The organism is Methylophilus sp. 5 (genome assembly GCF_000515275.1).
Taxonomy (GTDB): domain Bacteria; phylum Pseudomonadota; class Gammaproteobacteria; order Burkholderiales; family Methylophilaceae; genus Methylophilus.
Genome location: NZ_KI911560.1, coordinates 1 through 56,866, shown reverse-complemented (window position 1 = coordinate 56,866; position 56,866 = coordinate 1). Strand labels below are relative to the sequence as shown.

The window sequence follows — 56,866 nt, the reverse complement described above, 5'->3', positions numbered from 1 at the left end:
TCTGGCCATATCCGCGGCCTGACTAATACCATGCCGCTGCATGTCGAAATTTTGTATAACGAATATAACTATGCGGCTGCGTTTGCTGTTGCTTCATTGCTGACGCTGCTGGCTTTGGTGACCCTGGTATTAAAAACATATGTCGAATGGCAGGCTTCGCGTGATGCCGCCAATATTGAAAAGGAAGTGACGGCTTAACATGAGCATTACCATTCAACACATTAACAAAGGCTTTGGCCAGTTTAGCGCTCTGCGTGACATTAACCTGCAAGTGCCATCTGGCGAACTGGTGGCTTTACTCGGGCCATCCGGTTGCGGAAAAACCACCTTGTTGCGCATTATTGCAGGGTTAGAGTCACCCGATAGTGGCCAGGTATTGTTTGACGGCGTAGATACAACGCATCGTGATGTGCGTGAGCGCCAGGTGGGTTTTGTGTTTCAGCATTACGCATTGTTTCGCCATATGACGGTGTTTGAAAACGTGGCTTTTGGCCTGCGTGTGCGGCCGAAAGAAACCCGGCCATCTGATGCTGCAATCAAAAAACGGGTGCACGACTTGCTCAAACTGGTGCAATTAGACTGGCTGGCAGACCGCTATCCGCCACAATTGTCAGGCGGCCAGCGTCAGCGTATCGCACTGGCACGCGCCTTGGCGGTAGAGCCTAAAGTGTTATTGCTGGATGAACCGTTTGGCGCGCTGGATGCCAAAGTGCGTAAAGACCTGCGCCGCTGGTTGCGTCGCTTGCACGACGAGTTGCATGTGACCAGTGTGTTTGTGACGCATGACCAGGAAGAAGCGTTAGAAGTGGCTGACACCATTGTGGTCATGAATCACGGCCAGGTCGAGCAGGTAGGGTCACCGCAAGCGGTGTACGACCAGCCAGCGACGCCGTTTGTGTATGAGTTTTTGGGCAATGTGAATGCGTTTGAAACCCCACAAGGCAAGGGCTTTGTACGCCCTTATGAAATTGCTGTGAGCCGCGTGGCCGAAGCCAATAGCATCGTTGGCGCTTTAACCTATGTGCATTCGGTCGGGTCTCTGGTGCGGCTTGAAATCAAACGTACAGACAACGAGCAATATGTGGATGTTGAACTTGGGCGTGACCAGTTTAACCAGTTGAATTTTCAGCAGGGTGAAACGGTGTATTTGAAACCAACCCAACTACGCGTTTTTTAGCAGCTTGTTCTCATTGTATTATCCAGGCGAGCCGATGTGCTCGCCTGTGTTTTATATGCTCGTCTCATCTGCAGTGTGCCACGGTTGCTCAACAGTGGTCAGCTCCTCAACCTCTGCTCAAACAGTCACCTCATATATTTATCGCACATATATCGCCACGGATGTAGGATGTCTGTTTATCAGTTATTAAGTTAAGTCAATATTTAATATCATAAACATAAAAACGTTATCATGTCTTGGCACTCCATGATACTTGATAACAAAATGTGAGCGATGGAGGTGCGTATGAATAAACAATGGTATTGGCGATGACGTACGACGAACACACCCCTGACTCTGGTAATGATGCCGGCTATGCTGAAATGCTGGTCACCGACGAGTGGAAAGCCATCATGGCGAGCACACCATCAACGGTGATTGAGCAAGTCTATGGCTTGATCCGCGGCAATATGCATGAGCTGCTCACCGCTTACCGACAGTATTTGAGTACGGATCCGGTATTGAGCAAGGTGCTAAATACGGATGACATGCGCACTAAATGGACTGCTGTGTTTGAAGAGTGGGTCTGCCAGCTGTTTAGCATGCAATTTTCAGATGTAAACCACTTTGTCCAAGCGCAGCATGCGCTGGGCATGAAATTGTCTCGGGTAGGTTACCCGGCGCACTCTGTCTCTAAAAGCCTGCGCATGATTAACGCCTGTATTTTGCGGCATATCCTGACGCAACCATGGGCCGATGAGGCAAAGCTGCAATCGGTAATGTATGTTAACCACCTGATTGGTCTTTCATACGAAATTCGTAATCATGGCTATATGCAGTCTATTTCTGACCAAACCCGGCTTGACGAGTCGTATCGGCTGGCGGTGATCGGCAGCAATATCGCCATGGAAAGGGAGCGGCAGCGTGCGTTTCTCACCGAGTGGGAGAGGAATATTCTGGCCTGGTTTTATAGCCCGTCTGACATTGGCCTGCCAAGATTGGCCAAGTCTGAATTTGGCATGTGGTTTTTGCACAAAGCCAGCCTGATGTTTGAGCGCACGCCCAAATTACAAAACATTGCCGACTGTATTGCCAAGATTGACCAGCATATATTGCCCAAGCTCGAAATTACGCATTACGATGACCGCGCAGCGATTGGCAACCAGTTTCAGCTGATTCAGCAGGATCTGCTCAAAATTAAATTCGTCATCAATGAAATTTTTGACTCACACATCGAGATGGATAACGCGCGTGATAGCTTGACCCGGTTGCTCAACCGGCGCTTCATCCATACCGTGCTCTCACGTGAAATCGCCTTGCAAAAACGCGCTGGCGCCATTGGCTTTGCTATCCTGATTCTCGACCTGGACCATTTTAAAGCCGTAAATGACAGCCATGGTCATGCCGCTGGCGACATGGCCTTGCAGAAGGTAGCCACGTTAATGACTGAGTCGGTTCGACCATCTGACTTTGTGTTCAGGTATGGTGGCGAAGAAATGCTATTAATTCTGGTCGAGGCCGATGCAGCCATTGCCGCCCAGGTGGCAGAAGAGATTCGCAGCAAAGTCGCACAAACACGCATACAGGCACCAAGTGGCGACAGCATCGCACTCACTGTGAGTATTGGCGGCGCACTTGCTAAAGGCAAAATTGACTACGAGTCAGTGATCGCAGAGGCAGACAAAGCGCTGTATCAGGCAAAGAATGCCGGCAGAAACCAGGTGATGATGAGCGCGTAGGGCGCTTATTTTTCGCGTACGATGTTGCCCGAAACCACATAGCGCTCTTTGCCATCAAGAATCGTTGAGTAAACTTTCATAGTGTTTAAATTCACCACCTGGGTCACATTAATCCCTGTTTTTTCTACCCAGCTGGCAAAATAAACCTTGTTGGCCACCTTAAAGCGATCAGGGGTTTCTACGCCGTTCGCCCCTTTTTCTGGCCCATCTATGCACAGCCATGTCATTGATTTCGCATCTTTTACTGTCACCCGATATACGCCAGCGCCCTCATATTGGTAAAGAAACTGGCCAATATAGGGTTCGGCTGCGTACGTGGCGCCGCTAAAGGAAAAAAATAAGCTGGCGGTGAGTAGTGTGATTGATTTCATTGTTAATTCCTAACGTTAATCATTTCTAAAATTAGTCTAATCATTGAGTAGTGGATGAGGTGCATCACACACGGCCTGGTTGCCATTCTGGGTAAGCGGGGATATCTTCATCGTATTTAAGCCATGACACTTTGTGCGATTTGAAAATATGAAACGCCGGTGTTTGCCGGGGGGATTCATCTAATGTCGCAACGCGCAGTACGAGATGCTCTTGCGCTGCACGTTGAGCTATTAAGTGCGTACCACAATAAGAGCAAAAGAAACGCAGCTTTCCTTTTGATGACTCAAATGACTTTAATAGTTCTTGACCACGTATCCAGCGAAAATGTGTGTGTTTCACACCCGCACCTGTATTAAAGGCTGCGGAATGCGCTTTTCTGCATGTTTTGCATGAACAATGGCTGATGGGTGTATCAAGCTGTGACACCTCATATGCCACGCCTCCACAAAGGCAGCTACCTTTCATGTATTCCTCTCTAAGCTAGGTTAATAGCATTTAATTCAATACAAAATATAGCGCTAATCATAGCGTTAAAAGCGAGCTACTTTTAACGCTTTCACACGTCATTGTCGTTTTTCAGTGAGTAGTTTTTTAAATGGCTCATTTTTGTAAGTTTAAGTTATTATTTTTGTTTGGTGTCGTTTAACTCTACGTTTAATTTCACTTGTCATCACAAATAAATGTTACTACAATAATTGTATGCAAATCGAATTCGATGAGCAAAAGCGGGCCCGGACATTGAGTGATCGCGGGTTGGATTTTCGTGATGCTGTCATCATTTTTGCTGGAGAACATTACACACTGCAAGATGTTCGGCAGGTGTATAGCGAGCCGAGATTTCTCAACGTAGGTTGGCTAAATCAACAGATGGTGCTGATGGTGTGGACGCCACGTGATCGCAAACGCAGGGTTATTTCGATGCGTAAATGCAATGAAAGGGAACGTAAGATTTATGAAGAAGCCATCCATCCACAGTGATTTGCAACAAGTGGCAGCACATGTGATGCAAGCCAATGAGTATGAGGATGCGCCAGAGTTGTCAGCTGATTTCTTTAAGCAGGCCGATGTGTTTAACGGCGAGCAACTTGTCAGGCGTGGTAGACCTGCTGGAAGCAGCAAAGTGTCTACGACCATCAGGTTTGATAAAGAAGTGTTATTAGCGTTTAAACAGACCGGTGACGGTTGGCAAACACGTATGAACAACGCTTTGAAAGACTGGTTAAAGCATCATTCTTTGTGAAAAACGCACTAAGTGGATATCTTAGATACCCACTCAGAACGTGTTTTAAACCTTCTCTAGCGCCTGCTCCAGATCAGCAATCAGGTCATCAATATGTTCAATGCCTACCGACAGCCTGACCATGTCTTCACTCACACCAGCGCGTGCGAGTTCTTCGGCGCTAAGTTGGCGATGTGTGGTGGTCGCCGGATGGCAGGCGAGGCTTTTGGCATCACCAATATTCACCAGACGCGTGAATAGTTGCAGTGCATCAATAAAGCGTGTGCCGCCTTGCAGCCCATCTTGCACGCCAAAAGACAAGATGCCTGAGGCCTGCCCCTTCAGGTATTTTTTCACCAGGGCATGATCAGGGTGATCTGCCAGCCCGGCATATTTAACCCATTTAACTTTGGGGTGTTGCTGCAAGTAATTGGCCACGGCTAAGGCATTGCTGCTATGCCGTTCAATGCGCAGCGCCAGTGTTTCCAGGCCTTGCAAGATTAAAAAGCTGTTGAACGGACTGATGGCGGCGCCAGTGTTACGCAGGGGCACTACGCGCGCACGCGCGATGTAGGCTGCAGGGCCCAGCGCTTCTACGTAATTCACGCCGTGGTAACTGGGGTCTGGTGTATTCAGGCTAGGAAACCTGGCCGCATGCTCACCCCATGGAAATTTGCCGCTATCGACAATGATGCCGCCTATCGAGTTACCGTGACCACCTATGTATTTGGTGAGAGAGTGCACCACGATATCCACCCCATGCTCGAATGGTTTGGTGAGAATAGGGGTGGCGACAGTGTTGTCGACAATCACTGGTACGCCATGTTTGTGTGCGACGGCGCTAATGGCAGACAGGTCGACTACATTGCCTAAGGGGTTGCCTATGGTTTCGGCAAACACCAGTTTGGTGCGACTGTCGATAAGCTTTTCTAGTGAAGCTGGGTCGCGATAATCAAAAAACCTGACTTCTATGCCTTGCTTGGGTAAGGTGTGGGCAAATAAATTATAAGTACCGCCATAGAGGGTAGAGACCGAGACAATATTGTCGCCTGCTTCGGCAATGGTTTGAATGGCATAGGTAATGGCTGCCATGCCCGAGGCCAGCGCCAATGCGCCTATGCCACCTTCAAGTTGCGCCAGACGCTCTTCTAGCACAGCGGTAGTGGGATTCATGATGCGGGTATAAATATTACCCTGTACCTTGAGGTCAAACAGATCCGCACCGTGCTGGGTGTTATCGAAAGCGTAGGAGGTCGTTTGATACACGGGCACTGCCACGGCCTTGGTGGTAGGGTCGGGGCTATAGCCGCCATGGATGGATATCGTCTCTTGCTGCATCGCGTGTCTCTCCTTGTTGTTTGATGGTGACAAACAAGGAGTATAGCCCTGCCATGACGGCTGGGTTATAACATTTACTTGGTGGCTTATAACCAGTATTTATGACGCTGATGACTTGTTAGTCCAGGTCTGGAATCAGGTGCCCGAGCTTGCTGGATTTAGTTTGCAGGTACTTTAAGTTTTCTGCTGTGGGTGTGGTGAGCAGGGGCACTTGCTGGTGAATGCTAATGCCTAAAGATTGCAGGGCTGTGCGTTTTTCCTGATTGTTGGAGAGCAAACGGATGCTGTTGATGTCGAAGTAGTCCAACATATCAGCGGCGGCTTCATAAGTGCGTGCATCCACCGGCAAACCGAGCGCGACGTTAGCTTCTACCGTATCCATGCCTTGATCTTGCAGGGCGTAAGCGCGCATTTTATTGGTGAGGCCGATGCCGCGCCCTTCATGGTTTTTGAGGTATAAAATCAGCCCCTGGCCAGTTTGTTGAATCAGGCGTTGGGCGTGATGTAGTTGTTCACCGCAATCGCAACGCGTAGAGCCGAACACGTCGCCGGTCAAACATTCTGAGTGCACTCTGACCAATGGTTCAGAGGCGCGCTGTAACTCGCCGCAGGCTAATGCAATGTGTTCCACGCCATTGCGGTTATCCGTAAATACATGGATATCAAACACGCCAAACTGGGTCGGCAATCTGGCTGTGGAGGTGTGAGATAAAAAAAGCATATCAGTGAATGTTCGGTGTTAAAGGCTCAAGCTAATATTGTAGCGGTTGTGCGTTTTTTAAAGTATCTCTGATCAATTAATCTGTGTGGCCATGCGCGATAGCAGGGGGCATTTAAGCTTGGTTTAAGATGAATACTGTTAAACTTTGGCTATGACATCTGTTTGTAGGAGCGTGATCGGCATGGTTTGCAAGCAAGATCGGGCCCGATTTGTATGGCTTGCGCTAGTGCTTATGCTGGGCGCACTGTTTTGTTTGCCGCGCGCAGACTCAGGTGAAAGCCCAACCAATGCCAGCCGTTTGTCAGCTAAAGGCGATATTCTCAGCCTGGAAAAAATCTCGCAAAAAGCCAAAAGCTATCAACCCGGTGAAATTCTGGAGGTCGAGCTTGAGAAAAAGCATGGGCGCTATGTGTATGAGGTGGAGATATTGGATGCAAAGAGCCAGGTATGGGAGCTTAAACTGGATGCCAAGAGCGGGCAGTTGCTCAAAATGGAGCAAGACGACTAAATGCGTTTGTTGCTGGTAGAAGATGATGCTTTGCTAGGTGCACAGACGCAGCAGGCACTTAATGGCGCAGGTTACGCATGTGACTGGCTGCAAGAAGGCATTGAGGCCAGTATACAAGGGGTGCTTGAGCCTTATGATCTGGCGATTTTGGATTTAGGCTTGCCGGGCAAGCCAGGCCTGGAAGTGTTGGCCGAGTGGCGCGCGCAATCTTGCCGTATGCCGGTGATTGTATTAACCGCGCGCAGCAGCTGGCAAGAGAAAGTTGAAGCATTTAACCTGGGTGCCGATGATTATGTGACCAAGCCATTTCAGCTTGAGGAGTTGTTGGCCCGCATTGGTGCCGTGCATAAACGCACCGTTGGCGTGGTGGCGGGCGCACTGGTGGTAGCGGATTTAAAGCTGGACGAGCAAACACAGACAATTTGGCAAGGTGAAACCGCGCATGCGTTGACTGGCACCGAGTTTAGGTTGTTGCGTTATTTAATGTTGCATCCCGGGCGCATTTTTTCTAAAACCGAGCTGACAGAGCATGTGTATGCCTATGATGCCGATAAAGACAGCAATGTGATTGAGGTGTATATCAATCGCCTGCGTCACAAAATAGGTGCTGAGAGAATTCAGACCAAGCGTGGCCAGGGCTATGTGTTTGCAGGCGTGGTGGCATGAAATCGTTACGCAGGCAATTATCACTGGGATTAACGCTGAGCCTGGTGGGGTTGCTGACGCTGCAATGGGCGGTGGTAACGTTTACCATTGACCATTTAATCCAGTCGCAAATGACGGCGCGCATGCAACAAGAGGCCGAGGGCTTGCTGGCAGGTGCGTCGGTGAATGCGCGCGGCCAGCTAGTGCTTGAGCCGCGTGTGATGGCGACTGCTTATCAGCGCCCGTTTTCGGGCCGTTATTTTATTGTGCTGTTAGATGGCGCCGCTCACGTGCAGTCTCGCTCGTGGTGGGACGTGACTTTGCCGGTGAACGCACTCAAGGTGGGTGAAGAGCGCGTAACGCATGTGACAGGGCCCGAATCGCAACCTTTGCTGTTGCTGGGACATGGTTACCGTAAACAGCAGCGCATGATCACCATCTACATCGCAGAGAGCCTGGTCGAGCTGCAGCAAAGCCTGCACCTGTTTCATTGGCTGTATGGCGTATTCTCACTGTTGGGATTGCTGGCTTTGCTGGCGTTGCAACGCTGGATTGTGGTGAATACGCTTACCCCGTTGCAGCAAATCAAAGAAAGTCTGGCACGCGTGGCCAGTGGCGAGTTGCAGCAGATCAATGCGCACGGTCCGGCAGAGGTGATGCCGCTGATTAACGAGTTTAACCGCATCCTTAAAAGTGCCAGCCAGAAAACCCGGCGTTCGCGTCTGGCCATCGGCAACCTGGCGCATGGGCTTAAAACGCGTCTGGCCCAATTGCAGTTATTGTCTGGCAGTGACTCAACCGCAGAGCATGCCGAGTTACGGCGTATGGTGCAACGCTGTAGTGAGGAGATTTACCAGGATGTGGAGCGTGAATTAAAACGCGCGCGGCTGATGGGCGATGTGTATACCAGCCAGCAGACCGATCTGGCGCTGGAGTTGCCTAAACTGGTCGCTGTTTTGCAAAAAATTTACAGTGAAAAAACAATTGCCTTTGCCTGGCAGCACGATGGGCAGGCACGCGTGATTATAGACCGTGAAGACATGCTTGAGCTGCTGGGTAATGTGCTGGATAACGCGTTTAAATGGTGCCACGGCCAAGTGCAGTTACATGTGTCTGTGCAAGAGACGATACATATTATTGTCGAAGACGACGGCCCCGGCAGTCACGCCCCGGCCTTGGAAGCGCTGTTGCAGCGCGGCATGCGTATGGACGAATCCAAGCCAGGTAGTGGTTTGGGGCTGGCCATCGTGCAGGATATTGTGCAGCACTACCACGGCCAGATTACGCTCACGCATTCTAAGCGCTTGGGTGGTTTGCATGTCAACATAACGCTGGTACCCACCATGGCAGGCACCAGCGTTTAATGGTTAAAACCAGTCGCGGTTGATGCTATTCACTTTACCGGTTTTGGCATCAATATACACTTCCCATTCGGCACCGTTACTGTCAACGATTTCCACTTCGTAGTCCCAGCCTGCACGAAATTTTCTGCGCTCTAGCTCGACCTCTTTCACCACACCTGGTTTGGCTACCAGCGCTTTGGCTCGAGCATCTTCATGTGAAATCAGACCAAAGGCTTTGGCCTTTTCAGACATCTTTTGTACGTCATCTTCGTCATCGTCAGCCAGTGCGGGCTGGTTGACCATCAGCCCGCAAAACAGGGCGATGATAAACAGATTGGCGGCGGTGTTTAAGGCTTTAGGCATCGTGCTCTCCTTTTTGTATTGAGCGTTCACGATACAAGGCGTGGCTTAATTCACGCTTAATGCTCATGCTGGGCCTAATTTTCGTGCATGCTGGGCAGGTGCAAGTTGGGTTGGTGTGTTTTCAGTTGATTGAATAACCAGCGTGTTTCGAGCAGGTTCCACACCCTGAGCATGGCCTCCATATGGTCAAACGGCTTGGTTAAAAAGTCTTTGGCGCCCAGGGCCAGTGCTTTGCGCCGGGTGGCAATCGTGGCGTCTGCGGTAAGCACTAATACGGGCAAAAAGTCATGTGGGCCGACATGGTGCGAGAGTTGGTCGAGCACGGCAAAACCATCCAGCACCGGCATCATTAAATCCAGCAAAATGAGGTCGGGCTGAAAAGCATTGACCAGGTCCATGGTTTTGGTCGAGTCCGTGGTACTAATCACCTGCTCAAAGCCTTCTTTGGTCAATAACTCTTCGAGCAGCCGCAAATTGGCTTCGGCATCGTCGATAATTAAAATTTTAGAGGCGCGTAATTGTTCAATATTCATGGAGTCTCGGGCAGGAGTTTTAACAGTAACTGGTTAAAGGCAGCCACGTTGAGCGGCTTGGTGAAGTAATGCGTGATGCCGAGCGCATTAAGGCGCTGCATGGTTTCTGGCAAGGCATCTGCACTTAAAATCACGATAGGCGTCGCTTGTAAATCGCTGCGGCTGGATTGGATATGCTGAATTAATGATTCACCCGAGCCGTCTGGCAGGTTGAGGTCCAGTAACAGCAAGTCTGGCTGCATGTCACGTAACCAGACCATACTTTCCTGCAAGCTGGCCGCCAGGTGCAGTTTTAGGTGGCGATGTTTGCTCATGATGGCTTCAATCAGGGCTTGATTGCTGTGGTTATCCTCCACATACAAAATATGGCGTTTAACCGACTGGCTGGCGGTTGCCGCGGCCTGTATTTTTATCTCAGTGCCTGTGTCTGTGTGTTGCGCTGGATGTTGCGCTGCCTGTTCAGATTCAGGCAGGCTGATCCAGAACAGGCTTTGGTCTTCGGCCACGCCAATCTGGCCGCCCATGGCGTCCATCAGTTGCTTGCTGAGCACCAGGCCCAAACCGGTGCCTTCGGTCACGGTGCGTTCAGCACCCAGCCGGTCAAACGGAGTAAATAAACGGGAGCGTAATGCAGCCGGGATGCCTTGGCCCTGGTCTTGTACATCGACCCGGATCTGGCCATGCTGGCGGTAAGCGCTGACGGTGACACTGGTGTTTTCCGGCCCGTATTTGAGCGCATTGGCCAGCAAGTTTAAAATCACTTGCAGCAAGCGCTGGCGGTCAGCCCGCACGTTTAACCCGGGCTCAAAATGCTTTTCTATGGTGATGTCGCGTACTTTTTCCAGCGGTTTTAAGTAGTGGTAAGCCTCTTCGAGCAAGTTGTTCAGCGCAATGACCTCCATCGCCATGCTGATGTCACCACTTTCAATACGCGAAATATCCAGTACTTCGTTAATTAACTTGAGCAGGTGTTGGCCGGCGTTATGAATCAGGGTCGCACTGTCTTTTTGCCGCCCCTCAGGCAAATCGTTTTCGAGAATTTGCGCAAAGCCTAAAATCGCGTTGAGTGGAGTGCGCAGCTCGTGGCTGGTGCGTGATAAAAAATTACTCTTGGCGGCGCTGGCTTCTTCAGCATCTACCCTGGCTAAGTGAGCCTCTTGCGCGCTTTGGGTCAATAATTGTGAGGCGTGCTCAAGCTCGCTGGTGAGCTCACCTAACTCGTCACGGCTGATGCTAGGCAGGGCCAGCGGCTCTCCTTTAACCAAATGGATGGCGCTATCGCGAATGGTTTTAACGCGGGCGACTATTGTTTGTGTGAATAACCAAACGCCAATCAGTGAGCCGACCACCCCAGCAATCACTGCCATCAGCGTGATACGCAAATTGCGTTTTCGTTCGTAAATGACCTCTTTTTTGTCCTGGTTGACGATGGCTGATTCGCGCAGGCTCATGCGGTTAAGGTGCGCGCGTAATTGATTTAAGGCTTTCCCCTGCGAACTGAATTTGCCAATCAGCGCTTCATCCGCCTCGTCCTCGCTATGGCTGGCCAGTATCGCCAGGTCATCCAGGTTTTTTTCTACCAGCGGATGAATCACTTGTAACAAGTGCTGTTGCGAGCGGTCATCCAGGTTGTGTTCCAGCGAGCTGAGCAAATGCGGCATACTTTGTCTGGCACTTTCATAGCCTGCCAGAAACTGGCGGTTGCCAGTGAGCAAAAAGTCACGCACGCCGGTTGAGGCTTCCAGCAACAAGGTTTGCAGGGTTTGAATGTCTTGCTGGATTTGCAGGGCATTTTGCACGCGTCTTTCCAGCAGGGCAGCTTGTTGCTCACTCTCAAAAATCAGCGCCAATGAAGCGAGCAATACGGTGAGTGGCAAGGCATTGAGGACAATGCCTTTGGTGGTCAGCGATAAGTCCTGCCACAAGTGATTCAGGCGGCCGGTGATCTGTGCCATGGGCTTAAACATGTTTTGTCTCATAGCCCGTCACTTTTAAACCCGGCTTCAACGGCCTTCACCGCGGCTTGTGTGCGGTCGTTTAAGTCCAGTTTGCTTAAAATGCGCTCAATATGGATTTTAACCGTGCCGGGTGAAATGCCCAGCTTTTGCGCCAGTGCTGCGTTACTGGGGCCAGAAGGCAACAAAGCAAATACTTCACGCTCACGTGGCGTGAGTTTTTGCAGATAACTGTCATCAATCACGTGATTGGCCTGAGCCTGGCCTTGTAAGGCGAACCCCAGCAAGCCGCACAGGCTATGCAACACTTGCAAATTGCCCGCGCTTAACGGGTTACCGGTGATCAGCGCCAGCAAACCAACGGCGCGCTGCTGACAAGCAATGGGCAGGTGGTAACAATGGAGGGCTGTGGGGTCGGTGCTGGTTTGCAGCGTCCACAGGCTGGGCACAAATTGTTTATGCACCTCAAAGTGGATAGGTTCTTTAAGCCATTGTGCCAGTGCGCCCAGCATGGGTACGCGGGCGCCAATCGGGAAGGTTTTGCCGCGCTGCGCGAGTATTTTTAATGCGCCAGCATGTTGCTGGCTAATCAGCCCGTGGGGGGCGCCAAATTGCATGCAGACTTCATCCAGCAGCCATTGCATCAACTCTTGTGACCAGCCGTGACTGAACAATTTTTGCCCGAGGCGTTCAAATAACCTGTCATGTGCGATTTGCACTTGTGTTTGCTTGAGCGCACTGCGTAAGGCAAAAGCGCTTTCTGTGGCTGGGGGGCTGTCGTTCGGCATATGCCGTTTAGTATATACCGAACTACCTATATCGGTAGATTTATTGATGACAATACACGGGCAAAATGCAATCCATCGTGAATGCAATCAGATTCACACCAACAGAACAACTTGTCTGAATGACGATTTAAAGGAGAAATACCATGCGTACATTAACCACAGTAGCAGCAATGATCCTCGGTTTGAGCCTGGCTTTGCCAACACAAGCGGCTGAAACCAATACTGGCGACACCGTTCATAACACACACCATGTGCAGTTTTTAGGTAAGCGCGCATTTCAGCAGCCTGTGGTTGCAAAAGCAGATGCAGAGCAAGCCTGGGTTGGTGCGACGCTGAGAGTAGACCAAAGCAATCATCAACAACTGTTGAAAATGCAGTCATTGGGCAAGCGCGCTTACTAGTCAGTGTTGCGTAAGGTTGTTGGCACATAATGACTTTACACCTGCCCAAAAGGTGTATATATAAACAAATTATGTAGGAGCGAAAAATGAGTAAATTATTATTGGCACTCTTGGTGACATTTGGTTTAATGGCTAATGCGCAGGCAGACGAGTCTATTGATCAGGACGCGGCAACGGTTAAACAGATGCATGAGCACAACTTTTTAGGTAAGCGTCCTTATGCCAAAACGCCGGTAGCTAAACAAAATCCGGATGAACAATGGGTGGGCGCAGGCATTGTGACCGACAAACCGGAAAAAGGCTTCGACAAGCATCAACAAATGCGTTTGAACTTTATCGGTAGACGCCCTTTTAATGCAGGAACAGCCGCTGAATAACCACAGGCTGACCACTGCTCTGAACAATAACCCCGCATCATTGCGGGGTTTTGTGTGTCATAGCGTCAATAACAAAAATTAATAATATAACAATAATGTTGTTTGTGAAGGATATACACCATGTCAACCTCTGTGCAGGGGTCTAGCTCGCTAGACTTGTTTAAGCATATCAATCGAGACTTACCGGCCTCTATTGTCGTGTTTTTTGTGGCACTGCCACTTTGTTTGGGCATTGCGCTGGCGTCTGGCGCGCCTTTATTTTCGGGCGTGATTGCCGGGATTATCGGCGGCATCGTCGTTGGTTTGGCTAGCGGCTCGCAACTGGGCGTGAGTGGCCCGGCAGCTGGTTTGGCAGTGATTGTCATGGCCGCCATTGGCAACCTGGGTTCTTACGAGGTTTTTCTGGCGGCGGTGGTACTGGCTGGCGTGTTCCAGTTTTTGCTCGGGCAGTTTAAGGCAGGCTTTATTGCCTATTTTGTACCTTCTTCGGTCATCACCGGCATGCTCACAGGCATCGGCTTGCTGATTATCCTGAAACAGATCCCGCATGCCTTTGGTTACGATGCCGACTACGAGGGCGATGAATCATTCGATGCATTTGCCGGGCACGATACTTTCAGTGATATTTTGCAGGCGTGGAATTTATTAACGCCAGGGGCGGTATTGATCGCAGCGGTGTCATTTGTGATTCTGATTCTATGGGATACCGTGCTGACCAAAAAACACAGGTTGTTCCAGCTGCTGCAAGGGCCGATTGTGGTGGTGTTAGTCGGTATTTTATTCAATGTCGCCTTTATGCGCGGTTGGTTGAATTTTTCACTGGGTGAAGATCAAATCGTGCGCTTGCCTGTGGCAAGCAGCCTGGGCGAGTTTGCCAGCTTCTTTACGCATCCTGATTTTAGCCAGATTACGCAGCCACTGGTGATTAAAACCGCGCTGGTGATGGCGATTGTAGCGAGTCTGGAAACACTGCTATGTGTGGAAGCCACCGATAAACTCGATGTGCTAAAACGCGTGACGCCAACCAATAAAGAACTCAAGGCACAAGGGCTGGGTAATATTGTGTCTGGCTTGATTGGTGGCTTGCCCATTACTCAAGTGATTGTGCGCAGCAGTGCCAACGTCACGTTTGGGGCGCAAACTAAATTGTCTGCCATTTTGCATGGTTTCTGGTTACTGCTGAGCGCCATTACCATCGCCAGTTTCCTCAATCTGATTCCTTTGGCGAGCCTGGCCACTATTCTGATTATGGTGGGTTACAAGCTGGCAAAACCTAATTTGTTCAAGCAGATGTATCAATTGGGCTGGGAGCAGTTTATTCCGTTTATGGTGACCATCATCGCCATTGTGTTTACCGATTTACTAACAGGCATCGGCTTGGGGCTGGTTGTTGCGGTATTTTTTACCTTACACCATAGCTACCGCAACTCCCACTACATCAAGCAAACCCGCTCTACCAGAGACGGCAAAGAAGTGTATGAGTTGGTGCTGGCGGAAGAGGTCTCGTTTTTTAACAAGGCCAGTATTCTTGAGGTATTAGAGGCGATTCCACCCAATAGCAAGGTGGTGATTGATTGCTCCAACAGCAAAGCAATCGCTTATGATGTCGTCGAATTTATTCACGGCTATCAGCAGCATGCCAAACTGAAAAATATTGATGTAGAAACCATTGATTTCAAACCGCCGCAGCATATGCTCGGACATTAACCAAAAAAGCATGGCTCATAAGCCATGCAAAACAATCATTGAGTAGAGGATACATATATGTACAAGCACCCATTACTGGACCGCGACAAAATGACTGCGCGTGAAGCACTGGATATTTTGATTGAAGGTAATCACCGTTTCACTAATGATCGCGAGCAGGACAAAGACTTTAAGTCACTGATTCAGATCACCAAAGACAAGCAACACCCGTTTTCTTCATTTTTAAGCTGCAGTGATTCACGTGCGCCAGTCGAGTTGTTATTTGATCAGGCACTGGGTGATGTATTCAGCGTGCGCCTGGCTGGTAATATTGCTTCAGACAAAGCCATCGGCAGCCTGGAATTTGGCAGCAAGTATTTAGGCAGTAAACTGATTGTGGTCATGGGCCACACTTCTTGTGGCGCGGTGAAAGCTGCGTGTGATGACTTTAAAGATGGCCATATTGGCGAGATTATCAACCTGATCAAGCCATCTATCCGTCATGAAAAAACCATTACTGATCCGGCACAGCGCAATTCTAAAAACAGTGATTTTGTAGAGAAAATTTGCGCATTAAACGTGAAATATCAGATTGATACCATTATTCGCTGCAGTGACATTATTGATGATATGTTGCAAACCAAGCAGATCGGTATTGTCGGCGCGGTCTACGATATTTCAAATGGTAAAGTAGATTTTCTGGAAGAGACTTTTATTGGCTAAGTGTTTAGCTACTGACACAAAAAAGCCGATGCATGCATCGGCTTTTTATTTAACTTGAAGGCAATTAATGATGGCCTTCTTTAGCCAGGTTAATACTGTATTTAGGAATCTCTACCGTCACATCTGTTTGTTGCATAATCGCCTGGCAAGACAGGCGTGACTGCGGTGTCAGGCCCCAGGCGCGATCCAGCATGTCATCTTCATCTTCTTCAATTTCATTCAGGCTTTTAAAGCCCTCACGTATCACCACATGACAAGTGGTACAGGCACAGACACCGCCGCAGGCATTATCAATATCAATATCGTGTTTTAACAAAGCATCACAAATCGAGGTGCCTGGTTCGGCCTCAATCACCGCCCCTTGTGGGCAGATGTCGGCATGGGGCAGTACAGTAATTTTTGGCATGTTAGAGTTCCAGTGAATCCAGGTTTTTGCCCGCGAGGGCCTTTTGTACCGAGGCATCCATGCGTTTGGCGGCAAAGGCCTCTGTGGCATGGTTGAGTGCCTCACTCGCTTGTTTAACCGCATGGCTATCTGTGCCTTGGCATAAAGCCAGCAGGGCGTCGATATGGCTGTGTATCTGTTGACGTTCGTCGGCACTCAGCAGTGTGTTACCATCTTCAGTGAGGGCGGCTTCAATCGCTTCAATCAGGCGTTGCGCATCAACGACGGCTTCACGCAGCATGCGCGCGGCTTTATCGCTCTCGGCTGCGCCAAATGAGTCTTTTAACATGTGGGTGATCTGGTCTTCGTTCAAGCCGTAAGACGGTTTCACCGTGATATTCGCCTCAACGCCATTGGTTTGCTCGCGCGCACTCACAGACAACAGGCCGTCGGCATCGACTTGAAAGGTGACACGAATACGTGCAGCACCCGCCGCCATCGGTGGGATACCGCGCAGCTCAAACCGCGCCAGCGACCGATTGTCACTGACCAGCTCGCGCTCGCCTTGCACAACATGAATCGCCATCGCTGTTTGGCCGTCTTTATAAGTAGTAAAGTCTTGCGCGCGCGCAATCGGCAACGTTGAGTTACGCGGAATCACTTTTTCAACTAATCCACCCATGGTTTCCAGGCCCAGCGACAGCGGCGTGATGTCGAGTAACAGTAACTCATCATCACTGCGGTTGCCTGCCAGCACATTGGCTTGTATGGCAGCGCCCAGGGCCACGACTTTGTCCGGGTCGAGGTTGGTGAGTGGCTCTTGCTCAAAAAAGGCTTGTACGGCATGGCGGATATGCGGCATACGCGTGGCGCCGCCAACCAGCACCACGCCTTTAATCTCATTGATGGTTAACCCAGCATCACGCATGGCTTTACGTGTCGGGCTTAAGGTTTTAATCACCAGATGTTCGGTCAGCGTCACAAACTGTGCCACCGACAGGGTTTCATCTACCAGGGCACCGCTACTTAGCTTGCAGACGATATTCGCTTCATGGTTGTCTGTCAGCCACTCTTTGGCCTGGCGTGCTTTGGTCAGCAGTAAGCGCGTATCTTCTTCGCTAAGCGGCTTAAAGTCAGCGGTTTTGCTGCGCACCTGATCAAGCACCCAGCAAAAAATACGGTGGTCAAAGTCATCGCCACCCAATGCTGAGTCACCATTGGTGGCCAATACCTCAAACACGCCTTTGCTCAGGCGCAAAATAGAAATATCAAAGGTGCCGCCGCCCAGATCGTAGATGACATATACGCCTTCGGCTGCGTTATCCAGGCCATAGGCCACGGCTGCTGCGGTTGGCTCATTGAGCAGGCGCAACACATGCAAGCCTGCCAGCCGCGCAGCATCTTTGGTTGCCTGGCGCTGGGCATCATCAAAGTAAGCGGGCACGGTAATGACGGCACCAGTGAGTTCGCCACCGAGCGCTTTTTCGGCACGTGTTTTCAATGTTTTTAAAATGTCGGCAGAAATCTCGACCGGGCTTTTTAAGCCAGCCCGCGTGTTAATTTCGAGGATGCCTTGCGAACTGTCATTCTCGACAAAATGATAGGGGATATGCGCTCTATCGGTAATGTCGTGCAAGGCGCGGCCCATAAAACGTTTGACCGAGACGATGGTATTCACCGGGTCTAAGCTTTGCGCGGCCTGTGCTTCGTGGCCGACAATGACGGCCTCTTGCAAATAACGCACCACAGAAGGCAGCAGGGCGTGGCCGTGCTCGTCATGCAACACAGTGCTCATGCCGCTACGCACGGTGGCAACCAGCGAGTTGGTAGTGCCCAAATCAATGCCGACCGCCAGTTTATGCTGATGCGGCGCGGGGGAATGTCCAGGTTCGGAAATCTGTAATAAGGCCATGAAACTCTATTCTTCCAACTGAGCGATCAGTTGATTCACATCTTCACTTACTTTATCAATAAACCGCAACTTGCGCACCGTCAGCGCTGCTTGTACTGGCGCAGCCACAATTTCATTAGCCACCTGCTGCTGCAAGGCTTTCGCTTGTGCGCGCATTTCTTTTAACAATGCATCTAGCGCGGCAATATCTTTGCCAACCCTGGCGTCATCCATGGCCTCACGCCACTCCATTTGCGCCATTAAAAAATCACCCGGCATGGCCGTGTTATTTTCTTCATCGGTGGCAATGCCTTGTAGTTGCAACAAATAGCGGGCGCGGGATGTAGGCTGCTTGAGCGCTTGGTAAGCTTCGTTGACGTAGGTTGCCATTTGCATGGATTGCATGCGCTCAGCTGGCGACGCATTCACAAATTTGTCCGGGTGCACTTCAGCTTGCAATTTGCGGTACTGGGCATCCAGCAAGGTCACGTCCAGCTCAAATTGTTGCGGCAGCTGAAAGAGGGCGAAATAGTTTTGCATAGTCTATTGGCCGCAGAGACATGCTTGTGTCTCTGCGTGTATGGCGGCAAGGTTAAACGGTAAACGACTCGCCGCAACCGCACTCGTCCTTCACGTTAGGGTTGTTGAACTTAAAGCCTTCGTTCAACCCTTCTTTGGTAAAGTCGAGCTCAGTGCCGTCAATGTAAACCAGGCTTTTCGGGTCAACAATCACCTTGATGCCACGGCTTTCAAACGCCATATCTTCTGCGTGCATTTCATCCACAAATTCCAGCGTGTAGGCCATGCCTGAACAGCCGGTTGTTTTTACGCCCAGGCGTAATCCGAGACCTTTGCCACGGTTGGCCAAGAACTTCTCCACGCGGTTAGCAGCTGTTTCAGTCAGGGTAATCGCCATATTTAGTGACCTTGTTTAGACTTTAAGTCAGCAATCGCAGATTTAATCGCATCTTCAGCCAACACTGAGCAGTGGATTTTGACCGGCGGCAACGCCAGCTCTTCAGCAATCGCCGAGTTCTTGATTTCTTGCGCCTGGTCCAGCGTTTTGCCTTTTAGCCACTCCGTGACCAGTGAGCTCGACGCAATGGCAGAGCCGCAGCCATAGGTTTTAAATTTGGCATCTTCAATCACGCCAGCATCGTTCACCTTGATTTGCAATTTCATTACGTCACCACATGCAGGCGCGCCAACCATGCCGGTGCCTACGTTAGGGTCGCTTTTGTCCAGCGAACCCACGTTACGTGGATTTTCGTAGTGATCTAATACTTTATCTGAGTAAGCCATATTGTTGCTCCTATCAATTAAATCGCGACCAACAGGGTTGTGCCGCTTTTTAATCCTAAAAAAATATTTCTTAAATTCAAAAAAATTGCAGATTTCATTGTCTGGCAAGGCGAAGGATTGCGCCGTTTAGTTTATCTAAACAAGCAGTCCGACAACGCCGCCAGGCGATGAAAGATCAATTTTTAATGCTCCGCCCATTCTACTTTGGACAAATCTACGCCATCCTTGAACATCTCCCATAATGGGGACAGTTCACGTAATTTTCCAATCTTGCTCTTCAATAAGTCAATGGTGTAATCCACATCGGCCTCTGTTGTGAAACGGCCAATGCTGAAACGAATTGAGCTATGTGCCAGTTCATCAGAGCGGCCCAGTGCGCGCAGCACATAGCTAGGCTCCAGGCTAGCAGAGGTACACGCAGAACCAGAGGAGACAGCAATATCCTTAATCGCCATGATCAGGGATTCACCTTCAACGTAGTTAAAGCTGACGTTGAGGTTGTGCGGCACACGGTGATCGAGGTCACCATTGACATAGGTTTCTTCAATTTGCAGTAAGCCGTTTAGCAAGCGGTCACGCAGTACGCGGATGCGCTCGTTTTCGCTGGCCATTTCTTCATGCGCGATGCGGAAAGCCTCACCCATGCCTGCAATCTGGTGTGTGGCCAGGGTGCCAGAGCGCATGCCGCGCTCGTGACCGCCGCCGTGCATTTGCGCTTCGATACGGATACGTGGTTTACGGCGCACATATAATGCCCCCACGCCTTTAGGGCCGTAAGTTTTATGGGCAGAAAAGCTCATTAAATCTACCGGTAGCTGCTCGAGGTCAATCGCCACTTTGCCGGTGGCTTGTGCTGCATCCACGTGAAAAATAATATTGTTAGCACGGCAAACGTTGCCTAAGGCTTCAATATCCTGAATCACGCCGATTTCGTTATTGACCAGCATAATAGAGGCCAGCACGGTGTCCGGGCGAATGGCCGCCTTGAACTTGTCGAGATTAATCAGACCGTCAGGCTCTGGTTGCAAATAAGTGGCTTCGTAGCCTTCACGCTCCAGCTCACGCACCGTGTCTAGCACGGCTTTGTGCTCGGTGGCCGCCGTGATGATATGCTTGCCTTTGCTGGCGGCATAAAAGTGCGCCGCGCCTTTAATCGCCAGGTTGTTAGACTCGGTCGCGCCGGATGTCCACACGATTTCGCGAGGGTCAGCATTGACCAGCTTGGCGACTTCTTCGCGCGCGTTTTCTACCGCGTGTTCAGCGGTCCAGCCATACGGGTGGCTACGCGACGCCGGGTTGCCAAAGTCTTCGGTCAGGTAAGGAATCATTTTTTGCGCCACGCGCGGGTCTACCGGTGTGGTCGCAGAGTAATCCAGGTAAATCGGCTTTCTATCAGACATGTCTCATGCTCTTTCAATTAAAGTCTTATGCCGCAACGGCACTTAATCCTTTCAGACGTTGCACTTGTTGCTGCAACGCTGCTAAAAATGCGGTGATTTCTTCACTGCTATTACTATCGCTCAAGCTCACGCGCAAGGCGCCACGCGCTAAGTCGGGGCTAATACCCATCGCCAGCAACACATGGCTCGGCTCGGTGCTATCGCTGGAGCAGGCGGAGCCGCTGGCGACAGCGAATCCAGCTTTGTCCAACGCTGTGACCAGTGTCTCGCCCTCAATGTTAGGCATGGCAAAAAAACTGGTATTAGGCAAGCGTTCAGCCTGCTGCGCAAAAACCACAGCGCCCAGTGTGTTTAAACCGCTTTCTAGCTGATCACGCAGCTGTTGAACGGCTGTGTGACGGCTAGCCATTGATTGCATGGCCAATTGGCAAGCCTGGGCAAAGCCAATGATGCCTGCCACATTTTCAGTGCCGCTGCGCAAGCCACGTTCCTGACCACCACCATGCAACAGTGGCGCAATATCCACACGCTTGTCTACAATTAATGCGCCGACGCCTATCGGGCCGCCAATTTTATGGCTGGAAATTGTCATTGCCTGCACACCCAGCGCGCGCATATCGACGGTAATTTTGCCAAAGGCCTGCACCGCATCGGTATGCAATAGCGCGCCATGTGCTTTTGCCAGCTTGGCTAACTCAGCTACCGGCTGTATTGCGCCAGTTTCGTTGTTTGCCAGCATGGCAGAAACCAATCCGGTACGTACTTTTAGTGCTTGCTCGGCTTGTGCCAGGTTTATCACCCCGTGTGCATTAACGCCAATTTGAGCCACTTGCCAATCATGCCAGGCTAAAGACTGTGCCGGGCGTGTCACACATGGGTGCTCAATTGCACTCATCAATAGTTGTGACGGGCTTAAGTTGGCGCTAATCCCTTTGACGGCAAAGTTGTTCGCTTCGGTGCCGCCAGAGGTCAAAATCACTTGTGATGCCTGTACACCCACACATTCAGCAATGTGCTTTCTGGCTAATTCCATTGCGTCGCGCGCGTTGCGGCCATACACATGGCGGCTGGTCGGGTTGCCAGTCGACTGGCTCAACCAGGGCAACATTGCTTCCAGCACCTGCGGTTTTAAGGCGGTGGTGCTGTTATGATCAAAAAAAACAGTTTTTTCTGTCATGGCCAAATATTTAGGCGGCAATGGTTGCTTCAGAACCACATTTTCTTGGAGAGAAGACCACGGTGCCCGCGCCTTTTTTGCGTTGCATTTCAACCATGTCTGCCAGGCTGACGCCGGATAAATAGTCAAGAATTTTGCTATTTAATGAAGCCCACAGTTCATGCGTCATGCAACGGCCTTCGTCGTGGCAGTTTTCGTTGCCACCGCATTGGGTGGCATCAATTTGCTCGTCCACGGCGGTAATAATGTCAGAGACCGAAATCTCATTGTGCGCTTTGGCAATGCGGTAGCCGCCACCTGGGCCGCGTACGCTGGAAACCAGGCCTTGCTTACGCAGGCGGCTAAATAACTGTTCAAGATAAGACAGCGAAATGCTTTGGCGCTCGCTAATGCCCGCCAATGTCACGGGCTTGTCTGCTTCGTAGAGCGCGATGTCCAGCATCGCGGTGACAGCAAAACGTCCTTTGGTGGTTAATCGCATCTTGAGATGACCTTTTAAAACAGAGGTGAATTGTATAATAACCTACTGTTTTAGTCAATTATTATGGCCGAAAAGTTCAGGGCTTGATTGGGCTGCCTGAGATTAACAAATACAGGCCAGTATGGCGGGTTGGTGGCTAGTCGGGTTTCTTGGCAAAGGCTTCGCCAACATTGTTGTCTGTTTCGGTGTCACTGAGTTTGGCTAGTTGCACTTTGAGTTCGGCAATCTCGGCCTCTTGTTTGTGGGCGTGATCTAGCAGGCTGTTGATCGCTTTGATCATGGGGTCGTTTTCATCGTTGCCCACGGCGTAGGCACTAAAGCCCATTTTTTGTGCTGCATCCTGGCGTTGCTTGGCTTTTTCTTCTTCTAAAATACGTGCGGGAATACCGACCGCGGTAGCCCCTTCTGGGACATCTTTCACTACCACGGCATTGGAGCCGATTTTGGCATTTTTACCAATCGTAATCGGGCCCAGTACTTTTGCACCTGCGCCAATCACCACGCCAGCTTCGAGTGTCGGGTGACGTTTACCTTTGTTCCAACTGGTGCCGCCTAACGTCACGCCATGATAAAGCGTGCAATCATCACCAATAACCGCGGTTTCACCGACGACGACGCCCATGCCATGGTCGATAAACACACGGCGGCCAATAGTCGCGCCTGGGTGAATCTCTATGCCGGTGATCCAGCGCCCAAAGTGGGAGAGGGCGCGGCCCAGCCAATACAGGCGATGACTCCATAACCAGTGGCTAAAGCGATGCAAAATCAAGGCGTGCACACCAGGGTAGGTGGTCAGAATTTCAAAATGGGTACGTGCCGCCGGGTCGCGGTCAAACACAATCGAAATATCTTCTTTGAGGTGCTTAAACATGGGCGCATTATGCCATTAAGTTTCGTGCGCGTCTAAAAACCGGCAGTGGTGTGATTAGTATTTGCTATGTTTTTTAGGGTTCACGGTCAGCGTCAAAATGCCGCGCAGCAAATTCACTTCTTCTTTTTCTAGGCGGGTACGGCCATACAGGCGGCGCAGACGTTCGAACAGTTTTTTTGGCGCACGTGGATTGATATAGCCAATCTCTTCCAGCACCTCGCGCATATGTTCATAAAAACGCTCCAGGTCTTCTTGTGTTGCCAGGTCTACCGGTTTTTCCTGATAGTGCAGCTCGCCGGTCGTGATTGCCATGCGGGTTTCGTAACTCATGATTTGCACCGCTTGCGCCAGGTTCAGCGACGTATATTCCGGGTTGGCCGGAATCGTCGCCAGTACATGGCAGCGATCAGCCTCGGCATTGTTTAAACCGCTCATTTCGGTGCCAAATACCAGCGCGACCTCACTATGGCTGGCGACGGACTTTACTTCCTGGGCTGCTTCACGCACCGTCATCACTTGTTGTGACAGTGAACGCTCTTTGCCTGTGACACCAATCACAAACTGGCAATCCGCCAGCGCTTCTTCTAGTGTGTCTGTGACCACTGCTGTCTCCAGCAAGTCGGCGGCATTGACCGCCAGCGAGTTCGCTTCAGCGTCTGGAAAGTGTTTGGGGCGGACCAGGTACAGGCGGCTCAACCCCATGGTTTTCATGGCGCGCGCGGTGGATCCAATGTTGCCAGGATGGCTGGTTTGGCAGAGGACAACGCGGATATTATTGAAGAGTGTGGTCATAAGATGGCTGATCGCGTGTCACAAAAAAAGTAATTCATTTTGTGAACGCCTGATAAAACGTTAAAATGCTATTTTATCAGTTGAACCTCGATTACACAGCATGCATCCTACCTTAAATGTTGCCATCAAAGCCGCGCGTGAAGCGGGCAAAATCATCAACCGTGCTGCACTCGATATTGGCGCTTTAAAAATTGAGCAAAAAGACACCAACGACTTTGTCAGTGAAGTTGACCGTGGCGCCGAGCAAGCCATTATTAATATCCTGAAAGATGCCTACCCCAAGCATGGTTTTTATGGTGAAGAAAGCGGTAAATCCAATACTGAGTCAGACAGTATCTGGATTATTGACCCGCTCGATGGCACCACCAACTTTTTGCACGGCTTCCCGGCCTACTGTATTTCAATCGCTCTGCAAGAAAAAGGCGTGTTGACCCAGGCGGTAATCTACGACCCGGTGCGTAACGACTTGTTTACCGCCAGCAGAGGCAGCGGCGCGTTTTTAAATAACCGTCGTATTCGTGTTACCCAGCGCACCAAATTGCAAGAGAGCCTGATTTCTACCGGTTTCCCGTTTAAAGATTTTAGCTACCTCGACACCTATATCAATATTTTCCGCGACATGGCGAAAAAAACCTCAGGTTTGCGTCGCCCGGGCTCCGCTGCGCTTGATTTAGCCTATGTGGCTGCTGGCTTTGCCGATGGTTTCTTTGAAATCAATCTTTCACCATGGGATATCGCAGCGGGCGCCTTGTTGGTACAAGAGGCTGGCGGTATTGTCGGCGACTTTGAAGGCAACGAAAGCTGGTTGCGTACGGGTAATATTGTGGCGGCGAACCCAAAAGTATTCGGACAAATGCTGCAAGTGATTGCACCGCATTTAACTGAGCGGATTAAGACACCGACACTTGAGTCATAAGTCTTTGCTCTTGTATTACATGATGAACCCGGACAGAAATGTCCGGGTTTGTTTTTTTGTGGTTGATGGGGTTAGAAGGGTATTTTTTTGGGTGTTTAGCTTTGATGTAACGTTGCTTTTCGCCTTTTAGGCGATCTTCTTATGCTTGCCCTTAAGAAAGTCGTGGGGCGGGCATTGATGCCCACGCGTTTGAGGATGTTTGGAAGGTTTCTTTTCGCTTTTACAGCGAGTTACTTTTCTTTGCTTGCCCAAAGAACAAGTAACCAAAAGAAATGCACCCCAGCTTCCGCTTGTTTCCTGTGCTACTCGGCTTGTCGGGCGTCCATCGAAACTCAACCTGGCAGCTCACACAAAGCGTGAGCTACTGCGGGATTCGGACAGCCGATGGCCGAAAGCTCCCGCCAATCCTGCGTTGCTCGGCGCGGCAGATGGGGACCCCAAACACCAGGTGAGCGCAACTATTCGTGAATTGAAGACAAAGAATTTCTTTTTTAACCGTTCCAACTTCCACACTGCTACTTAAATGAGAATAATCCCATCCCATCACGCTGAGTAGCGGAGACAAAATAAGAGTAGAGGGAGCGACTGTCTGAGCTCCGCGGCAGCTTGCGTAGTTTGCAAGCTGCTAGGGCGAGTTTCGTGACCGGCTTATTTTGTTGAGCAACGCAAGAGAGCCGCAGGCCGTGATGGCTGGGTGCCCTCTTTTTGGTTACTTTTTTGGGGCAAGCAAAAAAAGTAACTCGCCAACAAGGCGAAAAAACACTGCTAAATATGCGAAGCATTAAAAATTAATAGAATGATTTTCTTCATTATCATTTCCTTTACTTGCGAAAAAAGCATCTCTCCGCAAAAAAGCATTCTTTTGTTGTAAGATGCACTGGCTATTTATTCCAATCCATCTAAATCAAAGTTTCCCTGCATGTCCTTCGAAAACCACACCCCGATGATGCGTCAATACCTGGCGCTGAAAGCACAGTATCCCGATATGCTGCTGTTTTACCGCATGGGTGATTTTTACGAACTGTTTTTTGAAGATGCTGAAAAAGCATCGCGTTTATTGGGGATTACGTTGACCCGCCGTGGCACCAGCAATGGCGAGCCGATTAAAATGGCGGGCTTGCCTTATCATGCGGCCGAAGGCTATTTGGCGAAGCTGGCCAAAATGGGCGAAGCGGTGGCGATTTGCGAGCAGGTGGGCGATCCGGCCACCTCTAAAGGGCCGGTTGCGCGTGAGGTGACGCGTATTCTTACGCCTGGCACCTTAACTGATGCCGCTTTGCTGGATGAAACCCGTGATAACACTTTGTTATGCGTGGCAAAAGGCGAGGGCGTGCTTGGATTGGCGCGGCTCAATCTGGCTTCGGGCGAGTTTGTATTAAGCGAAATCGCGCCCGGGCATTTATCGCAGGAGCTGGAGCGTATTCATCCGGCCGAACTGGTGATCGCTGAAGATCATGTCTCTGATGTGTTGCAACAAACCCGTTGTGCCAAAAAACGGTTGGCACCATGGCAGTTTGATTCGGACACGGCTCAGCGCAGTTTGACCCAGCAATTTAATACGCATGACCTGGCAGGTTTTGGCTGTGGTGAAATGCCTGCGGCCGTCACGGCGGCGGGCGCATTGCTGGAGTATGTAAAACACACGCAGCGCACGGCGTTGCCACATATTGTGGGCTTGCGCGTAGAGCAAAGCAGTCATTATTTGCAGCTGGATGCGGCGACACGGCGTAACCTGGAAATTGATACGACTATCCGCGGCGAAGTGAGCCCAACCTTATATTCATTGCTTAACTCAACGCAAACCGCGATGGGCGCGCGTTTGTTGCGCCACTGGTTGCATCACCCTTTGCGTGACCAGGCTACGATTCAACAACGCCATTTGTCAGTAGCTGAGTTGTTGCAGCAGTTTCTTGAGAGTGGCTTGCAGCAGGCCTTGCACCCGATTGGTGATATTGAGCGCATGACCACACGGGTGGCGCTTAAAACGGCGCGTCCGCGCGATTTATCCGGCTTGCGTGATAGTTTGTTGCAGTTGCCCGCGATTACGATGACTCTGCCACAAGCCAGTGCAATGTTACTGCGTGGCTTGCTGGATGAGTTGCAAGTACCATCATCAGCATTGCAGTTGTTGGCACAAGCCATTCAGGCCGAGCCTTCAGCGGTGTTGCGTGAAGGCGGCGTGATCGCCAACGGCTACGATGCCGAGCTGGATGAGCTGCGTGCAATCCAGACCAATCACGGTGACTTTTTGCTACAATTTGAAGCTGCCGAAAAAGCGCGTACTGGCATTAGTAACCTCAAGGTTGAATACAACAGCGTGCATGGTTTTTATATTGAAATCAGTCGCTTGCAGGCCGAAAGTGCGCCGCCGGAATATCGCCGTCGCCAGACCTTGAAAAACGTTGAGCGCTTTATTACGCCTGAATTAAAAACCTTTGAAGATAAAGTGCTCAGTGCCAATGAGCGTGCATTGGCGCGCGAAAAAATGCTTTACGAGCAGGTGCTGGATACTTTATTACCGCACATCGCTAGCTTGCAGCGGATTGCGACTGCCGTGGCTACACTGGATGTGCTGGCCTGTTTTGCCGAGCGCGCACGGGCCTTGCAATATGTGCAGCCAGTGTTCCGCGCCGATAGTGGCCTTGATATTCAATCCGGCCGTCATCCGGTGGTCGAAAGTATTGCCCAGCCTTATGTCGCGAATGATGTGGTGCTGAATCCGTATCGCCAGCTGTTGCTGATTACCGGCCCAAACATGGGCGGTAAATCGACCTTTATGCGGCAGACTGCACTCATTGTATTGCTAGCCTATTGCGGTAGTTTTGTGCCAGCGCAAAGCGCAGTGATTGGTGATATTGACCGCATTTTTACCCGCATTGGTGCGTCTGATGACCTGGCTGGTGGCCGCTCTACCTTTATGGTCGAAATGACGGAAACCGCCAATATTCTTAATAATGCCAGCGCCAATAGCCTGGTGTTGCTTGATGAAATTGGCCGCGGCACCAGCACATTTGACGGTTTGAGCCTGGCGTGGGCCGTGGCTAAGCAATTGCTCGAAAAAAACAAATCACTCACCTTGTTTGCTACGCATTACTTTGAGCTGACGCGTATTGTCGATGAAGCCAAGCATGCCGCCAATGTGCATCTGGATGCGGTTGAGCACGGGCAAGGCATTGTGTTTTTGCATAAGGTAGAAGAGGGCGCTGCCACCATGAGTTACGGCATTCAGGTGGCACAACTGGCAGGCATCCCCAAGTCTGTGGTGCAACTGGCTAAGCGCAAGTTGCAGCAACTCGAAAACCAGACCATTGCTGCCACGCCACAAAATGACCTGTTTGCTGCCAGCCAGCTGCCAGAAGAGCCGCCACAGCATCCACTGGTCGCAGAGTTAGAGCGCATTCAGCCCGATGATTTAACCCCTAAGCAAGCGTTAGAGTTACTGTATCTTTTGAAAAAACAACTGTGAGGATTTGACCATGCAAAAACCTGCCATCACCCAACAAGCCATTCATGAACTGCTGGCTAACCGCTGGAGCGGCCGCGCCTACGATGCTGCTCAGCCTGTCAGTCAAGCGCAAGTCGTCAGCTTGCTTGAAGCCGCGCGCTGGGCACCATCTTGTTTTGGTGACCAGCCATGGCGTTATGTGTTCTGCAACAAGGCCGATAATATACAAGCGTGGCAGGCGGCGTTTGATTGTCTGGTACCCGGTAACCAGGGCTGGGCGGTCAACGCGCCAGTCTTGCTGTTGATTTGTGCAGATACCTTGTTCGGCCATAACGATAAACCGAATAAATGGGCCGCCTACGACACTGGCGCAGCGACTGAAAATCTGTGCTTGCAAGCCACCGCATTAGGTTTAATGGCGCACCAGATGGGCGGCTTTGATGCCGACAAAGCACGCGCCACCTTTAACGTGCCTGAACGCTACCAAATTCTGGCCATGGTCACGGTGGGTTATCAAGCTGCCGTAGAAGGTTTATCTGATGAAGATAAAGCGCGCGAACTGGCCGCTCGTAGCCGTAAACCACTGGAAGAGTTGTTTTTTAACGGGATATGGCAAGGTCAATGACTCGTCACATTAGCCCATTTGGGTAGATAAGCCGCTGATACATAAGATTGTTGTTGAGTTATTTTATGCGATGAATTAGGATGGCCCATCAATAAAGGTTTTAATAAAATATGCCTGCTAATGCAGGTTCATCGTTTGAGGAGAGATAATATGTTGATGTCACGCTTTTTCAAAACGCTAGTGGGTGCTGCATTATTTGCGGGTATGTCACTGGCAAATGCCGCGAGCTATACTTTTGTTGGTAGCTGGTCCGTGTATAACGATGCCGCTCCCTACTGGAGTGATAGTGCCTATAACTCCACTAATGGCCCGTTAGCCTACACCGCACAAGAAGCGGCTGCATTGTTGTTTGGTGGTTCTGCCTCTGATTACGTCATCAGTACAATTGATGCGTCAGTCGCAAACATCGACTACCAAGCTTGGTATGATGTGATTGGTTACGGCGGTGCTGTATTTGCGCAAGACTATAGCAACAAATTTAACGGCGCATATTATGGTCCTGTAGACTCATTCGTACAGGGTAACATCAACTCAGCTGCTTCTGCATTTGTGAGAGACAATGATGTGACTAGCCTGAACTATGCATTCAGAATCACGGCTGTGCCAGAGCCAGAAACTTATGGTTTGCTGATGGCTGGTTTAGGCGTAATTGTGCTGGTACGTAGAAAAAAATTCACTGCTTAATTTATTTGCATTTGAAACAAAAAAGTCGGCATTGCCGACTTTTTTGTTTTGGGGCATTTGCATCAACACCTGACGAAAATTTCTCTTGCAGCAAGTTTCGTCTGTTAAAATATGCCACATAAAAACAATTTTTTGGACTGGAGATAGTATGGCGGTTGTAACACTGACCAAAGATAATTTTAAAGAAACCATCGAAGGCAATGCCTTTGTGGTGGTTGATTTTTGGGCACCCTGGTGTGACCCTTGCGTAGCGTTTACGCCTACGTTTGAAGCCGCAGCAGCAAAAAATCCAGATATTGTGTTTGGCATGGTGAATACTGAAACAGATCCGGAAATTTCTGAGTATTTTGAAGTCAAACAAATTCCGGGTTTACTGGTGATTCGTGAGCGTGCAGGTATCCATGCGCAAGTGGGTGAGATTGGTGCACCGGCATTGGATGAGATTATTAAATGGGCGCGTGAGTTTGATATGACGGCGGTGAGAGAGTATTACAAGGCGGAAGACGCCAAGCAATAATCATTGATTGTTGCGTTTAAAAGGCCATGCATTGCATGGCCTTTTGCTTTTTGTGCGATTCGTACAGATTGTTCGTCATTCCGGTGTGGAGCGAGGCGAGGAGGGGGGTAAAAGGTTGTTCTTTGTTGGACGGTTGCTTTTCGCCTTTTCGGCGAGTCGTTGTAGGGTGGGTATGAATGCCCACGTGTTTGTGGTTGTTTGGTAGGTTGCTTTTCGCTTTTACAGCGAGTTACTTTTCTTTGCTTGCCCAAAGAATAAGTAACCAAAAGAAATGCACCCCAGCTTCCGCTTTATTCCTGCGTTGCTCGTCAAAGTGGGCGTCCATCGAAACTCGCCCTGACAAGCCACACACAACGTGGCTTGTTGCGGAACTCGAACAGCCGATGGCCGACTACCCCCACTTCGCCTGCGCTACTCGGCGCGTCAGATGGGGACCCCGAAAACCATGCGACTGCAACCGTTCGTAAATTGAATAAGAAGAATCTGTTTTTTGAACCGTCCGCATTTATGCAATGTGAGTTTGGCGAGATAAATCCCATCCCATCACGCTGAGTAGCGGAGGCGAAGTGGGGGTAGTCGGCCATCGGCTGTTCGAGCTCCGCGGTGGCTTGCGTCTTTTGCAAGCCGCTAGGGCGAGTTTCGATGGACGCCCACTTTGTTGAGCAACGCAAGGGAGCCTTTAGGCCGTGATGGCTGGGTGCCCTCTTTTTGGTTACTTTTTTGGGGCAAGCAAAAAAAGTAACTCGCCATCAAGGCGAAAAAGCATTCAATACAGAGTAGCCGATTCTTAGGGATCCAAGGAATCACTTTTATAAATATCCCTTATGCCCATATCTCAATCCACGGGCACTTTGGCTCGTGCCACTACATTCCTCAGCACAAAACTGGTATGAACCCCCGTAACTCCCGCAATCTTAGTGATTTTATGCAGTAATAAATGCTGGTAGTCGTCCATGTCTTTGACGACCACTTTAAGCAAGTAGTCCGATTGCTGGCCGGTAATCAGCAGGCACTCCAGCACTTCTGGAATCTGCGCGATGCTGTTTTCAAAGTTAGCGAAGCGCTCAGGCGTGTGTTGATCCATGGAGATGCCAATCAACGCCATCAGGCTAAGCCCTAGCTTTTTGGCATCGACCAGTGCCTGATAGCCAAGTATCAAACCTGCTTGTTCTAATGCTTTGACTCTTCTCAGGCATGGCGCAGGGGAGAGGCCGATACGGTCAGCGAGTTCCTGGTTGCTGATGTGTCCGTCAGTTTGCAGAATGCTGAGTATGGCTTTGTCGAACCTGTCTAATTTCATATAAATTTCAACTTTAATTTTATATTGAAATAATATTACAAAAATAATAAATAAATTGAAATAATATTTTTTAAATTGGCTATTTACGTGGAAATTAGCAATTTAATTTTTCGCCAAACCTCTATCATGTCTCCTGTCAAAAACAAAATCGATGGAGCACAGCATGCAGACACAATCCGCACAAAAATATCAGGCTTTTCCACCTGTGAATCTCAAAGACCGTCAGTGGCCGAATGCGGTCATTAGCCAGCCGCCGATCTGGATGAGTACCGATCTGCGCGACGGTAACCAGTCGCTGTTTGAGCCTATGGATGCAGAAAAGAAACTGCGTATGTTTAATATGCTGTGCCAGATGGGGTTTAAAGAGATTGAGGTGGCTTTTCCTTCGGCGTCACAAACCGATTTTAATTTTGTGCGCAGCCTGATCGAGGAAAAACGTATTCCTGACGATGTGACCATTGAGGTGCTGACGCAGGCGCGTGAGCACCTGATACGCCGCACCATGGAGTCAGTGCGCGGCGCGCGGCGCGTGATTGTGCATATTTATAATGCGATTTCGCCTACATTTAGAGACGTGGTCTTTAATATGAGCCAGGCCGAGGTGAAAGCGATGGCAGTGGATTCGGTACGCCTGGTGAAGGCGCTGGCGGCTGACATGCCTGAGACCGAAGTGGTGATGCAATATAGCCCGGAAACGTTTACCGCGACTGAGCTTGAGTTTTCTAAAGAGGTTTGCGATGCCGTGACTGAGGCCTGGGAGGCGACGCCGACACGCAAGGTGATTATTAATTGTCCGGCGACGGTAGAGGTCGCCAGCCCGAATGTTTATGCGGATCAGATTGAATGGATGCATCGCAATCTGGCACGCCGCGATAGCGTGATCTTAAGCCTGCATCCACACAATGACCGTGGTACAGCGGTCGCTGCGACCGAGCTGGGCATCATGGCGGGTGCTGACCGGGTAGAAGGCTGCCTGTTTGGACATGGTGAGCGCACTGGTAACGTTGACCTGGTGACAGTCGCGCTCAATATGTACACCCAGGGCGTGCATCCAGGCCTGGACTTTTCTGACATTGATGCCATTGGCCGCACGGTGGAAGAGTGTACGCAGATTGAGATACATCCGCGTCACCCTTACGCAGGTGACCTGGTGTTTACGGCGTTTTCGGGTTCGCATCAGGATGCGATCAAAAAAGGCCTTGCTGCACAGCAGGCGAATACGCGCTGGAACGTACCCTATCTGCCGATTGACCCCAAAGACCTGGGCCGCAATTATGATTCGATTATTCGCGTCAATAGCCAGTCAGGCAAGGGCGGCGTGGCTTACCTGATGGAGAGCCATTATGGCGTTGTGATGCCTAGACGTATGCAGGTTGAGTTTTCGGGCGTGGTGCAGCAATACACAGACCAGCATGGCAGTGAAGTCGGGCCCGCCGAACTGTGGCAACTGTTTCATGCACAGTATGTATCTGCCGTTGTGCCTATGCATTTTCAAGATTATCAACTCGAAACACACGCCCAAGGGCAAGCCATCCGTATGCATATTGCGGTTGATGGTGTGCCGACCATCGCCAGCGGGCATGGCAATGGGCCGGTAGATGCGGCGATACATGCGCTACAAAATATAGGTATACAGGTGCAGATACGTAGTTTTGAAGAGCGTTCACTGGGTGCCAGTGCGTCTGCCGGCGAGGCAACGGCTTGCGCTTTTGTCGAGGTGGTCTGCCAGGGCAAAGTCTGTTATGGCGTAGGGATGGATACCAATATTGTCACGGCTTCTATCAAGGCTATTTTTAGTGGTATGAACCGCTGCAGCGTGCAACCTGTAACACTGGCCAAAACGGCCTGATGCTTATCCCTGCCATGACAGCTGGCAGGGTCGTTTGCTACCAATGGCCTGTGCTGACCAGTCTGTAAATAAAGTAGGCGCCAATCAGCATCATGGCGTAAACGGGCAGGTTGCTGGCTGAGCGCCGTTGCTGGCTGCTGATGTGGGTGATGTAACGGTGAAATGCGAAAGCCGCCAGCAGCCCAATAATAGTAAGTACCATGTTGAGCGTTGAGGCCATCACCCATTGCACCCAGTCCATAGGCCCTTGATCGCTGCCAAATACATGTATGGCAATGCCGATAAAGCCGCATAGCATCAAGCCCAGGGTCAACAATGCCTGCACGATTTTCCACGGACTATCAGGGCGGATAGTCTGGTTTTTGCTGTAACGGTTTGGATCCATGCGAGATTCCTTTTAAGCAATAGGCGCATCAGCGCGATTAACTGCTTTCAAGCCCGCACAGAGGGCGCGGGTGTTAACTGTTATTGCCTATTGTAGCCGGATTATTTGGTAAATAGCTGGCCGGGTCTACCGGCTTACCTTTTTGGCGAATCTCAAAATGCAATACAGGTGATTTGCTATTGGCTGCAAGAGGCAGGTTGGCCAGTTTTTCACCAGAGGTCACAAACGCGCCTTCTTTGACCAAAGAGTTCCCTTGGTGTGCATACACCGAGAGCAGATTGCTGTTATGTTTGATGATGATCAGCTTGCCATAACCACGCACGTCCATGCCGCTGTAAATGACTTTGCCAGCCCCAGCTGCGTTAATCACCTGGCCTGGATTGCCGGTGATGTTAAACCCCTTGTTGGTTTGCGCATCAAAGCCGGTACTGACTTTACCGGCTAAAGGCCATTGCCATTGGATATCGCTATCGGCAATGGCTTCCAGGTCAGTGGCTGTTGTGCTTTTATCTGCTTCTGCGGGCGTGGGTGCTGTATTGCTTGGGGCCGTTGTCGCCTGGGCTGCATCGCCTGCACCATTGGTGTCTGGGCGGCTAATCGCAGAGGTGACGACTTCGGCGTCGTCTGGCGTGCTGGCAGCCTCATTGATTTTGTTGTTAGCCATGCCTGTGTTGCTGGTTTTTGCATTGAGATTCAATACCTGGCCAACATGGATTTCATACGGGGTTTGCAACTGGTTGATGTTGGCCAGTTTCATAAACGGAATACCAAACTTGCGGCCTATGCTGTACAGCGTGTCGCCTTTTTGCACCAGGTACTGATTAGCACCTAGCGTGGCTGGTTTGGTGTCATTAGTGACGGGGCTACTGCTGACTGGCGCACGGGGCATGGGTGAATTCAGGGCACAGGCCGCCAGTGTGCAGGCCGCCCCCCATGCCGTGAGCAAAGTGCGTAGTGTCATGATAAAGCGGTGCCTCCCAACAATGGAACAAATTTGACCGGCTCTAGCGCGGTTTGTTGTACGCCTTGCGCGGTGCGTTCGATCAGATGTAATACTTGCTCTGTGGTGCCTACAGGAATCACCATGCGGCCACCCACCGCCAGTTGTTCAACCAGCTCTGGTGGCACATGGCTAGCGGCAGCGGTGACCATGATGGCGTCAAACGGGCCATAACTTTTCAAGCCCAGGCTGCCATCGGCATGATCCAGTTTAACGTTGGTGCATTTTAGTGTCCGCAAGTGGTTTCTGGCTTTCATTACCAGCGGGCGAATACGCTCCAGCGAGTAGACTTCGTTACTCACGCGTGATAAAACCGAAGTCTGGTAGCCGCAGCCAGTACCGATTTCGAGTACTTTATTGGGCTGTTTGCCGTTGCGCAAAATCTGCGTCATTTTGGCCACAATATAAGGCTGCGAGATGGTTTGACCATAGCCTATCGGCAATGACACATCTTCATAAGCGCGAATAGACAGCGCCTCATCGACAAAAATATGGCGCGGAATATCGGCCATGGCGGCAATCACGACTTCATCGGTAATGCCTTGTTCGCGCAGGCGCGACAGCATGCGCTCGCGCGTACGTGACGAGGTCATGCCTATGCCGGTTTTGCTGGAGGTTCTTAAAATAGCCATAATGCTTAATTCTTGGCTTGCAGCCATTGTTGCATGGCTGCGATTTGCGAATGCTTGGTCAGGTCTACCTGAATCGGTGAGATGGAAACATAGCCTTGTGAGACTGCATAAAAATCAGTGCCTTCACCACCATCGTTTGGTTGCCCGGCGGCACCGACCCAATACACGGTTTCACCGCGTGGCGTTTGCAGTTTAATCACCGATTCGGCCTTATGGCGCTTGCCCAAACGTGTGATCTGGCGACCTTTAATTTCTTGCAATGGCAGATCTGGCACATTGATGTTAAGCAGAGTAGGCTCGGTAAATTCACTGTGGTTATATTGTTTGACCAGCTCGACCACGATTTTTGCTGCGGTTTCAAAATGCGCAGGCTGGTGTTGCGACATAGAAACAGCAAATGAAGGAATGCCTAGCAAATAACCTTCGGTTGCGGCAGCAACGGTGCCTGAGTAAATGGTGTCGTCGCCCATATTGGCACCATCATTGATGCCGCTGATGACCATGTCCGGCATGTCTTGCATCAAGCCGGTGAGCGCGATATGCACACAGTCGGTAGGCGTGCCATTAACATAGTAAAAGCCATTGGCCGCTTGTTTGACACTCAAGGGGCGATCTAGCGTTAATGAATTACTAGCGCCGCTGCGGTTACGCTCTGGGGCTACCACCGTAATATCAGCGATTTTACTTAAGTGCGTGGCGAGTGTGTTTAGGCCTGGTGCCAAATAGCCATCGTCATTGGATAACAGAATTCTCATGCCCGATATTATATAAGGTTTACCGGGCTTGTCAGCGTCCGTGCACGAAAGAATTTATGCTTAAAATAGCGCCATGATTGACACTGGCGCCGCTATTTCAAACAGGCTGGTAACGGCGGCCTGTGTATTTGGAGTAGACAATCACGCTGGCAAAGAAAATCAGGCTGAGTACGACTTCAACGGCCGCTAGCCAGCGTGATAATCCGGCCTCTGACCAGCACCTGACGGCACCTTCGGTGAAGTAAAACAAAATCAGCATGCCTGACCATTGATAGGTATAGCGTTTGCCGCGCAAAATGCCAAATAGCGGCAGCAGTAATGGCAGCGTTTTGAGAAACAGTAAACTACCGCCCGCCCGCAGCGGTGCCCAGAAAATCTCCCAACCCAGGCATAGCATAATCAGGCCCAGCAGGCTGCTACTGGCCGCGATGCGGCTCATCAATAAAAGTTGCGGCATTATGCTCTACCTGCTTGTGCCAGGGCGACCAGTGCCTTACGGGCATCCATGGCATTTAAAACTGGCTGTTCAAATTGAAAACGGAGCAGGCCCTGTGTTTCTTCGCCCTGATGATATTGCACATCAAAGCCTTCTGCGTCGAGGCCGACCATTTCGGCGTGATCGGCCGTCACGCCATGCACATGCTGGCAATATTGCAGCAGGCTGTCTTTGTGGTCTTCGTTCATGTGCGCGACGATGCCGCCTTCTTGTGCCGCGAGCATGCTGTCAGCCAGGCCGTCATTGAGCGCATTGCCTTCAAACCAGCCCATGCGGCCAAAGCCCGCGATGTAGCGCACTTGCTCAATCTGGATGCGGTAAAAGTGAAAGTCATGCATATCAAAATAACTTGCCGATTGCGGCAGATAACGTAAATAGCGGGCGCGCAGGTCTGCGTCCTGCTTGTCACAATACATCGCTTCGCCCATCAGAGTCAGGCGTGCATTGGCTTGCAAATCGTCAGCGCCAGAAAAGACCAGTAACGACACCTTGGCATTTTCGAGAATGTTTTTAGTGTGCTCGGCAATGGTGCTGATTAAAATCACTGGCTCGGCTTGTTGATTGCACACAAACGGCGCCACTGAGCCAAATGGATAGCCAGGGTATTTCATTGAGTGCGTCGACAAGATCGCATGGCGGGTTGAAAACAAAAACTGGCGGGCTTCATGGGCGAGGGCAGCAGACATACGTGACTTTTCCTAAAAAACGGTTATTGCAATTTGAGTGCGGTATCGGCCAGGCGTTTCCCCAGCGCCATGCACAATTTTTTTTCATCGTCTGATATCGGCTGGTCATCCATGGCGCCACCAATATGGCTGGCGCCATAGGGTGTGCCACCGGTTTTGGTGGTGCCCAGTTGTGGCTCAGAATAAGGCAGGCCCAGCAGCAGCATGCCATGATGCATGAGTGGGATCATCATGGTGATCAGAGTCATTTCATTGCCGCCATGCAGCGAGCCGCTAGAGGTGAAAACCGTAGCCGGTTTGCCGATGAGCGCGCCTTTTAGCCATAAGCCTGATGTGCCATCAAGAAAGTACTTCATCGGCGCTGCCATATTGCCAAAACGGGTTGGGCTGCCCAAGGCGAGTCCGGCACACTCTTCGAGGTCTTGCAGGGTGGCATAAGGCGCACCAGAAGCTGGGATGTCGGCCGCTGTTGCTTCACAGTCGGCAGAGACTTTAGGCACTGTACGCACACGTGCTTTTGCCCCGGCAACACTTTCAACGCCGCGTGCAATCAGTTGCGCCATCTCTTTGACGGCACCGCCTTGTGAATAATATAGAACAAGAATTTCTGTCATTATTTTTTTCGTTTATCTTTGACGTGTTGTTTTTTTGTGTCTAACTCAAACAAACCGATGGTTTGAATGAGCTCGCTAAATTTGGCATAGCCATAGTTTCTGGAGTCAAATGCTGAGTAGTTTTTAATGATGTGTTTTTTGACTTCACTCAGGTTGGCAAAACTATCATCATCAGACAGCGCCTCAATCGCCGAGCGTATCAGTGAGACCAGTTTTGTGTCCATTGCCAGTTGTTGTGAGGTTTTTTTGACCACTGGACTCAGCGCCACCAGCTCGGGTGCAGCGGCAGTATTTTTAGCTAAATTATCTGGCTTGTCCGCCATCGCTTTATCATTGCTGGTTAATGCAATGGCGTCTTCGTCGGCTTTTTTGTCTTGTGACAGAATCTCAATAAAGACAAACTGGTTACAGGCTGCACGTAGAGATTCAGGCGTTTTGGCTTCGCCAAAACCATACACCCGTTTGCCCGATTCGCGGAAGCGGATAGCGAGCCTGGTGAAGTCACTGTCACTGGAGACAATGCAGACGCCATCCAGGGGTGCAGTATAGAGTAAATCCATCGCATCAATAATGAGTGCACTGTCGGTTGCATTTTTGCCCTTGGTATTGGCATATTGCTGCATCGGTTGTATGGCGTGTTTGGGCAGTACCTCTTTCCAGCGACTGAGTTGGTGCTGGGTCCAGTCGCCATAGATGCGGCGTATGCTGGCATCGCCAAACTTGGAGATTTCTTCAAAGAGTGCATCAATGATGGGAATCACGTTAAACGTATTGTCCGCATCTATCAGCACGGCTAGTCTTGGATTGGTTTGGTCGGTGCTCATGCGTTTAAAGGCTCAATTAGTCAAAGCTAAAACCATAAAATACGTCTAGCGCGTTATCCGAACCGGTCCTGGTTTCGATCGAGATGCGCTTGGTTAGTTGATAGGTGAGTTTACCAACATTTAACAGGCCGACAATGCTTTTTTCGTAGCCAACCACCAGGTTGCGGTTAATCCGTTTGCCGACGCTCACCGCGTAATTGGTGGGCCCGGTGCCGCGTACATCTATGCTGTCGAGGCCAACGGCTTGTGCAATTTTGGTTTGCAGGGAGACTGAGTCGCCTTGGGATAATAGCGCGCCTGCCGCCACTGACAATAAGGCCATGTCGCTGCTACCCACTTGTGACATGGGTTGCCCCAGCACTAACAGCGAGATTTTATTTTCGTTGCTGGTGTCAGGTGTGGCGACCAGTTTTAATTGCGGGGTTTGCAGGCTGCCATTGATTTGTATGCCGACTTTAGTACTTTCTACCTGTCGTGTGGCGAGGAGATCGAGGCCGATATTGGGTAGCTTGCCGCTAAAAATCAGGCGGCCGGTTTCTATATTCAATGACTGGCCATAGGCAATATAGGTGCCGGTGATTTCCAGCGTGCCGGCCGCCGTGAGGTCGTCCAGCAGGCCATTAAGCTGCATATTTCCACTCAATGCACCGTTTAAACCTTGTCCGCGCAACATAAATTGCTCAGACTCCTTAAACGGTAGTACTAATGGTTTGTCGCCAAAGTCTATTGCAAAGTCTTTAAACACTAGGGTAGAGGCGGGTGCGGGCGCACTTGCTTGCGGTGACTCAATGATGACGTCTTCATCCAGCTTGGGTTTGTCTGCTTTGGGTAGCTCAAACAGGCCTTTATGAATCTTGAGGTTGCCGCTGAGTGTGGTTTGCCCGCTGGTTATACTCAGCTTGGTATTGCCGCTCAATTGTACCCAGCGGTCCACTCTGGATAAAGCCTGCAGTTTGTTGAGTTGCATCGCGGCATCCAGTTGCCAGCGGTCTTCTTTGAAAGTTAACAGGCCATTGCCATTGAGTTCTCCACTCTTGCCAGCAAAGTGTATTTGCTCAAATTTGACTTGATCATCAGCCAGTGTGGCATTCAGGTTGCCTTGCTCCAGCCACAGGCCTTGCGAGGGCATTTGCAAGGCAAGCGCCTGGCCTTGAATGCTGCCTTGTAATTGCGGCTTGGCGATCATGCCGCTGGCCTGGGCATTTATTGTCAATTGGCCAGCGGGCTGAATATCAGGCATGAGTTTGGCCAGCCAAGCCAGTTGTGAAATGTTGGCTTTGAGTTGTGCCGAGAGTGGGGCCGAGCGCTGAATAACCAGGCCATTTTGCGTGGGCGTGACGACGGTATTGCCTGTGAATTGCAGGTCTATCGCGTTGTCTGCGCGTATGTTGCTTTGTACGCTAATGCGATTATTTTGCGCCTGCATATCTGCTAATAGTGTATTAATGCCCAGCCCTTGCCAACGTGCCTGGCTATGGTCGTAGGTTTGCCAGTCGCCCGCCGCGCGTTCAAGGTGCAGTTTGCCATTGAGTTGTGCATCCAATGCCAGTTGCCATTGGGCCGAGACGCGCAAATGATCTGCGGGCAGGGCTTCTGACTGTTCGGGCAGCAGCCAGGCCATCACTGCTTGCAACGGAAACGCCTTGAGTGAACCTTGCGTGCTGAACTGTACTTTTTCGGCCGCTTGTTGTGTGAGCAGGTTGGCGGTTTTGGCCGGACGATAACTTAGCCGATCCAGTTGTAATTGACCGGCCAGCGCATGAATGAGCAGGTTTTGTAACTGAAAGCCTTGTTCGCTTTGCCAGCGCAGGCTGGCTGGTTGTGCCAGTTGAAATACTTTGCCATTGGCGTCTTGCAATTGCGTTAACTGTGCTTGCCAGGTGTTTTCTTGCCAACTGCCATCCAGCGCTAACAGCAGGTTACGCTGCAGTAATGCATCTGCATCATTCACTTTAAGTACCAAGTGATGCTTTGCCAGCGTGCCAGTCAGATTAAGCTCGGCGTCAATCGGTGGGCTATCTGTCCCATTGGCATTTTGCTGCGACAAGCCGCGTAGCTTGATATGGTTTTCGAGAGGGCCTTGTGACTGGTTAGCGGCTTGGCCTTGTGCCTCAACGCTAGCCAATGTGAGTCCTTGCGGCAGCTGCAATTGTTGGCCAGAGAGTTGATAAGTCGCGGCAAAACCGTTTGCGGATTGTTGCACAGTGCCAGCGCCTTTTACCTGGCCAGCAAAGCCTGGCATCAGTTGCGCCAGATTGGCTAAGGTTGCCTGCCAGGACAATGTGTTGGCAGAGGGTGTGGTCACCTCTTTAGCTGACTGCATGGTCAGCTTGTTTTTATCCAGTTGTGCCAATAAATCCAGATGCATGAGCTGGCTGCCTTGCAGGCTGGCGCTGCCGCGCACGATGAGCGGTTGCCCTTGCAAACGGCTATCTCCGGCATCTATGGTTGCCAGCATCTGGCCTTGTTCGGTCAGGCTGCCGTCGGCGACGATTGTTAAGTCCAACTGGCCAGCCAGTTGCGGGTGGATATGTTTGGCTTGCAATTGTTGCAGATGCAGTAATAAGTGACTGTTGCGTGTGTCATCCAGGCCAATACTAGCGCTGATTTGCAGCATGTCTTCATATTGCCCATTGGCGGGCACAATCGCGAATGGCCTGGCTTGTGGCTGGTAGTGATGGTTGGCCGCGATCTGCAACCGGGTTAAGTCACCATGCAGTTCGGTGCGTAGGTGATAAGGTAATTCTGAGTGCGTTTGTTGCAAGTCTAGCCAGCCGTTAAGCGGAAAAGGCGCTGCATTTTGCATCTGAAAATGCGTGCTCACCTGGCCCCATGGGCTGTTCGCTTGTGCAATGCGAAACTGCAAGGCTTGGTTGTCGGCATCGAGGTCAAACTGAATCTGCGTGATGTGCGAGGTGCTTGCACCCTGGATAATGGTGAGTTGATCAATCTGGCCCGAGAGCAAATGAAACGGCAGTGGAATGTTAATATGCGCTGGTAGCGGTGTTTGGGCAGACTTGGGCACTGGCGATAACTCAGCGGCAGGTTTAAAGCGCAAGGTGATCTGCCGCGCACGAAACTGCGACACCGTCAGTTCGCCTTTGGGTGTGACGCCTAAACGCATATGCGAGTCTATGCCTTCTACTTTCAGGATGGCATTACCAAGGTCAGTTTCAAACTCTTTTAAACTAGTCACCAGTAGCACGTTTGCCGCCCACACTATTTGCGGCGTGATGATCAATGACAAGCACAACACGCTGATGAGCAGTCTGTTGAGTAGCCGGTAGCAAGTGTGAGTGAGTGACATCAGAAATTCACGCCCAGGTTAAAGTGCAAACGATATTCTTTGGTTTCTTCGCCATAGGCGATATCTACGCCGACCGGGCCAATCGGGCTGCGCCAGCGCACACCCAGGCCGTAGCCGAAGGCTGGGTCATAGTCTTTCCAACTGTTGGCGGCATGACCAAAATCGACAAACATGGCGGCCCCCCATGAGGAGGTCAGCCATTGCACGATTTCGCTGCTGCCGGTGAGTAGCACACGGCCACCGACAATGGCATCGGCTTCTTTCACACCCAGCGACTGAAAGGCGTAACCGCGTACAGACTGGTCGCCACCAGCCCTAAACAAATAAGTGGCAGGCACGCTGCGTGCGCCTGTCACCGAGCCTACTTCAATACGGCCCAGCCATTGTGTGGATGCTGTCAGTGGGTAAAACGCCTGCAAACGGGCTTGCGATTGCAGAAAACGGCCGTCAGACAGTTTGTCCAAAGGTGCCAGTTGAAATTGAGTGTTCAATATCCAGCCCTTGGTCGGCGCCAGCGGATGATCTAGTTTGCGCATATTAAGGCCATAGGCCAGGGTTGCCGCTTTGTTAAATTGTGACGATTCACCATCCACGGTTAAAAATTCATACAGTAAATTAGCACCGACATATTGCTCGAAAATACTGGGTTGGCCCCAATAACGGCGCACCCCATTTTGTACGGCGGTGGTGATTTGTCCCTCAAGGTCAGTGCGTGTTACGCTGTTCTGGATGCTGTCTCTATAGCCTTTTTCATCGGTTAAGAAGGTAATGTTGGAGGTCACTGCTTGCAAGCGTTGCTCAAGTCTAAGGCTACTGTCCCACAGCAAACCACGATCAAACAGGTTGCGGTCTGTGTAGTTAAACACAATGCGTGCGCCGGTATTGGTGCTGGCGCCGACACCAATGCGCAGGGTGTTTTGCTCCATTTCGTGCACGGTGACGATGATGTCTGCACTCTGGTCAGCATTGAGTGCTTCGGTCTTGGCGACGACATCCACCGAGCGGAATTTGCCGGTGGCCATAAAACTGTTTTGCAAATTGAGTAAATCTGCCTGGCGATAAGGTGCACTGGTTTTTAGTGTGTTGAGTGGGCGCACCAGCGATTCTTGATAATGTTGCAGGCCATGAATTTGGACCGCGCCAATACGCACCGCAGGCCCTGAGTCTAGCGTCAGGGTAATCAACACTTCTTGCGTTTGCGGATTGACCATGGCCTGCGACTTGGTGATTTTTGCATTAGGAAATTCTGCACGCAGCAGTGTCGCCAGTAACTCGCGCTTGGCGCTGCTCCAGCTTTGCTGGGTAAACACACTGTTAACCGGCAACGGCCAGCTTTTTTGTGCGGCTTCTAAGGTTGATTGGTGGCTGGCTTGCTCAATTTCGCCGGTAATGGCTACATTGACCTGGCTGACTTTGGCTTGCGGCGGCAGCTTGATGCGAAATTCGGCCAGGTTGGCTACAGGCTGATAGCTCAGTGTTTTTGTTTTGAAGTAGCCTTCAGTGGCCAGTAAGTCGGCGATTTCTTGCGGTGTTTTTTGTACCAGTCGGCGCCATTCGCTGTCGTTCATGCGCGGGTTTTGCATGGCTTCGTGTATGGTCAGGTGTTTTTGCAACAGCTCGCGCAGTGCTGAGGTATCTTCTGGGGGCGTATCGTTGGTGAGCGAAAAGCGTGTCTGGTAGGTGTTGCCTGTTTTGACCTCAAACCAGGGCGCGTCTTGTGCCTGGCAGGCGGTGGTCAGCACTAGCAAGGCTAGCACAACGTGCGTGAACGGCTTGCACGTCGACTTTGCCCAGAACAAGCAGCGCAACCCGATGTTTGCTGCTTGTTCACAAGCGGGATGTTTTACATAATCAGCAAGAAAATCCCAAATCAAATCAATAGTTCAAATCAATCAGGTTTAAATATGCTTAACCAATTGAGTTGCCTTGCCGGTGTAAGTGGCAGGTGTGAGCGCCAGTAGTGCTTGCTTGGCGTCGGCCGGGATTTGCAGGGTTTCAATAAAAGCATGCAGCGATTGCTTATTAATGCCACCTTTGCCGCGAGTCAGTTCTTTGAGTTGCTCGTAAGGGTTTTCAATCCCATAACGGCGCATCACAGTCTGGATAGGTTCGGCCAGCACTTCCCAGCTGTTATCCAGGTCTTCTTGCAGGCGTTGTGGATTGATTTCAAGCTTGTTTAACCCACGCAGGCACGAGTCATAGCCCAGCAAGGTGTAGCCAAACGCGACGCCCATATTACGTAATACGGTTGAATCGGTCAGGTCCCGCTGCCAGCGGGAAATTGGTAATTTTTCGGCCAGATGGCGTAATACTGCGTTTGCCAACCCGAGGTTACCTTCAGAGTTTTCAAAGTCAATCGGGTTGACTTTGTGCGGCATGGTAGATGAGCCGATTTCGCCAGCTTTTACTTTTTGCTTAAAGTAGCCGACTGAAATATAGCCCCAGAGGTCACGGTTCAGGTCGATCAAAATGGTGTTGATACGTGCCAGGGTGTCATACAGCTCAGCCATGTAGTCATGCGGCTCGATCTGGATCGTCATCGGGTTATAAGTTAAGCCCAGCGATTCAACAAACTGTTTGGCAAAATTTTCCCAGTCAACATCAGGGTAGGCAGACAAGTGGGCGTTAAAGTTACCCACGGCGCCGTTGATTTTACCTAACACTTCATTGGCTTGTAGTTGCTTGAATTGGCGCTGCAAACGATAAACCACGTTTGCCAGCTCTTTACCCATGGTGCTTGGGCTGGCGGTTTGGCCGTGCGTGCGTGACAGCATGGATTGATCGGCCAGCGCATGTGCCAGCTCAGTCAGGCGTGCAATCACCGCTTGCAAATTAGGCTGCATCACGGCATCGCGTGCAGATTTCAGCATCAAGGCGTGTGACAGATTATTAATGTCTTCTGAGGTGCAGGCAAAGTGAATGAACTCACTGGCTTTTTTAATCTCAGGGTTGCCATCAAACTTTTCTTTAAGCCAGTATTCGAGTGCTTTCACATCGTGATTGGTGCGTGCTTCAATCGCCTTGACTTGCGTGGCATCGGCTTCGCTAAATGCAGTGATTGCGGCATCCAGTTCGGCGATGGTTTCCGGGCTAAACGGTGCAATTTCAGCCAGTTCAGGCGCTGCGCTGAGTGCTTTTAACCATGCAACTTCAACCAGTGCGCGGTATTTGATCAGTGCATATTCACTAAAAAAAGGCCGTAAAGGATCGAGTTTGGATTGATAGCGACCATCCAGTGGTGACAGTGCATTGAGCGTGGTGAGAGACGTCATGGGTAAAAAAGGCTTCGGTTCAAAAGCCGATATTTTACCCAATCCTGCTCCACTTGTCTTTGTTGAATGTCGTTTGCGTGTGCTGGCAGCAAATGCTAGCTGCGCTGAAATTGTCGATTAAAACCGCTTTGTTTGGTAAATTGTGCTTGATTTAGTCGTGACATAATCGCTCACTGGGAATGAATTTCACATGAGACGCCACGTAACCTCATCATTTGTTAGATTGCTGACAGGCTTAGGCCTGGCGCTGTGTATGCTATGGTCGCAGATACAGGCGGATGACTATGTACTGGCGATGCTGGAAAAGGTCAGGCAGCGCTATGGTGAAGAGGCTTACCAGAATGTCATGCGCCTGAATGAGATGTTTGCCCAGATTGCGGGTGCCAGTGAAATGACCAAGGTCAATATGGTGAATGATTTTACCAATCAGCATGTGTTGTTTGTCGATGACATTACGCTGTGGGGGGTGGAAGACTACTGGGCCAGCCCGCTGGAGACCTTTGGCAAAGGTGCGGGTGATTGTGAAGACTTTAGCATTGCCAAATACACCTTACTTAAAAAGCTCGGTGTGTCACAAGACAAATTACGCCTGACTTATGTGCGGGCGCGCATGCCTAGCGGATCCATCCGGCCGCACATGGTGCTGACCTACTACGCGACTCCAAATAGTGACCCATTGGTGCTCGATAACCTTAATTTTGAGTTGTTGCCTGCCTCCCGGCGTGGCGATTTGTCTCCGGTATTTAGCTTTAATGATAAGGGTTTATTCGTCGCGAATAACCCGAATATGCGGGCGGGTTCTCCTTCCAATATTTCTAAATGGCGCGATGTATTGACACGTATGCGACAGGACGGGCTGGAATGATTAAAAACCTGTTAGGGGTGTGGTTATTATGGGGGCTTAATGCTAGGCTAATGTACAGAGCCTGCATTGAGGTCGGGTTGTTGCCGGATTTACCCCAGGAAAGTAAGAGGGCTTTCAAATGTCTTTGGTAAAACAAATACGCATTGCGATTTCTGTCATTATTTTAATGGTGGCGGCAGGGTGCCTGTTTCTGGGTGTCTATGACGACCATCACTTCATGGCTGAGCAGCTGCAAAAGAAAAATAACGATAACGCCAATGGCCTGGCAATCACGCTATCCAATATCCAAAAAGATAACGTCACGGTTGAGCTGATTATCAGCGCCCAGTTTGATATGGGCAATTATCGCCGTATTGCCATTATCTCACCTGACAACAAAATCATGATTGAGCGCGTGAACCGCAACCCGCATTCGGTTGCGCCCTCCTGGTTCCAATCTGTGTTCTCGGTCAGCATTCAGCCGGGGGTTGCCAGTATTCAGTCTGGCTGGCAGCAATATGGCACGCTGGTACTAGAAAGCGAGCCGTCACTGGCCTATGACCAATTGTGGGAGACCTCACGCCACGCAGTGTTGTGGACGTTGATCGTGGCCTTGCTGAGCTATGTGGTTTCTGGCTTTTGGCTCAAACGTATTTTGAAACCATTGGACGAAGTGATTGCGCAAGCGGAGGCCTTGGGCGAGCGCAAATACATCACCATTGCAGAACCAGCGACCGAGGAATTTCAGAAGCTGGTGCGCACCATGAATACGCTGTCTGACCGCGTCAAGTCTATGGTCACGGCTGAGTCCGAGCGCCTGAATACCTTTAACCAGCAAATTAACTACGATGAAGTCACTGGTTTAATGAATCAGTCACATTTTACCAATACGGCCTCGGTTGCCCTTAAACACGAAGGCTTTGTCGAGGGCGTGCTCATTTTGGTACAGCTGCGTAACTTGCCTGATATTGACAAGCAAATGGGCTATAGCATTACCAATCAATTGATTAAAAAGGTCGGCGATGCGGTGCAGCAACAGATGGAGCATTATCAGGATGTCGTTTGTGGCCGCCTGGCGGGGGGGGTGTTCGGTATTTTTAGCCGTCAGCCGCTGGATGACTTTGCCGTCACCACTGAACTGAAGCTGGTGCTTGAAAAACTGAATGCCGCGCAACAGCTATTGCAGTTTCAGTTCGTGGTCACACATACCAAAACTAAAAAAGGCGATGACTTTGTCGATATTCACCGTGTGATGCAGTTTATTCTGGATCTGGCTGAAGATCAGACTGCGACACCAATGCGGGTGATGAATGCCAACAGCATTGTCACCTCGAGAAAAAACTACCTCAATCAATGGAAAGAACAGTTTTTGCAAGCCATCGAGCAAAAGCAGATCAAACTGGCTTGTTACCCGGTGATGCAGCGCGACCAGCAGTTGTATCACTACGAGTGTCCATTGCGTTTGCATATTGATGAGGGCGATCAATGGCTGGCCGCGGGTGCCTTTATTGATTGGGCCAGCCAGCTCGATATGATTAAAACGCTGGATGGTCTGGCGCTGGAGTATGCGGTGGATATGCTGGCGAAAAATAATGCCAGCCTCAGTGTCAATGTATCTGCGGCGGCGATGCGCAGTGATGAATATAAGGATAAGTTGCAATCATTAATGTTGACGATTTCGACGCCAGCCAGGTTGAGCTTTGAAGTGGCTGAGGAATCTGCATTTAGCGATTTTGTGAAATTTAAAGAGTTCGTCCACCTGGTGAAATCACTGGGTTGCATGGTCGGCATGGAGCATGTGTCAACGCGTTTGGCGCAATTGGGTGACTTGCATGAGCTGGGCATGGATTACATTAAATTTGATGCATCACTGATTCGCGATATTCATTTACGGCCACAACAACAGTCGCTCATGCGCGGCTTGTGCATGATGGTGCGCACCATGGGCATTGTGCCGATCGCCGAGGGGGTGCTGGATCAGCAAGAGCTGGATAGTTTGAATGCGATTGGCATTGAAGCGGTGACTGGCCCATTTGTTCAGGAAAACTTGCAGTTTGGGGCACTATGAAGATGTCAATTTTTGTAATTTCGGGGTGTTATGCCATATACTCATCGTTTTGACATGGCTTGACGGGCTATACAATCAACAGTCGGTAAATCAGTCAATGGTTTAACTCTAATAAGGATAATAATAAGTCATCTGCCATGGAAACGACGCCATACTTTAATAAGACCGAAAAAGATGCTCTGCTGGAGTGTCTCCTTTATATCTGTCGCCACAATCGGCTGGCGACCACACGCGATGCTTTAACCTCAGGGTTGCCGCTAGAGAGTGGCAAGCTTAATCCTGAGTTATTCAAGCGCTCAGCGGAGCGTTTGCGGCTGGATGTGAATGTGACACAGGCGGCAATTGTGTCATTGTTGCAACCGCAGGCAGATGTCACCTTACTACTGAATAATCATCGCGCTTGCCAGTTGATTAAAATTGATGAAAGCCAGCATTTTGCGCAAGTGGTGTTTCCCGATTTGTCGGCAGACATTGTCACTATCAGCCTGGCCGATCTGGCCGCTGAATACACCGGCTATGCTTTAATCACCAAGCAAAACTTTATTTTTGATGCACGCACGCCAGAAGTCGGCCGGATAAAAGTCAGGCATTGGTTTTGGGGCACGCTGGCTGAAAATAAAGGGATTTATCGCGATGTGATGGTCGCCGCCTTGTTGATTAACATTTTTGCCTTGGCTATGCCGCTGTTTACGATGAATGTGTATGACCGGGTAGTGCCTAACAAGGCGATTGAAACCTTGTGGGTGCTAGGCGTAGGCGTGGCACTGATTGTATTGGGTGACTTGTTGCTGCGTTCGATGCGTGCCTATTTTCTGGATTGGGCCAGTGCACGCATAGACGTAAAGCTCAGTGCGCAAATCATGGAAAAAGTGCTGGGCACCCGCTATGAGGCCAAACCAACCTCGGTAGGTTCTTTCGCGTCTAATTTACGCTCGTTTGAAAGTGTGCGCGACTTTATCACTTCGGCCACCGTGGTGACGCTGATCGACCTGCCATTCGGTATTATTTTCCTCATTGTCATTGCCTGGATTAATCCTTATATGGTGTTGCCTGCGTTGATTGGCGGCGCGGTTGTGTTGATTTACTCTTTAAGTGTGCAAACCAAGATGCACGATCTTTCAGAAACCATGTATCGTGCCAGCGCGCAACGCAATGCGACGCTGATTGAGAGTCTGGTTGGCCTGGAAACCGTGAAATCTATGGGTGTTGAAGGGCAGATGCAGGGCAAGTGGGAGAAAAGTGCGCTGTTTTTGTCTGAGGTGGGCAGTAAACTTAAATTGCTGTCATCCTCTATCACCAATGGCACGTATGCGTTGCAGCAAATTATTAGTGTAGCGATTGTTATTTTGGGCGTGTATTTGATCTCGAATGGTGATTTAACCATGGGTGGATTAATTGCCTGCTCACAATTGACGAGCCGAGGTTTAGCGCCTATTTCGCAAATTGCAGGTCTGTTCACGCAGTATCACACCGCAGCCACGTCTCTTAAGTCATTAGATGAAGTGATGGGCAAGCCGGTAGAGCGCAATAAAGGCGTTAACTTTTTGTCTCGCCCGGTATTCAAGGGTGAGATCGAGTTTAAAAACGTGTCATTTAAATATCCAGGCTCTGATGAGCTGGCCTTGAACCGGATTTCTTTCAAAATTCGCCCCGGCGAGCATGTCGGCCTGATTGGCAGGATGGGCTCAGGCAAGACCACTATTAATAAATTGATTTTGGGCCTGTATCAGCCGACCGAAGGCGCGATTCTGATTGATGGTATTGATGCGCGACAAATTGATCCGGCTGAGTTGCGCCGCAGCATTGGCTATGTGCAGCAAGATAATCATCTGTTTTATGGCTCATTGCGTGAAAATGTGACGCTGCGTCACCCGCATGCTGACGATCAGTCCGTATTGCGGGCTGCGCAAGTAGGCGGCATTGCCGAGTTCGTTAATGCGCACCCTAAGGGGTTTGACCTCGAAGTAGGCGAACGCGGAGATACCTTGTCTGGCGGGCAGCGGCAGGGCGTAGGTATTGCACGCGCGTTTGTCACCATGCCACAAATTGTATTGCTGGATGAGCCGACCAGTGCCATGGATCATTCTGGTGAAGAAACGGTGAAACGTAACATTGCCGAAGCCACTGCTGACAAAACCATGATTGTGATCAGTCATCGTAATGCCATGCTGGAGCTGGCAGAGCGCTTGATTGTAATTGACTCGGGCCAAGTGGTTGCGGACGGTAACAAAGAGGACGTCACGGCTGCGCTGCGCGCTGGCAAAGTAGGTAAGGCGAGATAATCATATGGCAAAAAAAATATTCGATCAATTAGGTGAAGTCACCAAGCCAGACAGCATCTGGGTGCGCCTCGGTAAGCCTGTGCATGCTCTGGTAGATAAAGTCGTGAAAACCGAGACCGCTGAAGCACGCACATGGTCTGAGCAAGCGCATGACGTGATGATAGAAGGCACCATGCTGCATGCCAAGCTGATTATGTATGCTATTTTTGCGATTTTGCTGGTGTTGCTGGTTTGGGCGAGTGTGGCTAAGGTAGACGAAGTCACGCGTGGCGAAGGGCGTGTCATTCCATCCCGTCAGATACAAGTTGTGCAATCGTTAGATGGCGGCATTGTGGTTGATATCATGGTGCAGTTGGGGGATACCGTTAAACGCGGTCAACCCTTGATTAAAATTGACGAAACCCGCGCCATTTCATCTTTAAAAGAAAATGAAAGCCAATATTTGTCACTCAAAGCCAAAGAGGCGCGCCTGAAAGCGCTGGCTAATGGTGGCAGTTTTAATCCGCCGAGTGAAGTACAGCAAAAAACGCCTGATACTTACCTGCAAGAGTTACAGTTGTTTAATGCCGCAAGAGATGAACTGAATTCACAAATCAATATCGCCAGAGACCAGTTGTCGCAACGCGAGCGTGAATTGTCAGAGGTGCAGTTTAAAAAGGAAGTGGCGATTAAAACCTATGACTCAACCAGTAAGGAGTTGGCAGCTAACCGCCCATTGCTAAATAGTGGTGCGGTGTCTGAGATTGAAATCTTAAGGTTGGAGCGTGATGCCAATCGTGCAAAAGGTGACATTGACCAGGCCTCGGCCCAAATGGGGCGTTTGACGGCAGCGATTTCTGAAGCGAGGCGTAAAGTGTCAGAAGCGCAGCAATCTTTCTTGAGCAAGGTTCGCACAGACTTGAACGAAACCACTGCCAAAATTAATAGCTTAACGCAGTCTAGCCTGGCGCTTTCAGATAAAGTGAAGCAATCCACATTAACCTCACCGGTGAACGGTAAAGTCAGCAAGCTTTACTATAATACCGTTGGTGGGGTGATCCAGCCGGGCAAAGAAGTCATGGAGGTGGTACCTTCTGATGATGCGCTGGTGATTGAAGCCAAAGTGCAAACCAAAGATATTGCCTTTATTCGCCCGCAACAGCCCGCGGTGATCAAGTTGACGGCGTATGATTACACTATTTATGGCAGTTTGGATGGCTCTGTGCAAGATATTGCAGCAGATTCCACCATAGACGATAAAGGTAATGCATATTATGTCGTTAAGGTAAGGACAGACAGAAATAATCTGGGCGACCACTTGCCGATTATTCCTGGCATGGTGGCACAGGTTGATATTTTGACAGGGAAGAAAACGGTGCTGTCCTACTTATTAAAACCAGTGTTAAAAGCTAAATCTTATGCATTAACCGAGCGCTAATCACTATGAAGCATATATTTATCACCACCTTAAAACAATCCGTAGAGTCCTGGCTCAAGGCTTTTCCGCAGCTAATTGCCATTTCTGACGTCGTGTCAGCAGACATTGCGGGCGCCTCTATTATCTGGGTGCATGCACAAATTGAACATGGTCAGCAATGGCGCAAGCATGTGCAGCAGATATTAACGTTCGTGCCTTCTGCCAAAGTGATTGTGTTATCCAATAACCCTGATCAAACCGAGGCCATGCAAGCACTTGAGCTCGGCGCGGTCGGTTATTTGCATGCTTATGCGCACCAGCAAGTGCTGCAAGAGGTCTATAGCGTGGTTTCACAAGGCGGCGTCTGGCTGGGGCGGGATGTGCTCAAGCACTTGATTACGCTAACGACACGCGGCAACCCGCAACCGGAGGCTACCGAAGAAATGTTGGATGGCTTGACCAAGCGTGAGCGTGAAGTCGCATTAGAGGCAGCCAGAGGCAATAGTAATAAAGAGATCGCGCGCGCACTTTCTATTTCAGAGCGCACTGTCAAAGCACATTTAACCTCTGTGTTTGATACCTTAAAAGTGCGGGATCGTTTGCATCTGGCATTGGTGCTACAGGGTAAATCAGCCCAGGGACACTTCTCTCATGACGATCATTTAAAAAAAGATTCTTTGAATAAATTACATTTAAACTCATGATTGATTAATTATTTTAATTTATGTTTATTTTTGTAAATTAATGAATTTAATCAGATTTTTTCAAAAAAACTGCTGTCATAAAGATGAAATATGTGACATTTTTCACTAAAAACCCATCTAAGTGACTACTCAGATGGGCTATTCACCCTTGTGCCGACACAATTCCGTGGTTATACTGATTCTGGATGAATCTTTATAACTTGTTAAGAGTCTGCACATGAAACTAAAAAAAATCGCCTCGGCACTATTAATGGGTGTGTTTTCTTTCTCGTCTATCGGTTGGGCTGCTAGTCCTGAGACCTTAGAGAAAATAATCGAAAAGGCTGTCTCTGAGAACCCTGAGGTTCAAGCCAGCTTTCACGCTTTTAAAGCTGCGGAGTTTGATGAGTCTGCCGCCAAAGGCCGATACCTGCCAAACTTGACCGTTGATCAAACGTTTAGAAATCAAGAACGTCTGACGCCAAACGTCAACAATACCTTCACACCAAATCAACAATCCACCTTGACCTTGCGTCAAATGATCTTTGATGGACTGGCCACGCCTTCTGAAGTGGGTCGACTGGATCATGTGGCGAAATCTCGCTTCTATGAGTTGCAAGGTCAAATGCAAGGTGTTGCGCTGGATACTGCCACGGCATATTTTGATTTGTTGCGTTATCGCCGCTTGGTGTCTTACGCACAAGACAACTTTGTTGTGCACAAGCAGATTTTTGACAAAATCAAATCTCGCGTAGATGCTGGCGTTGGTAAAAAAGTTGACTTGGAGCAAGCCACAGGCCGTTTGGCATTGGCTGAAGCCAACTTGCTGACTGAAACCACTAACTTGTTTGATGTGTCAGCGCGTTTTCAACGTCTGGTTGGTGAGTTGCCGCCTGAGAGTGTAAGTGAAGTGATGCTGACTGGTGACGGCCTGGCTGGTAGTGCTGATCAGGTGCTGGACGCTGCTTACAAGCAAAACCCAAATATTCTCGCCGCGATTGAAAATATTATTGCCGTAGAAAAATCAGTCTCTGGCAAAAAAGCGCCTTTCATGCCGCGCCTCGATTTGCAAGGCCGCAAAATTCTTGATGTGAACGATGCAAGCAAGAACAGCACCTTGGCTGCCGACACATTGGAAGTCACTGCAAGCTGGAATATCTTTAATGGCTTTACTGATAAATCAAACATGGACTCTGCGGTAGAAACCTTAAACCGCTCACATGATTTGCGCGATAAAGCGTGTATTGATACACGCCAGTTAGTGGCAATTGCTTACAACAATATCAAACAGTTGACTGAGCAAGTGGCTTACCGCAAGCAGCACCAGGATTCGATTGAAAATGCGCGTTTGGCTTATCGTAAGCAATATGACATTGGTCAACGTACCTTGCTTGACTTGCTGGATACTGAAAACGAATATTTCCAGTCTCGCCGCAACTTTACCAGTGCGGAAATGGACCTCAGCACGGCCTATGCCAGAACTTATGCTGGTCAAGGCCTGTTGCTGAGCAAGCTGGGTGTGACCCGTGCAGATGTTGGCGAGTACCCACGTGAAGAGTACATGGATCGCGAGAATGTATGTAAAGCTGTCGCACCTACACAAGTTGTGCCAGACAAAGCAGCATTGTTGGCAAATGCCAAGCCTTGGGAAGGTGAAGCCTTCAAGCCAAAAACTCAAGAAAAAGCGACCATGAAGTTTACGCCTCGCATCTTGTTCCAGGCTAATAGCGCCATTATCTTGCCAGAGTCTTATGCTGATCTTGATATTGTGTACGATGTGGTTAAAGAGTGGGGCAATGACAAGGTTGAGATCGCTGGCCATACGGATAAGCGCAGCACGTCAAAAGAAAAGTACAACCTTGTATTGTCAGAAAAACGTGCTAAAGCAGTTGCTGACTATCTGGTCAAAAAAGGAATGGACGCACAACGTGTGGTTGTTAAAGGTTACGGCTTTTCACAACCTATCGCTGAAAATGATCCTGTGAATGGTAATGATGCCAACCGCCGTGTTGAAATCATTCGTTTTCAGTCTGTCGCCCAATAACTATTGAGCATTTCTCCTGCCTGCGGGGGAATGAAAAAGCGGTGCCAATTTGGCACCGCTTTTTTTATGTTTGCGAGCGAGGGCGCTTACTGGAGTGGCCTGCTTTCTAGCTAGTTAAGGCATTGTACTTTAGTACAATAGATTTTCATTTTGAATTCGCGTTTAATACGACACTATCAGAATTGTCTCAATCTTAAGTGAGGATCAAAATGGCTACAGTAATCGGAACTGTTACAAATATTCAAGGCATGGCTATCGTAGTCGATGCCAGCGGCAACCGCCATATGTTGAAAGTCGGTGAAGTGCTGCATGCCGGTGATAAAGTAATCACCGCCTCAGGTGCTGCCGTCTCCGTCAAGCTGGCCAACGGCGAGACTGTGAATTTTGCTGAAGCGCAAACAGTTAAGATTACTGATAACTTGGCCCAGGTGGATGTTTCTGACGTCTCTGAAAATGCTGTGAACCAAACCGTTTTTGATGCTGTATTGACTGCATTGAATGAAGGCCGTGACATCACTGAAGTGTTGGATAGCCCAGCGGCAGGTGAAGCCGGCAGTGATGGTAATGCAAGCTTCGTTAACCTGGATAGAATTCAGACCCAAAATGCAGGCGGTGCCAACTATGATGGTGGTACTGGTGCGGGCGGCGCGGCGACAGGTGGCAATATTGCCCCTAACTATGTTTATTTGAGCCCAGCAAGTGGGGCTCCTGTTATTACATTGGCAGATGATAAAGACAATGATGGTTATTTAAATGCCGGCGAGTTGGGTAATGCAACAACAACTAAAGCTACTGTGACGCTACCAGCAGGTCTTGAACCTGGCGATACATTAAACGTTGTTCATAACGGCGGTACGATTAGTATTGTATTGTCTGCTGCAAATATTGCAGCGGGTTCTGTCGACGTTCAAGTGCCAGTAACGGCGCAGGGTTCAACATTGACTGTGACGGCAAGCATTACGAACCAATCAGGCCAAACGTCGCCTTCAAGCTCAGATTCTGCAATTATTGACACCAATGTTCCAAATGGTGGCAATGCTCCTATCGTCGAAATTACTGAGGATGCGAATAATGATAACTTCATTAATCGTGCTGAATTGAACGGTGATATAGATGTAAAAGTGTCGTTTACGCCAAGCTTGGTTGATGTGGGTGATATTGTCGTTGTTAAATCCAATGATGCTGCTGGTACTGTCAAGCAAATTACTATCACCGCAATCGACAAATCGAATGGGTATATTACAACCACGGTTCCAGCTCAGCCAGATAAAGCCAACGTAGTCGTTACTTCAACGATTGTTGATGCTGCAAAAAATGAATCTAAACCAGGTAGCGACTCTGCAACTATAGATTTAACAGCACCCGATACTCCTGCTTTTGAAGGTGTAGATGATGTTGGGCCAACTCAGGGTGTGATTGTTAATAACTCAACGATTGATGATAACAAGCCTGAAATTCGTGGTTCTAATGGTAACCCTAACGACACCATTACGATTTACGACAACGGCACCAAGCTTGGTACCACTGTTGTAAAACCTGACGGTACCTGGACATTCACACCGACAACACCGTTGGTAGATGGTGGTCACAGCATTACAGTGACTGCGACTGATCCTGCAGGCAATACAAGCGTGCCATCCACACCACTGAATTTTACAGTCGATACTGTTGCACCAAATACGCCTGCTTTTGAAGGCGTGGACGATGTGGGCCCAACTCAAGGTTTGATTGTTAACAACTCAACCATTGATGATAACAAGCCTGAAATTCGTGGCTCTAATGGTAACCCTAACGACACCATTACGATTTACGACAACGGCACCAAGCTTGGTACCACTGTTGTTAAACCTGATGGTACCTGGACATTTACGCCAACAACGCCGCTGGCTGATGGTGGTCATAGCATCACTGTGACTGCAACTGATCCAGCTGGTAATACCAGTGATCCATCTGCACCATTGGCTTTCACAATCGACACAATTGCACCAAATACGCCTGCTTTTGAAGGCGTGGACGATGTGGGCCCAACTCAAGGTTTGATTGTTAACAACTCAACCATTGATGATAACAAGCCTG

56 protein-coding genes (1 of these 56 cut by a window edge) are annotated in these 56,866 nt (G+C 50.0%); 26 read left to right on the top strand and 30 right to left on the bottom strand.

The window, feature by feature from the left end:
• The 3 genes from cysW to METH5_RS0100265 form a co-directional block, all read left to right on the top strand.
• Window positions 1-198, top strand: the 3' end of a protein-coding gene (cysW, locus tag METH5_RS0100275) for a sulfate ABC transporter permease subunit CysW (RefSeq protein ID WP_029146603.1). Its footprint begins 693 nt before the window's first position; only the last 198 of its 891 coding nucleotides appear in the window; its start codon lies off the left edge, out of view; the stop codon is at window positions 196-198.
• A gap of 1 nt (window position 199) precedes the next feature.
• The gene (locus METH5_RS0100270; RefSeq protein WP_029146602.1) at window positions 200-1,177 is read left to right on the top strand and encodes a sulfate/molybdate ABC transporter ATP-binding protein; all 978 of its coding nucleotides are present in this window, start codon (window positions 200-202) and stop codon (window positions 1,175-1,177) included.
• A 308-nt stretch (window positions 1,178-1,485) separates the two neighbouring features.
• Window positions 1,486-2,895 carry a GGDEF domain-containing protein gene (locus METH5_RS0100265; protein WP_232410878.1) on the top strand — a complete coding sequence of 470 codons (1,410 nt, stop codon included), beginning with the start codon at window positions 1,486-1,488 and terminating at the stop codon, window positions 2,893-2,895.
• Window positions 2,896-2,900: 5 nt separating this feature from the next.
• On the opposite strand, the gene METH5_RS0100260 is transcribed toward METH5_RS0100265, so the two are convergent.
• Both METH5_RS0100260 and METH5_RS15995 read right to left on the bottom strand, forming a co-directional pair.
• The gene (locus METH5_RS0100260; protein ID WP_029146600.1) at window positions 2,901-3,266 is read right to left on the bottom strand and encodes a MoaF C-terminal domain-containing protein; all 366 of its coding nucleotides are present in this window, start codon (window positions 3,264-3,266) and stop codon (window positions 2,901-2,903) included.
• A 64-nt stretch (window positions 3,267-3,330) separates the two neighbouring features.
• Window positions 3,331-3,732, bottom strand: a complete 402-nt coding sequence (locus tag METH5_RS15995) for a GFA family protein (RefSeq protein WP_081726674.1) — start codon at window positions 3,730-3,732, stop codon at window positions 3,331-3,333.
• A gap of 234 nt (window positions 3,733-3,966) precedes the next feature.
• On the opposite strand from METH5_RS15995, the gene METH5_RS0100255 reads away from it, so the two are divergent.
• Together METH5_RS0100255 and METH5_RS0100250 are read left to right on the top strand one after the other, a co-directional pair.
• On the top strand, window positions 3,967-4,245 hold the full coding sequence (locus METH5_RS0100255; protein WP_029146599.1) for a BrnT family toxin: 279 nt from the start codon (window positions 3,967-3,969) through the stop codon (window positions 4,243-4,245).
• Window positions 4,220-4,507, top strand: a complete 288-nt coding sequence (locus tag METH5_RS0100250) for a BrnA antitoxin family protein (RefSeq protein ID WP_232410877.1) — start codon at window positions 4,220-4,222, stop codon at window positions 4,505-4,507. The genes METH5_RS0100255 and METH5_RS0100250 overlap by 26 nt, the downstream gene beginning before the upstream one ends.
• Window positions 4,508-4,552: 45 nt before the next feature.
• Here METH5_RS0100250 and METH5_RS0100245 read toward each other — a convergent pair whose 3' ends face one another.
• A complete protein-coding gene (locus METH5_RS0100245) occupies window positions 4,553-5,824 on the bottom strand; it encodes an O-acetylhomoserine aminocarboxypropyltransferase/cysteine synthase family protein (RefSeq protein WP_029146597.1) in 1,272 nt (423 codons plus the stop codon).
• Between the two features lie 118 nt (window positions 5,825-5,942).
• The gene (gene ribA / locus METH5_RS0100240) at window positions 5,943-6,545 is read right to left on the bottom strand and encodes a GTP cyclohydrolase II (protein WP_029146596.1); all 603 of its coding nucleotides are present in this window, start codon (window positions 6,543-6,545) and stop codon (window positions 5,943-5,945) included.
• Between the two features lie 232 nt (window positions 6,546-6,777).
• Between ribA and METH5_RS0100235 the strand changes: the two genes are divergently transcribed.
• The 3 genes from METH5_RS0100235 to METH5_RS0100225 are packed head-to-tail and all read left to right on the top strand — an operon-like array spanning window position 6,778 to window position 9,062.
• A complete protein-coding gene (locus METH5_RS0100235; protein WP_232410876.1) occupies window positions 6,778-7,053 on the top strand; it encodes a PepSY domain-containing protein in 276 nt (91 codons plus the stop codon).
• Complete coding sequence (locus tag METH5_RS0100230) at window positions 7,054-7,719, top strand: response regulator transcription factor (protein WP_029146594.1); 666 nt, start codon at window positions 7,054-7,056, stop codon at window positions 7,717-7,719.
• On the top strand, window positions 7,716-9,062 hold the full coding sequence (locus METH5_RS0100225; RefSeq protein ID WP_029146593.1) for a sensor histidine kinase: 1,347 nt from the start codon (window positions 7,716-7,718) through the stop codon (window positions 9,060-9,062). Before METH5_RS0100230 ends, METH5_RS0100225 begins: the two co-directional genes overlap by 4 nt.
• Window positions 9,063-9,065: 3 nt before the next feature.
• Here the strand turns inward: METH5_RS0100225 and METH5_RS0100220 are convergent, their stop codons facing one another.
• The 4 genes from METH5_RS0100220 to METH5_RS0100205 form a co-directional block, all read right to left on the bottom strand.
• The gene (locus METH5_RS0100220; RefSeq protein WP_029146592.1) at window positions 9,066-9,404 is read right to left on the bottom strand and encodes a PepSY domain-containing protein; all 339 of its coding nucleotides are present in this window, start codon (window positions 9,402-9,404) and stop codon (window positions 9,066-9,068) included.
• Window positions 9,405-9,478: 74 nt separating this feature from the next.
• Window positions 9,479-9,937 (bottom strand): response regulator, encoded by a 459-nt coding sequence (locus METH5_RS0100215; RefSeq protein ID WP_019882648.1) that lies wholly within the window; start codon window positions 9,935-9,937, stop codon window positions 9,479-9,481.
• Window positions 9,934-11,904, bottom strand: a complete 1,971-nt coding sequence (locus tag METH5_RS0100210; RefSeq protein ID WP_232410875.1) for an ATP-binding protein — start codon at window positions 11,902-11,904, stop codon at window positions 9,934-9,936. The genes METH5_RS0100215 and METH5_RS0100210 overlap by 4 nt, the downstream gene beginning before the upstream one ends.
• Before the next feature lie 8 nt (window positions 11,905-11,912).
• Window positions 11,913-12,680, bottom strand: a complete 768-nt coding sequence (locus METH5_RS0100205; RefSeq protein ID WP_029146590.1) for a LuxR C-terminal-related transcriptional regulator — start codon at window positions 12,678-12,680, stop codon at window positions 11,913-11,915.
• 143 nt (window positions 12,681-12,823) lie between these two features.
• Between METH5_RS0100205 and METH5_RS0100200 the strand changes: the two genes are divergently transcribed.
• From METH5_RS0100200 to METH5_RS0100185, 4 genes are all read left to right on the top strand, one after another.
• Window positions 12,824-13,081: a hypothetical protein gene (locus METH5_RS0100200; protein ID WP_029146589.1), complete on the top strand. Its 258-nt coding sequence runs from the start codon at window positions 12,824-12,826 to the stop codon at window positions 13,079-13,081.
• A gap of 86 nt (window positions 13,082-13,167) precedes the next feature.
• A complete protein-coding gene (locus tag METH5_RS0100195; RefSeq protein WP_029146588.1) occupies window positions 13,168-13,458 on the top strand; it encodes a hypothetical protein in 291 nt (96 codons plus the stop codon).
• Window positions 13,459-13,578: 120 nt separating this feature from the next.
• The gene (locus METH5_RS0100190; RefSeq protein ID WP_029146587.1) at window positions 13,579-15,165 is read left to right on the top strand and encodes a SulP family inorganic anion transporter; all 1,587 of its coding nucleotides are present in this window, start codon (window positions 13,579-13,581) and stop codon (window positions 15,163-15,165) included.
• A gap of 57 nt (window positions 15,166-15,222) precedes the next feature.
• Entirely contained in the window at window positions 15,223-15,867 is a 645-nt protein-coding gene (locus tag METH5_RS0100185) for a carbonic anhydrase (RefSeq protein WP_029146586.1), read from the top strand.
• A gap of 64 nt (window positions 15,868-15,931) precedes the next feature.
• On the opposite strand, the gene fdx is transcribed toward METH5_RS0100185, so the two are convergent.
• The 10 genes from fdx to METH5_RS0100135 all read right to left on the bottom strand — a co-directional run bounded on the left by fdx (window position 15,932) and on the right by METH5_RS0100135 (window position 24,166).
• Complete coding sequence (gene fdx / locus METH5_RS0100180; protein ID WP_029146585.1) at window positions 15,932-16,273, bottom strand: ISC system 2Fe-2S type ferredoxin; 342 nt, start codon at window positions 16,271-16,273, stop codon at window positions 15,932-15,934.
• Between the two features lies 1 nt (window position 16,274).
• Window positions 16,275-18,164 (bottom strand): Fe-S protein assembly chaperone HscA, encoded by a 1,890-nt coding sequence (gene hscA / locus METH5_RS0100175; protein WP_029146584.1) that lies wholly within the window; start codon window positions 18,162-18,164, stop codon window positions 16,275-16,277.
• A gap of 6 nt (window positions 18,165-18,170) precedes the next feature.
• A complete protein-coding gene (gene hscB / locus METH5_RS0100170) occupies window positions 18,171-18,683 on the bottom strand; it encodes a Fe-S protein assembly co-chaperone HscB (protein WP_029146583.1) in 513 nt (170 codons plus the stop codon).
• A gap of 52 nt (window positions 18,684-18,735) precedes the next feature.
• The gene (gene iscA / locus METH5_RS0100165) at window positions 18,736-19,059 is read right to left on the bottom strand and encodes an iron-sulfur cluster assembly protein IscA (RefSeq protein ID WP_029146582.1); all 324 of its coding nucleotides are present in this window, start codon (window positions 19,057-19,059) and stop codon (window positions 18,736-18,738) included.
• Window positions 19,060-19,061: 2 nt separating this feature from the next.
• Entirely contained in the window at window positions 19,062-19,445 is a 384-nt protein-coding gene (gene iscU / locus METH5_RS0100160) for a Fe-S cluster assembly scaffold IscU (RefSeq protein WP_029146581.1), read from the bottom strand.
• Between the two features lie 182 nt (window positions 19,446-19,627).
• On the bottom strand, window positions 19,628-20,845 hold the full coding sequence (locus METH5_RS0100155; RefSeq protein ID WP_029146580.1) for an IscS subfamily cysteine desulfurase: 1,218 nt from the start codon (window positions 20,843-20,845) through the stop codon (window positions 19,628-19,630).
• 25 nt (window positions 20,846-20,870) lie between these two features.
• A complete protein-coding gene (locus METH5_RS0100150; protein WP_029146579.1) occupies window positions 20,871-22,022 on the bottom strand; it encodes a cysteine desulfurase family protein in 1,152 nt (383 codons plus the stop codon).
• Between the two features lie 10 nt (window positions 22,023-22,032).
• Window positions 22,033-22,503, bottom strand: a complete 471-nt coding sequence (gene iscR / locus METH5_RS0100145; protein ID WP_029146578.1) for a Fe-S cluster assembly transcriptional regulator IscR — start codon at window positions 22,501-22,503, stop codon at window positions 22,033-22,035.
• 136 nt (window positions 22,504-22,639) lie between these two features.
• Window positions 22,640-23,374, bottom strand: coding sequence for a serine O-acetyltransferase (cysE, locus tag METH5_RS0100140; protein ID WP_029146577.1), 735 nt, complete (start codon window positions 23,372-23,374; stop codon window positions 22,640-22,642).
• A gap of 54 nt (window positions 23,375-23,428) precedes the next feature.
• Window positions 23,429-24,166, bottom strand: coding sequence for an RNA methyltransferase (locus METH5_RS0100135; RefSeq protein ID WP_029146576.1), 738 nt, complete (start codon window positions 24,164-24,166; stop codon window positions 23,429-23,431).
• 100 nt (window positions 24,167-24,266) lie between these two features.
• Between METH5_RS0100135 and METH5_RS0100130 the strand changes: the two genes are divergently transcribed.
• From METH5_RS0100130 to METH5_RS0100110, 5 genes are all read left to right on the top strand, one after another.
• Complete coding sequence (locus tag METH5_RS0100130) at window positions 24,267-25,082, top strand: inositol monophosphatase family protein (RefSeq protein ID WP_029146575.1); 816 nt, start codon at window positions 24,267-24,269, stop codon at window positions 25,080-25,082.
• Between the two features lie 919 nt (window positions 25,083-26,001).
• Entirely contained in the window at window positions 26,002-28,548 is a 2,547-nt protein-coding gene (gene mutS / locus METH5_RS0100125; protein ID WP_029146574.1) for a DNA mismatch repair protein MutS, read from the top strand.
• A 10-nt stretch (window positions 28,549-28,558) separates the two neighbouring features.
• Window positions 28,559-29,152: a nitroreductase family protein gene (locus tag METH5_RS0100120; RefSeq protein WP_029146573.1), complete on the top strand. Its 594-nt coding sequence runs from the start codon at window positions 28,559-28,561 to the stop codon at window positions 29,150-29,152.
• A gap of 150 nt (window positions 29,153-29,302) precedes the next feature.
• Window positions 29,303-29,836: a PEP-CTERM sorting domain-containing protein gene (locus METH5_RS0100115; RefSeq protein WP_029146572.1), complete on the top strand. Its 534-nt coding sequence runs from the start codon at window positions 29,303-29,305 to the stop codon at window positions 29,834-29,836.
• 148 nt (window positions 29,837-29,984) lie between these two features.
• The gene (locus tag METH5_RS0100110; RefSeq protein ID WP_029146571.1) at window positions 29,985-30,353 is read left to right on the top strand and encodes a co-chaperone YbbN; all 369 of its coding nucleotides are present in this window, start codon (window positions 29,985-29,987) and stop codon (window positions 30,351-30,353) included.
• A gap of 835 nt (window positions 30,354-31,188) precedes the next feature.
• Here METH5_RS0100110 and METH5_RS0100105 read toward each other — a convergent pair.
• Window positions 31,189-31,653 (bottom strand): Lrp/AsnC family transcriptional regulator, encoded by a 465-nt coding sequence (locus METH5_RS0100105; protein ID WP_029146570.1) that lies wholly within the window; start codon window positions 31,651-31,653, stop codon window positions 31,189-31,191.
• 163 nt (window positions 31,654-31,816) lie between these two features.
• Between METH5_RS0100105 and leuA the strand changes: the two genes are divergently transcribed.
• Window positions 31,817-33,502, top strand: a complete 1,686-nt coding sequence (gene leuA / locus METH5_RS0100100; protein WP_029146569.1) for a 2-isopropylmalate synthase — start codon at window positions 31,817-31,819, stop codon at window positions 33,500-33,502.
• 37 nt (window positions 33,503-33,539) lie between these two features.
• Here leuA and METH5_RS0100095 read toward each other — a convergent pair whose 3' ends face one another.
• The 11 genes from METH5_RS0100095 to purB all read right to left on the bottom strand — a co-directional run bounded on the left by METH5_RS0100095 (window position 33,540) and on the right by purB (window position 45,473).
• A complete protein-coding gene (locus METH5_RS0100095; protein WP_029146568.1) occupies window positions 33,540-33,887 on the bottom strand; it encodes a hypothetical protein in 348 nt (115 codons plus the stop codon).
• 73 nt (window positions 33,888-33,960) lie between these two features.
• A complete protein-coding gene (locus METH5_RS0100090; protein ID WP_029146567.1) occupies window positions 33,961-34,848 on the bottom strand; it encodes a peptidoglycan DD-metalloendopeptidase family protein in 888 nt (295 codons plus the stop codon).
• Window positions 34,845-35,519 carry a protein-L-isoaspartate(D-aspartate) O-methyltransferase gene (locus METH5_RS0100085; protein ID WP_198290664.1) on the bottom strand — a complete coding sequence of 225 codons (675 nt, stop codon included), beginning with the start codon at window positions 35,517-35,519 and terminating at the stop codon, window positions 34,845-34,847. The genes METH5_RS0100090 and METH5_RS0100085 overlap by 4 nt, the downstream gene beginning before the upstream one ends.
• Before the next feature lie 5 nt (window positions 35,520-35,524).
• Window positions 35,525-36,274 (bottom strand): 5'/3'-nucleotidase SurE, encoded by a 750-nt coding sequence (gene surE / locus METH5_RS0100080; protein ID WP_029146565.1) that lies wholly within the window; start codon window positions 36,272-36,274, stop codon window positions 35,525-35,527.
• A gap of 97 nt (window positions 36,275-36,371) precedes the next feature.
• The gene (locus METH5_RS0100075; protein ID WP_369758893.1) at window positions 36,372-36,731 is read right to left on the bottom strand and encodes a DUF2069 domain-containing protein; all 360 of its coding nucleotides are present in this window, start codon (window positions 36,729-36,731) and stop codon (window positions 36,372-36,374) included.
• Window positions 36,731-37,456 (bottom strand): HugZ family protein, encoded by a 726-nt coding sequence (locus METH5_RS0100070; protein ID WP_029146563.1) that lies wholly within the window; start codon window positions 37,454-37,456, stop codon window positions 36,731-36,733. The genes METH5_RS0100075 and METH5_RS0100070 overlap by 1 nt, the downstream gene beginning before the upstream one ends.
• 23 nt (window positions 37,457-37,479) lie before the next feature.
• Window positions 37,480-38,070, bottom strand: a complete 591-nt coding sequence (gene wrbA, locus METH5_RS0100065) for an NAD(P)H:quinone oxidoreductase (protein ID WP_029146562.1) — start codon at window positions 38,068-38,070, stop codon at window positions 37,480-37,482.
• Window positions 38,070-38,894, bottom strand: coding sequence for an NYN domain-containing protein (locus METH5_RS0100060; protein ID WP_029146561.1), 825 nt, complete (start codon window positions 38,892-38,894; stop codon window positions 38,070-38,072). The genes wrbA and METH5_RS0100060 overlap by 1 nt, the downstream gene beginning before the upstream one ends.
• A gap of 16 nt (window positions 38,895-38,910) precedes the next feature.
• A complete protein-coding gene (locus METH5_RS0100055; RefSeq protein ID WP_029146560.1) occupies window positions 38,911-42,201 on the bottom strand; it encodes a translocation/assembly module TamB domain-containing protein in 3,291 nt (1,096 codons plus the stop codon).
• The gene (locus tag METH5_RS0100050) at window positions 42,201-43,958 is read right to left on the bottom strand and encodes an autotransporter assembly complex family protein (protein WP_232410874.1); all 1,758 of its coding nucleotides are present in this window, start codon (window positions 43,956-43,958) and stop codon (window positions 42,201-42,203) included. The genes METH5_RS0100055 and METH5_RS0100050 overlap by 1 nt, the downstream gene beginning before the upstream one ends.
• 141 nt (window positions 43,959-44,099) lie before the next feature.
• Window positions 44,100-45,473, bottom strand: a complete 1,374-nt coding sequence (purB, locus tag METH5_RS0100045) for an adenylosuccinate lyase (RefSeq protein ID WP_029146558.1) — start codon at window positions 45,471-45,473, stop codon at window positions 44,100-44,102.
• Between purB and METH5_RS15945 the strand changes: the two genes are divergently transcribed.
• From METH5_RS15945 to METH5_RS14640, 8 genes are all read left to right on the top strand, one after another.
• Window positions 45,472-45,594 (top strand): hypothetical protein, encoded by a 123-nt coding sequence (locus tag METH5_RS15945; RefSeq protein ID WP_255337135.1) that lies wholly within the window; start codon window positions 45,472-45,474, stop codon window positions 45,592-45,594. The genes purB and METH5_RS15945 overlap by 2 nt on opposite strands.
• A 69-nt stretch (window positions 45,595-45,663) precedes the next feature.
• Complete coding sequence (locus METH5_RS0100035) at window positions 45,664-46,338, top strand: transglutaminase-like cysteine peptidase (protein WP_029146557.1); 675 nt, start codon at window positions 45,664-45,666, stop codon at window positions 46,336-46,338.
• 118 nt (window positions 46,339-46,456) lie between these two features.
• On the top strand, window positions 46,457-48,385 hold the full coding sequence (locus tag METH5_RS0100030) for an EAL domain-containing protein (protein WP_029146556.1): 1,929 nt from the start codon (window positions 46,457-46,459) through the stop codon (window positions 48,383-48,385).
• 137 nt (window positions 48,386-48,522) lie between these two features.
• Window positions 48,523-50,667: a type I secretion system permease/ATPase gene (locus METH5_RS0100025; RefSeq protein WP_029146555.1), complete on the top strand. Its 2,145-nt coding sequence runs from the start codon at window positions 48,523-48,525 to the stop codon at window positions 50,665-50,667.
• Window positions 50,668-50,671: 4 nt separating this feature from the next.
• Entirely contained in the window at window positions 50,672-52,084 is a 1,413-nt protein-coding gene (locus METH5_RS0100020; protein WP_029146554.1) for an HlyD family type I secretion periplasmic adaptor subunit, read from the top strand.
• Between the two features lie 5 nt (window positions 52,085-52,089).
• A complete protein-coding gene (locus METH5_RS0100015; RefSeq protein ID WP_029146553.1) occupies window positions 52,090-52,767 on the top strand; it encodes a response regulator transcription factor in 678 nt (225 codons plus the stop codon).
• 217 nt (window positions 52,768-52,984) lie between these two features.
• Window positions 52,985-54,790 carry a TolC family outer membrane protein gene (locus tag METH5_RS0100010; RefSeq protein ID WP_029146552.1) on the top strand — a complete coding sequence of 602 codons (1,806 nt, stop codon included), beginning with the start codon at window positions 52,985-52,987 and terminating at the stop codon, window positions 54,788-54,790.
• Between the two features lie 209 nt (window positions 54,791-54,999).
• Window positions 55,000-56,866, top strand: a 1,867-nt coding sequence (locus METH5_RS14640) for a retention module-containing protein (RefSeq protein WP_157381491.1), incomplete at its 3' end; no start/stop codon positions are given.

What these genes read in the sequence shown, in the direction of transcription:
- METH5_RS0100270 (WP_029146602.1), top strand. Translation starts at nt 200, where the DNA reads ATGAGCATTACCATTCAACACATTAACAAAGGCTTTGGCCAGTTTAGC.
- METH5_RS0100265 (WP_232410878.1), top strand. Translation starts at nt 1,486, where the DNA reads ATGACGTACGACGAACACACCCCTGACTCTGGTAATGATGCCGGCTAT.
- METH5_RS0100260 (WP_029146600.1), bottom strand. Translation starts at nt 3,266, where the DNA reads ATGAAATCAATCACACTACTCACCGCCAGCTTATTTTTTTCCTTTAGC.
- METH5_RS15995 (WP_081726674.1), bottom strand. Translation starts at nt 3,732, where the DNA reads ATGAAAGGTAGCTGCCTTTGTGGAGGCGTGGCATATGAGGTGTCACAG.
- METH5_RS0100255 (WP_029146599.1), top strand. Translation starts at nt 3,967, where the DNA reads ATGCAAATCGAATTCGATGAGCAAAAGCGGGCCCGGACATTGAGTGAT.
- METH5_RS0100250 (WP_232410877.1), top strand. Translation starts at nt 4,220, where the DNA reads ATGAAGAAGCCATCCATCCACAGTGATTTGCAACAAGTGGCAGCACAT.
- METH5_RS0100245 (WP_029146597.1), bottom strand. Translation starts at nt 5,824, where the DNA reads ATGCAGCAAGAGACGATATCCATCCATGGCGGCTATAGCCCCGACCCT.
- ribA (WP_029146596.1), bottom strand. Translation starts at nt 6,545, where the DNA reads ATGCTTTTTTTATCTCACACCTCCACAGCCAGATTGCCGACCCAGTTT.
- METH5_RS0100235 (WP_232410876.1), top strand. Translation starts at nt 6,778, where the DNA reads ATGCTGGGCGCACTGTTTTGTTTGCCGCGCGCAGACTCAGGTGAAAGC.
- METH5_RS0100230 (WP_029146594.1), top strand. Translation starts at nt 7,054, where the DNA reads ATGCGTTTGTTGCTGGTAGAAGATGATGCTTTGCTAGGTGCACAGACG.
- METH5_RS0100225 (WP_029146593.1), top strand. Translation starts at nt 7,716, where the DNA reads ATGAAATCGTTACGCAGGCAATTATCACTGGGATTAACGCTGAGCCTG.
- METH5_RS0100220 (WP_029146592.1), bottom strand. Translation starts at nt 9,404, where the DNA reads ATGCCTAAAGCCTTAAACACCGCCGCCAATCTGTTTATCATCGCCCTG.
- METH5_RS0100215 (WP_019882648.1), bottom strand. Translation starts at nt 9,937, where the DNA reads ATGAATATTGAACAATTACGCGCCTCTAAAATTTTAATTATCGACGAT.
- METH5_RS0100210 (WP_232410875.1), bottom strand. Translation starts at nt 11,904, where the DNA reads ATGTTTAAGCCCATGGCACAGATCACCGGCCGCCTGAATCACTTGTGG.
- METH5_RS0100205 (WP_029146590.1), bottom strand. Translation starts at nt 12,680, where the DNA reads ATGCCGAACGACAGCCCCCCAGCCACAGAAAGCGCTTTTGCCTTACGC.
- METH5_RS0100200 (WP_029146589.1), top strand. Translation starts at nt 12,824, where the DNA reads ATGCGTACATTAACCACAGTAGCAGCAATGATCCTCGGTTTGAGCCTG.
- METH5_RS0100195 (WP_029146588.1), top strand. Translation starts at nt 13,168, where the DNA reads ATGAGTAAATTATTATTGGCACTCTTGGTGACATTTGGTTTAATGGCT.
- METH5_RS0100190 (WP_029146587.1), top strand. Translation starts at nt 13,579, where the DNA reads ATGTCAACCTCTGTGCAGGGGTCTAGCTCGCTAGACTTGTTTAAGCAT.
- METH5_RS0100185 (WP_029146586.1), top strand. Translation starts at nt 15,223, where the DNA reads ATGTACAAGCACCCATTACTGGACCGCGACAAAATGACTGCGCGTGAA.
- fdx (WP_029146585.1), bottom strand. Translation starts at nt 16,273, where the DNA reads ATGCCAAAAATTACTGTACTGCCCCATGCCGACATCTGCCCACAAGGG.
- hscA (WP_029146584.1), bottom strand. Translation starts at nt 18,164, where the DNA reads ATGGCCTTATTACAGATTTCCGAACCTGGACATTCCCCCGCGCCGCAT.
- hscB (WP_029146583.1), bottom strand. Translation starts at nt 18,683, where the DNA reads ATGCAAAACTATTTCGCCCTCTTTCAGCTGCCGCAACAATTTGAGCTG.
- iscA (WP_029146582.1), bottom strand. Translation starts at nt 19,059, where the DNA reads ATGGCGATTACCCTGACTGAAACAGCTGCTAACCGCGTGGAGAAGTTC.
- iscU (WP_029146581.1), bottom strand. Translation starts at nt 19,445, where the DNA reads ATGGCTTACTCAGATAAAGTATTAGATCACTACGAAAATCCACGTAAC.
- METH5_RS0100155 (WP_029146580.1), bottom strand. Translation starts at nt 20,845, where the DNA reads ATGTCTGATAGAAAGCCGATTTACCTGGATTACTCTGCGACCACACCG.
- METH5_RS0100150 (WP_029146579.1), bottom strand. Translation starts at nt 22,022, where the DNA reads ATGACAGAAAAAACTGTTTTTTTTGATCATAACAGCACCACCGCCTTA.
- iscR (WP_029146578.1), bottom strand. Translation starts at nt 22,503, where the DNA reads ATGCGATTAACCACCAAAGGACGTTTTGCTGTCACCGCGATGCTGGAC.
- cysE (WP_029146577.1), bottom strand. Translation starts at nt 23,374, where the DNA reads ATGTTTAAGCACCTCAAAGAAGATATTTCGATTGTGTTTGACCGCGAC.
- METH5_RS0100135 (WP_029146576.1), bottom strand. Translation starts at nt 24,166, where the DNA reads ATGACCACACTCTTCAATAATATCCGCGTTGTCCTCTGCCAAACCAGC.
- METH5_RS0100130 (WP_029146575.1), top strand. Translation starts at nt 24,267, where the DNA reads ATGCATCCTACCTTAAATGTTGCCATCAAAGCCGCGCGTGAAGCGGGC.
- mutS (WP_029146574.1), top strand. Translation starts at nt 26,002, where the DNA reads ATGTCCTTCGAAAACCACACCCCGATGATGCGTCAATACCTGGCGCTG.
- METH5_RS0100120 (WP_029146573.1), top strand. Translation starts at nt 28,559, where the DNA reads ATGCAAAAACCTGCCATCACCCAACAAGCCATTCATGAACTGCTGGCT.
- METH5_RS0100115 (WP_029146572.1), top strand. Translation starts at nt 29,303, where the DNA reads ATGTTGATGTCACGCTTTTTCAAAACGCTAGTGGGTGCTGCATTATTT.
- METH5_RS0100110 (WP_029146571.1), top strand. Translation starts at nt 29,985, where the DNA reads ATGGCGGTTGTAACACTGACCAAAGATAATTTTAAAGAAACCATCGAA.
- METH5_RS0100105 (WP_029146570.1), bottom strand. Translation starts at nt 31,653, where the DNA reads ATGAAATTAGACAGGTTCGACAAAGCCATACTCAGCATTCTGCAAACT.
- leuA (WP_029146569.1), top strand. Translation starts at nt 31,817, where the DNA reads ATGCAGACACAATCCGCACAAAAATATCAGGCTTTTCCACCTGTGAAT.
- METH5_RS0100095 (WP_029146568.1), bottom strand. Translation starts at nt 33,887, where the DNA reads ATGGATCCAAACCGTTACAGCAAAAACCAGACTATCCGCCCTGATAGT.
- METH5_RS0100090 (WP_029146567.1), bottom strand. Translation starts at nt 34,848, where the DNA reads ATGACACTACGCACTTTGCTCACGGCATGGGGGGCGGCCTGCACACTG.
- METH5_RS0100085 (WP_198290664.1), bottom strand. Translation starts at nt 35,519, where the DNA reads ATGGCTATTTTAAGAACCTCCAGCAAAACCGGCATAGGCATGACCTCG.
- surE (WP_029146565.1), bottom strand. Translation starts at nt 36,274, where the DNA reads ATGAGAATTCTGTTATCCAATGACGATGGCTATTTGGCACCAGGCCTA.
- METH5_RS0100075 (WP_369758893.1), bottom strand. Translation starts at nt 36,731, where the DNA reads ATGCCGCAACTTTTATTGATGAGCCGCATCGCGGCCAGTAGCAGCCTG.
- METH5_RS0100070 (WP_029146563.1), bottom strand. Translation starts at nt 37,456, where the DNA reads ATGTCTGCTGCCCTCGCCCATGAAGCCCGCCAGTTTTTGTTTTCAACC.
- wrbA (WP_029146562.1), bottom strand. Translation starts at nt 38,070, where the DNA reads ATGACAGAAATTCTTGTTCTATATTATTCACAAGGCGGTGCCGTCAAA.
- METH5_RS0100060 (WP_029146561.1), bottom strand. Translation starts at nt 38,894, where the DNA reads ATGAGCACCGACCAAACCAATCCAAGACTAGCCGTGCTGATAGATGCG.
- METH5_RS0100055 (WP_029146560.1), bottom strand. Translation starts at nt 42,201, where the DNA reads ATGTCACTCACTCACACTTGCTACCGGCTACTCAACAGACTGCTCATC.
- METH5_RS15945 (WP_255337135.1), top strand. Translation starts at nt 45,472, where the DNA reads ATGGGTAAAAAAGGCTTCGGTTCAAAAGCCGATATTTTACCCAATCCT.
- purB (WP_029146558.1), bottom strand. Translation starts at nt 45,473, where the DNA reads ATGACGTCTCTCACCACGCTCAATGCACTGTCACCACTGGATGGTCGC.
- METH5_RS0100035 (WP_029146557.1), top strand. Translation starts at nt 45,664, where the DNA reads ATGAGACGCCACGTAACCTCATCATTTGTTAGATTGCTGACAGGCTTA.
- METH5_RS0100030 (WP_029146556.1), top strand. Translation starts at nt 46,457, where the DNA reads ATGTCTTTGGTAAAACAAATACGCATTGCGATTTCTGTCATTATTTTA.
- METH5_RS0100025 (WP_029146555.1), top strand. Translation starts at nt 48,523, where the DNA reads ATGGAAACGACGCCATACTTTAATAAGACCGAAAAAGATGCTCTGCTG.
- METH5_RS0100020 (WP_029146554.1), top strand. Translation starts at nt 50,672, where the DNA reads ATGGCAAAAAAAATATTCGATCAATTAGGTGAAGTCACCAAGCCAGAC.
- METH5_RS0100015 (WP_029146553.1), top strand. Translation starts at nt 52,090, where the DNA reads ATGAAGCATATATTTATCACCACCTTAAAACAATCCGTAGAGTCCTGG.
- METH5_RS0100010 (WP_029146552.1), top strand. Translation starts at nt 52,985, where the DNA reads ATGAAACTAAAAAAAATCGCCTCGGCACTATTAATGGGTGTGTTTTCT.